33 protein-coding genes and 1 tRNA gene (1 of these 34 only partly in view) are annotated in these 41,273 nt (G+C 54.5%); 12 read left to right on the forward strand and 22 right to left on the reverse strand.

Annotation, left to right across the window (positions count from 1 at the left end; all coding sequences use genetic code 11):
* The 4 genes from CGZ80_RS16040 to CGZ80_RS16055 all read right to left on the reverse strand — a co-directional run.
* Positions 1–384, reverse strand: partial view of a hypothetical protein gene (locus tag CGZ80_RS16040; RefSeq protein ID WP_094416236.1) — the 5' end (the start) only. The gene continues 636 nt to the left of window position 1, outside the view; only the first 384 of its 1,020 coding nucleotides appear in the window; it begins with the start codon at positions 382–384; its stop codon lies beyond the left edge, outside the window.
* A gap of 184 nt (positions 385–568) precedes the next feature.
* Positions 569–979 carry a VOC family protein gene (locus CGZ80_RS16045; protein ID WP_094416238.1) on the reverse strand — a complete coding sequence of 137 codons (411 nt, stop codon included), beginning with the start codon at positions 977–979 and terminating at the stop codon, positions 569–571.
* Between the two features lie 41 nt (positions 980–1,020).
* Entirely contained in the window at positions 1,021–1,416 is a 396-nt protein-coding gene (locus tag CGZ80_RS16050) for a VOC family protein (protein WP_094416240.1), read from the reverse strand.
* A 298-nt stretch (positions 1,417–1,714) separates the two neighbouring features.
* The gene (locus CGZ80_RS16055; protein ID WP_198953711.1) at positions 1,715–2,245 is read right to left on the reverse strand and encodes a DUF6653 family protein; all 531 of its coding nucleotides are present in this window, start codon (positions 2,243–2,245) and stop codon (positions 1,715–1,717) included.
* 103 nt (positions 2,246–2,348) lie between these two features.
* On the opposite strand from CGZ80_RS16055, the gene CGZ80_RS16060 reads away from it, so the two are divergent.
* Positions 2,349–3,068 (forward strand): hypothetical protein, encoded by a 720-nt coding sequence (locus CGZ80_RS16060; protein ID WP_198953712.1) that lies wholly within the window; start codon positions 2,349–2,351, stop codon positions 3,066–3,068.
* Between the two features lie 7 nt (positions 3,069–3,075).
* On the opposite strand, the gene CGZ80_RS16065 is transcribed toward CGZ80_RS16060, so the two are convergent.
* Positions 3,076–3,519 (reverse strand): VOC family protein, encoded by a 444-nt coding sequence (locus CGZ80_RS16065; RefSeq protein WP_094416242.1) that lies wholly within the window; start codon positions 3,517–3,519, stop codon positions 3,076–3,078.
* 223 nt (positions 3,520–3,742) lie between these two features.
* Between CGZ80_RS16065 and CGZ80_RS28670 the strand changes: the two genes are divergently transcribed.
* Entirely contained in the window at positions 3,743–5,191 is a 1,449-nt protein-coding gene (locus CGZ80_RS28670; protein ID WP_233148462.1) for a hypothetical protein, read from the forward strand.
* Positions 5,192–5,216: 25 nt separating this feature from the next.
* Here the strand turns inward: CGZ80_RS28670 and CGZ80_RS16075 are convergent, their stop codons facing one another.
* Both CGZ80_RS16075 and CGZ80_RS16080 read right to left on the reverse strand, forming a co-directional pair.
* On the reverse strand, positions 5,217–7,610 hold the full coding sequence (locus tag CGZ80_RS16075) for a heavy metal translocating P-type ATPase (RefSeq protein WP_094416244.1): 2,394 nt from the start codon (positions 7,608–7,610) through the stop codon (positions 5,217–5,219).
* Between the two features lie 257 nt (positions 7,611–7,867).
* Complete coding sequence (locus CGZ80_RS16080; RefSeq protein WP_233148463.1) at positions 7,868–8,977, reverse strand: CobW-like GTP-binding protein; 1,110 nt, start codon at positions 8,975–8,977, stop codon at positions 7,868–7,870.
* Positions 8,978–9,229: 252 nt separating this feature from the next.
* Here CGZ80_RS16080 and CGZ80_RS16085 point away from each other — a divergent pair, with 252 nt between their 5' ends.
* Positions 9,230–10,732 (forward strand): sulfatase, encoded by a 1,503-nt coding sequence (locus CGZ80_RS16085; protein ID WP_233148464.1) that lies wholly within the window; start codon positions 9,230–9,232, stop codon positions 10,730–10,732.
* A 12-nt stretch (positions 10,733–10,744) separates the two neighbouring features.
* Here the strand turns inward: CGZ80_RS16085 and CGZ80_RS16090 are convergent, their stop codons facing one another.
* A complete protein-coding gene (locus tag CGZ80_RS16090) occupies positions 10,745–11,443 on the reverse strand; it encodes a hypothetical protein (RefSeq protein WP_143543967.1) in 699 nt (232 codons plus the stop codon).
* Between the two features lie 121 nt (positions 11,444–11,564).
* On the opposite strand from CGZ80_RS16090, the gene CGZ80_RS16095 reads away from it, so the two are divergent.
* A complete protein-coding gene (locus CGZ80_RS16095; protein WP_094416248.1) occupies positions 11,565–12,086 on the forward strand; it encodes a hypothetical protein in 522 nt (173 codons plus the stop codon).
* Positions 12,087–12,294: 208 nt separating this feature from the next.
* On the forward strand, positions 12,295–12,984 hold the full coding sequence (locus CGZ80_RS16100) for an alpha/beta hydrolase (RefSeq protein WP_094416250.1): 690 nt from the start codon (positions 12,295–12,297) through the stop codon (positions 12,982–12,984).
* A gap of 22 nt (positions 12,985–13,006) precedes the next feature.
* Here CGZ80_RS16100 and CGZ80_RS16105 read toward each other — a convergent pair whose 3' ends face one another.
* The 4 genes from CGZ80_RS16105 to CGZ80_RS16120 form a co-directional block, all read right to left on the reverse strand.
* On the reverse strand, positions 13,007–14,170 hold the full coding sequence (locus CGZ80_RS16105; RefSeq protein ID WP_233148465.1) for an alpha/beta hydrolase: 1,164 nt from the start codon (positions 14,168–14,170) through the stop codon (positions 13,007–13,009).
* 142 nt (positions 14,171–14,312) lie between these two features.
* On the reverse strand, positions 14,313–15,371 hold the full coding sequence (locus CGZ80_RS16110) for a lipase family protein (protein WP_094416254.1): 1,059 nt from the start codon (positions 15,369–15,371) through the stop codon (positions 14,313–14,315).
* A 105-nt stretch (positions 15,372–15,476) separates the two neighbouring features.
* On the reverse strand, positions 15,477–17,801 hold the full coding sequence (locus tag CGZ80_RS16115; protein WP_094416256.1) for a PVC-type heme-binding CxxCH protein: 2,325 nt from the start codon (positions 17,799–17,801) through the stop codon (positions 15,477–15,479).
* Positions 17,798–18,982 (reverse strand): c-type cytochrome, encoded by a 1,185-nt coding sequence (locus CGZ80_RS16120; protein WP_158222726.1) that lies wholly within the window; start codon positions 18,980–18,982, stop codon positions 17,798–17,800. The genes CGZ80_RS16115 and CGZ80_RS16120 overlap by 4 nt, the downstream gene beginning before the upstream one ends.
* Positions 18,983–19,380: 398 nt before the next feature.
* Between CGZ80_RS16120 and CGZ80_RS16125 the strand changes: the two genes are divergently transcribed.
* Positions 19,381–21,738, forward strand: coding sequence for a prolyl oligopeptidase family serine peptidase (locus tag CGZ80_RS16125; protein ID WP_158222727.1), 2,358 nt, complete (start codon positions 19,381–19,383; stop codon positions 21,736–21,738).
* Complete coding sequence (locus CGZ80_RS16130) at positions 21,738–23,210, forward strand: pectate lyase (RefSeq protein ID WP_094416262.1); 1,473 nt, start codon at positions 21,738–21,740, stop codon at positions 23,208–23,210. The genes CGZ80_RS16125 and CGZ80_RS16130 overlap by 1 nt, the downstream gene beginning before the upstream one ends.
* Before the next feature lie 15 nt (positions 23,211–23,225).
* Here the strand turns inward: CGZ80_RS16130 and CGZ80_RS16135 are convergent, their stop codons facing one another.
* The 4 genes from CGZ80_RS16135 to CGZ80_RS16150 form a co-directional block, all read right to left on the reverse strand.
* Positions 23,226–24,479 carry an FHA domain-containing serine/threonine-protein kinase gene (locus tag CGZ80_RS16135; RefSeq protein WP_094416264.1) on the reverse strand — a complete coding sequence of 418 codons (1,254 nt, stop codon included), beginning with the start codon at positions 24,477–24,479 and terminating at the stop codon, positions 23,226–23,228.
* 8 nt (positions 24,480–24,487) lie between these two features.
* Positions 24,488–26,023 carry a serine/threonine-protein kinase gene (locus tag CGZ80_RS16140; protein WP_094416266.1) on the reverse strand — a complete coding sequence of 512 codons (1,536 nt, stop codon included), beginning with the start codon at positions 26,021–26,023 and terminating at the stop codon, positions 24,488–24,490.
* A gap of 622 nt (positions 26,024–26,645) precedes the next feature.
* Complete coding sequence (locus CGZ80_RS16145; RefSeq protein ID WP_094416268.1) at positions 26,646–26,951, reverse strand: hypothetical protein; 306 nt, start codon at positions 26,949–26,951, stop codon at positions 26,646–26,648.
* Positions 26,948–27,526 carry a sigma-70 family RNA polymerase sigma factor gene (locus CGZ80_RS16150; protein WP_158222729.1) on the reverse strand — a complete coding sequence of 193 codons (579 nt, stop codon included), beginning with the start codon at positions 27,524–27,526 and terminating at the stop codon, positions 26,948–26,950. The genes CGZ80_RS16145 and CGZ80_RS16150 overlap by 4 nt, the downstream gene beginning before the upstream one ends.
* A gap of 185 nt (positions 27,527–27,711) precedes the next feature.
* Between CGZ80_RS16150 and CGZ80_RS16155 the strand changes: the two genes are divergently transcribed.
* Positions 27,712–32,016, forward strand: a complete 4,305-nt coding sequence (locus CGZ80_RS16155; protein ID WP_094416272.1) for a spondin domain-containing protein — start codon at positions 27,712–27,714, stop codon at positions 32,014–32,016.
* A gap of 281 nt (positions 32,017–32,297) precedes the next feature.
* Positions 32,298–33,950 (forward strand): hypothetical protein, encoded by a 1,653-nt coding sequence (locus CGZ80_RS16160; protein WP_094416274.1) that lies wholly within the window; start codon positions 32,298–32,300, stop codon positions 33,948–33,950.
* A 13-nt stretch (positions 33,951–33,963) separates the two neighbouring features.
* On the opposite strand, the gene CGZ80_RS16165 is transcribed toward CGZ80_RS16160, so the two are convergent.
* From CGZ80_RS16165 to nusB, 5 genes are all read right to left on the reverse strand, one after another.
* The gene (locus tag CGZ80_RS16165) at positions 33,964–34,824 is read right to left on the reverse strand and encodes a hypothetical protein (protein WP_094416276.1); all 861 of its coding nucleotides are present in this window, start codon (positions 34,822–34,824) and stop codon (positions 33,964–33,966) included.
* A complete protein-coding gene (locus CGZ80_RS16170; protein ID WP_158222731.1) occupies positions 34,821–35,354 on the reverse strand; it encodes a GDSL-type esterase/lipase family protein in 534 nt (177 codons plus the stop codon). The genes CGZ80_RS16165 and CGZ80_RS16170 overlap by 4 nt, the downstream gene beginning before the upstream one ends.
* Positions 35,355–35,464: 110 nt before the next feature.
* Positions 35,465–36,313: a TerC family protein gene (locus tag CGZ80_RS16175; RefSeq protein ID WP_094416280.1), complete on the reverse strand. Its 849-nt coding sequence runs from the start codon at positions 36,311–36,313 to the stop codon at positions 35,465–35,467.
* 38 nt (positions 36,314–36,351) lie between these two features.
* Complete coding sequence (locus CGZ80_RS16180) at positions 36,352–37,113, reverse strand: TSUP family transporter (protein ID WP_094416282.1); 762 nt, start codon at positions 37,111–37,113, stop codon at positions 36,352–36,354.
* Positions 37,114–37,160: 47 nt separating this feature from the next.
* Positions 37,161–37,619 (reverse strand): transcription antitermination factor NusB, encoded by a 459-nt coding sequence (gene nusB, locus CGZ80_RS16185; protein WP_094416284.1) that lies wholly within the window; start codon positions 37,617–37,619, stop codon positions 37,161–37,163.
* Between the two features lie 383 nt (positions 37,620–38,002).
* On the opposite strand from nusB, the gene CGZ80_RS16190 reads away from it, so the two are divergent.
* The 3 genes from CGZ80_RS16190 to CGZ80_RS16200 all read left to right on the forward strand — a co-directional run bounded on the left by CGZ80_RS16190 (position 38,003) and on the right by CGZ80_RS16200 (position 40,363).
* A complete protein-coding gene (locus CGZ80_RS16190) occupies positions 38,003–39,004 on the forward strand; it encodes an alpha/beta hydrolase (RefSeq protein WP_094416310.1) in 1,002 nt (333 codons plus the stop codon).
* Between the two features lie 236 nt (positions 39,005–39,240).
* A tRNA-Ala gene (locus tag CGZ80_RS16195) sits at positions 39,241–39,313 on the forward strand.
* Positions 39,314–39,853: 540 nt separating this feature from the next.
* A complete protein-coding gene (locus CGZ80_RS16200; RefSeq protein ID WP_233148466.1) occupies positions 39,854–40,363 on the forward strand; it encodes a hypothetical protein in 510 nt (169 codons plus the stop codon).
* A 12-nt stretch (positions 40,364–40,375) separates the two neighbouring features.
* Here CGZ80_RS16200 and CGZ80_RS16205 read toward each other — a convergent pair whose 3' ends face one another.
* Entirely contained in the window at positions 40,376–40,630 is a 255-nt protein-coding gene (locus CGZ80_RS16205; RefSeq protein WP_143543969.1) for a hypothetical protein, read from the reverse strand.
* Positions 40,631–41,273 lie beyond the last annotated feature (643 nt).

Genomic DNA, 41,273 nt, shown 5'->3' on the forward strand with positions numbered 1-41,273 from the left:
GGGCTTCGAGCCATACATTGCGAAGATCTTCAGCATGAATAGCAAATCACTGATGTGCGCTTCGGTATCGAGGTGAAGCATCTCGTCATAGATTTGAATCAGCTCTGCGATGCCTTCGGTTGCCATGATTTCGAAGGCGGGCACATCGACGCTCTCGATGTCTTGGAAAAGGGCGGCAAGACAGAAAACCGGCAAATCTTCGATTGTCGCCGTTGAATTCGACCGTGCGATTTGACGCGAGACAGACCGCAGTGCTTCAACGATCGCGAATGCATCTCGGCGAGATTTGATCGAATAATCACCGATCGAACGTATTTCAACCTGCAGGTCAGCGTTGGGCTTCAGTCCGCGTCGAATGGCCCTGGTAAGCGGTGATCCAAACATTTCCGTCCGAAAGTTAACTGTCTAGCTATGGTACGAGTTTCCCCGGAGCAAGACAGAAATCGGATCGATCGGAATCACTCGCGGAGAGCCGGAGTATATCGAATCGACGGAGGTCGATGAGGCTAGGCGACGATACAACGCTCGGCGGGATCGTAATCCGTGCCGGGCGTTGCGCTTCGATTGTCTATTCTGAGGTGGGCATCGCAGAAAGATCCATCCACATGGGCTCGAAGACGTGCCCACTCGGATCGGCAAACGAACGTGTGTACATAAAACCGTAGTCTTGCGCGGGTGTCACATCAGGTGTGCCGCCGTTTTCGCCAGCCAACTTCGCGACCTCGTCCACCGCTTCACGGCTATTGAGCGACATTGCCACCATCACCTCACTGTGATTGGGAGGTGGGATCGGCCGATCGGTGAATGTTTTCCACTTTGCATGAGTCAAAAGCATTAACGAAAACGTTTCGCTCCATACCATGCATGCGGCGGTTTCGTCGGTGAAGGTCGGGTTGTTCTTAAAGCCGATCGCTTCGTAGAACTGCATCGACACGGGCAGGTCCAGAACGGGAAGGTTCACGAAAATTGATTTGGACATTGGGATTGAATGAGAGGGGGTGTGGGACAAAAAGTCAGGGTTTAGCAGGCTTCTGCCGAGTCAGGTGGGTTGTGAAGCCCGAACATATTGCCTTCGGAATCTACGGCGATCGCAATGAATCCGTACGGGCCGATGGATGTTTTAGGCTTGTGGATTTTTCCGCCAGCAGCCTCAACACGCGACGCTTCGACGCCGCAGTCTTTGCAGGCGAAGTAGATCATCGTGCCGCTTCCGCCAGCTTCGACGCCTTGCATTTGACAAAGGGCGCCTGCGGCGCCCGGAGATCCCATCGCCATCGGGAAGGTCTTCATTTTCAACTCGGGCATCGGCGAATCGAGAGTTTCGAGTTTGGTTGCTAGGACGGCTTCGTAAAAAGCAGTCGCGCGATCCATGTCGTTGACATAAATCTCGAACCAGCAAACTGGGTTGGGAGCCATCGATCAAAATCCTCTGTGATTTGAACTGAAAGATTGAGCGGCGATTGAACTTGGGTGGGCCTAGACGTGTGATCATTCCATGACCAAGCCGTATCCAAGAGGTTGTCGATTGGGAAAAGACACAATCGACGTGCTTACAAAGAAACAAACAAGTTCTTTCGCACGAGGCATTTTTGCGTCTGTCGCGGCGACACTGTTGGAGATTTTCACCTGTTCCGGCACTCTTTCCGCAGCCATCGGCTCTAGTACCCAGTCGAAGAGGGACGTTTGGGGTGAGTGTCGCACCGGGAACAAAACGTCAGTCGGCTACTCGCGCTGGCTTTGCAGTGCCAGCGAGAGGGGAGTTTTCCCGCTGAATCCAAACCATGCGATCAACGAACCAGAGTTTCCCAAGCATCGAAGCGACCATTCCGGCGATGGTGCTTGTGGGATCCAAAAGAACCAGTCCGGCGATCCAGACTAGGCCGCCAATTCCCGCAATTGCACTGGTGGATTTGACGACGGGACGATGGTGCGAGGCGATTTCACCCGGTTTCGCTCGAAGCCAGATTTGCTCGCCCAAAACACCACGCGACATCCAGTTGTCGAGTGATTTCGGAGGCGGAAACAATCGTGGATTGATCCAGATCCAGACGACGGAAACTGAAATCGGCAGTAGCGACCACCATCCGATCCAGACACGGCACCAGATGGCCACCGTTAGAAGTGGCATCGTTGCCACCCGCGTCCAACCGCTCCATGGATTTGCGTGACGTTCCCAAGTTGCATCACTCATCCCCATCGCCTTTTCGGTCATCCGTTCGAGGCGACTGCTTTCGTTGGATTCCATTTTGCTATCCTGTGCGGTGCCGCTTCAGTTTTGAGACGCTCCGGTGTTCGACTGGAGATCGGCAACCAAATTGTTTCAAAGAGAGATCGTGAGATCGGGGAATATGATCGCCATAACCAAGTCGCTACCAATCATTCTGATTTTATTGGCCATCGCGGGTTGTGGGCGTAAGCCGGCGCCGAAACGCGTGCTGCTGAACAACGGTGAAGGTGCAATAACGATTGAGGCGGATATCTGGGCAGACAATTGGTTCGCATTGTATTTGGGAGACGACTTGCTGATCGAAGATTCGGTCAGTATCAAAACTGAACGCTCCTTCAATGCAGAATGTTTTACGTTCAAGGCAGACTATCCCATCGTCTTGAATTTGGTTGCGAAGGACTTCAAAGAGAACGCGTCAGGGCTTGAGTACATTGGCACGCGAAAACAACAACTCGGCGACGGTGGTTTGATCGCCCAATTTCGCGAAGCTTCGTCTGGGAAGTTGATCGCTGGCACGAATTCAAAGTGGCGGTGCTATGTGTTGCACCACGGCCCTGTTCAGGAAGCTTGTGCTGAGTTGTCGGATCCAGTTGCGGGAGAAGGACCCTGTGCTTTCACCGAATTGGAGGAACCTGAAGGTTGGAAGACTGCTGAATTCTCAACCGCTGATTGGAGGCAGTCCAGCGAATACTCAGAATCCGCGGTTCGTCCCAAAGATGGTTATGATCAAATTCAGTGGGACGACCAAGCAAAGCTGATTTGGGGACCGGATCTAAAGAAAGACAACACGATCTTGTTTAAGATTGTCATTGACAAGCCTAGCGAACAAAACGACGAATGACGTTGATCTATTCGCCACAAAGTTCGTTGAGGCGTCGCTGCATTTCTTCACGCGAGACTTCTTCGATGCTCGAGCCGATGTACCATTCGTGGCCGAAGGGATCGCGGACCTTCGCTGATCGTTCGCCGTGGAATTGGTCCGTTGGCTTCATCGTCAAAGTCGCTCCTGCGGCAATCGCTTTTTCGGTCATCGCGTCGACATCGTCCACATGAAGGTGGATGCAAAATCCGACGGTGCCGGAATCACTTGGCGGTTCGATACCGTATTCAGGATAGGCGTCGGAAACCATCACGACCGCGTCACCGAATTTGAGTTCTGCGTGACCGACGCGACCGTTGGGCTCACTGAGTCGAAAGTCCTCTTGCGCATCAAACGCCTGTTGATAAAACTTGATCGCAGCGTTCGCATCACGAACGCGAAGGTAGGGATAGGCTTCGTGGATTTGATTCATTCTGCTCTCGCCCTGGTCGTGGTACTGTTTTGACGTTGTCGAAGTTGAATTTTTAGTCGTCTCGTGTTGACGTTATTCGAGTGAGTTTTACGGTCGAACGTCAAGTCCTGGGCTGCGATGCTGGTTTACAGGCAGATGATGTCGAGAGTAAAACGAGTATCGCCAAGTTTTCCCGGTCGATCGCATTGCGTTGGCCAGCTTTCTAGCGTGAGGCTATCTCGCTATGTCTTCGTCTTCTGAGCCGTTTTCCGGGGCATCAGTTCCGGATAAAACTCCGAACTCCGTCTCGTCGCCAAATCCTGGTGAAGATTGGTTTTCTCGCTTGACCGGTTTCCGTGAAAACGGTGTCGCAGGCGTGCAGGATGGGCTGCGGTTTGCGGACGGCAAGTTGACGTCACTTGTCAACGGACGCGAATACCAGGCAGGTCGGCTTGAAGTCGTCTCTCTCGGCGAATTGCGACAGCGGCTCGATGCGTTGCAGACCCAAGCGGGGACCCTTTCCGTCAAGCAGCAGGTCGCTGATGTGCGAGATTTGCATGGCAGTGTTGGCAACGCAGGAGCGACATTTCAAGTCGCTTCTCAATTCAACTTGCTGGAAATGGTATCGCCCAGTATCACGCCAGAGCAGGGCGTTGGCATTTATGAAAACGATCCGACGCAGGGGCCCGCCTGTGCCGTCGCTTGTGGTGCAGGAACGATCTTCCGGAACTACTTTGTCCCGCTGGGAGATCGAATTGGCCAGTCTGCGCACCATCAAATCGATTGCCTCGAAGAAGTTGGAAGGCAACTCGGCAATGATGGAAATCGTCTTTGGACGATGAAGAACGGATACGCCTTACCCACGTCCGAAGGCTTGCGCGAGATCAATGCTCAGCTAGACGTCATGTCGGACGAGGAGATTGATCTACTACGTGCGAACGTCAAAGTGGGCGTTCAAAGTCATACTCAGGTGACGATCGGACAGTGTGAGCATGCCGTGACGCAGGTTTACTGTTCCGCAATGCCGGTCGCGTATAGCGATGTCGAAGCCGTGAAATGGAAAGCGTTCGCGACGTTGATCTTGGAGGCTGCCTATGAAGCAACGTTTGCCGCCGCGGTGTTGAATGGGAGGCAGACCCAAAACCGCGAGCTTTATTTGACGTTGTTAGGAGGTGGCGCATTCGGGAATTCGCTTGATTGGATCATTCGCGCGATCAAACGTGCGTGCATTAAATTCCGCGCCTACCAACTGACAGCGACAATCGTCAGCCATCGTTCGCCGAACGAACAGGTGACCGAGTTGGTTGATTCATTTCGGCAGGCGAAAGAAAAACGGGACACCGGTGAAAATCTACCGAATCACCGCTGCCCTGTCTGTGCAAAGTCGTTGGCGGCGTTTTCGAGATACCCTTGGTACATTTGCCACGACTGTTTGAGATTAGCCGAAGATGGTCAGGGCAAACGCTTACGGTTTGGAAACCACAGTCTGTCAGGTGGGTTGGACTGTGGCTATGAAAGTGAAACGGAGGTCAAGTATCCGGATTGTGGTTCCGTCATTTGCACCATCCTGGGACGACCAGTGATTGTTAGCGAAGCTCGATTTGGTGGAGTCGTCGCCCAGCCGCTGCACTCGAACTTACTGCTACCAGGCGCGGAGTCGCAAAGCATCGACCTTCGTCGCACCCGGTCCTAAAGTCAGAATCGAGTTGCCGAAACTGTTATCTCAAGTTGATAGCACGGAGCCGCAGTGCGTTCGCAATGACCGAAACACTGCTAAAACTCATCGCGGCGGCTGCAATCATCGGGCTGAGCAAAATGCCAAAGAACGGATACAAGGCACCCGCAGCGATGGGAATTCCGATCGCGTTATAGACAAACGCAAAGAACAAGTTTTGACGAATATTTGACATTGTCTTTCGGCTAAGCCGTGCGGCGGAAGCGATGCCACTTAGGTCGCCGCCGACAAGTGTGATGCCTGCCGACTCGATCGCGACCTGAGTTCCCGTCCCCATTGCGATTCCGACGTCCGCCGCTGCGAGTGCCGGCGCATCATTGATCCCGTCGCCCGCCATCGCGACACGATGACCTTGATCTTGCAATTCGCTGACGTGTCGCTGCTTTTCTTCTGGGGAAATTCCTGCATGGACTTCATCAAGTCCCAGTTGATTCGCGACCGCCTTGGCCGTCGGTTCGGCATCACCCGTTAACATCACCACGCGCAGCCCGAGTTCATGAAGTGACTCTAATGCGGACGGCGTGCTATCTTTGATCGGGTCCGAAATCGCGATCATCCCCATCGCTTGATTGTCTCGGGCGACATAGACGACGGTCGCACCCGCCGATTGCAGGTCGCTTGATTGGGTTTCCCGTGCGCTATCGAGGTTGATGCTATTTTGTTCGAGCAATTTGCGACTGCCGATCAGAATCGTACTCTGGTCGACTTTTGCGGTGACTCCGATTCCCGACATCGCGTCGAAATGGTCAGCAGTTTGTCGATCCGTGTTGTCCCATTGCTCAGCGGCATTGACGATGGCCTGCGCCAACGGGTGTTCGCTATGCCGTTCAACCGCTGCCGCGATGGAGAGTAGTTCGTTCTCGTCTACATCGCCGAACGTGACGACGTCGGTCACTTCGGGCTTGCCCTTTGTCAACGTTCCCGTTTTGTCGACGACGATCATATCGACTTCTTCCATCGTTTCCAGAACTTCGGCGTTCTTGATCAGTACTCCGCCTTTGGCGCCTCGACCGACACCGACCATCACCGACATCGGAGTCGCCAATCCCAGTGCACATGGACAAGCTACGATCAAGACCGCAACCGCCGCGATAAACGCATGTGCGAGCTTTGGATCAGGGCCCCATACGGCCCATCCGATGAATGCCAGAATCGAGCAGGCGATCACTGACGGGACAAAGTAACGAGCGACGATGTCGGCAAGCTTTTGAATGGGGGCCCGACTGCGTTGTGCTTCGGCAACCATTTCGACGATCCGGCTGAGTACCGTTTCGTCTCCAACACTCGTTGCTTCGATGACCAGTGAGCCATTTTCATTGATCGTGCCCCCGGTGATCGAATCGCCTTTCGATTTTTCGACTGGCGTTGGTTCACCGGTCAGCATGGACTCGTCGATCGAGGAGGAGCCTTCGACGACTTCGCCATCAACCGGCACCTTGTCGCCGGGGCGAACACGAAGGTGATCGCCTTTGCGGACCTCCGAAAGTTGGATCTCCTGTTCTTCACCGGATGAATCGATTCGAGTTGCCGTCTCTGGAGTCAATTCGAGCAACTCTTCGATTGCGCCGCCCGTTTGATTTCGCGCTCGAAGTTCAAGAACTTGACCCAGCAAAACTAAAGTGATGATCACGCCTGACGCTTCAAAGTACAACGGCGGTCGACCGTTCTCGGTAAACGCTTCTGGGATGATTGCCGGCGACAGCACGACCACACAGCTGAAACAGAACGCCGCCAAACTACCGACGGTGATCAAGGAAAACATGTTCAAGTTCATCGTTTCGAACGACTTGAATCCTCGGACCAACAACGGCCAACCACACCAGAAGACGATCGGTGCGGCCAACGCGAATTGCAGCCAACCGTATGCGCGATTGCTGATCCAATCGGTCGCATCGAAGCCGACCATCGGTCCCATCGCGACGACCAGAAGCGGAACCGCCAGAGCAGCGGCAATCCAAAACCGCAGTTTGATGCGTTGGTATTCAGTATTATCGGATGGGTCCGCCGAGCCGGATTTTGGTTCGAGGTCCATCCCGCAGATGGGGCAGTCCCCTGGTCCTTGTTGTTCGACCTCGGGGTGCATCGGGCAGGTATAGATCTTCGTTGAGCTACCAGAGTCACCCGGCGAATCATTTACGCTTCGCTTGTGGGATTTGCGATCAGCATGCGCGTGATTCCCACAGCATGACTCATCACTGTTGTTTGGGGCGTCTGTCAGTTTGAGAAATTGTTCTGGGGACTCTCGGAACCGGCCGGCACAACTCGAACTGCAAAAGTAGTATTTTTTGCCCTCATACTGGTGCGACGGTGCGTTGTCTGGGTTAACAGACATGCCGCAGACCGGGTCGGTTGTCTTCGCTGCTGTTTCGGTCGTCATAAAGCACTCTCCTTCGTTCCAACAAGCGATCGGAACGATTCGTCTTGGTGTCGTTGCTGACCGCAAGTCGTTGGATTGGGAGGCGTCTGAATTCAAGTGAGACGCTGCGGTCGATTGGACGTCGTTTACGCAGCGTGCGAATCGCGTACCGTTTAGCGCGGCAAGCGATTCGTCGATCGGAATTGCAAAGAAGAGGCGATCCGTTTGTGCCCTAGCGGATAATCATTGGCCGGAAGCTCATTTGCCGGCAGCAGCGATCACGAACTGGTCGACTCGACGCGGAACGTCGGCACAGGGCGGCCCGGTCGGAAGCTCTCGATGGTTTCGACTGATGTCTTGGCTTTAAACTGCGTCGCCAACTCTGCGACACATTCAGTCACCACTTTTTGGAGTGGTTCTGGGGCAAGACTAACACGGGCATTGATCAATAGCGTCGCCGAGTCGCTGCTGGTATCTGCCGCAACAGAAAGCATTGTCGGGGTATCGCTGCTAACCAGGTTTGCGACAGCAACTGACGTTTGCGATGAGCAAAGGACTTTGAGGTGGGCGGGTTCGGCATCGAGTTCATCGAGTCGTGCACGAAGTCGATCAACAATCGTTAGTGCAATCGCGTCGAGAGGAACGGCAGCGTCGGCGACAAGCGTGACCGTCGCATTTAACCATCCGAGTTCAGCTTCGCCTTCTGCGTAGACATCGTAGTCGACTTCCATCAACTTCTCTCTCGCAGTGGGTTCCTGAGCCAATGCGTCGTAGAGAGCTTCCAAGTTTTCGCCCGTCTTCGCTGAGATGCCGATCACTGGGCGACCGGGATATTGCGTTTCGATGCAGTCCCGCAATTGCGTTTGTTGATCGGCGGTCAGTTCATCGATTCGATTGATCAGCACCAATTCTGATTCTTCGAGTTGCTTCCGAAATATGTACTCGGCTTTTTCGGAGAAGCCCCTTCCGCTGCTTCCGGTCAGGATTTTTAGTCCGTGACTGGGTTTGAGGACGACGGCGTAGGGGCTGTGGACAAACTTTTCGCCAAGGCGTTCCATCATTGGAAGGGCGATCGTAGCGACCAGATCGGTGCAACTGCCCACTGGTTCGGCCAGGATCACATCTGGACGTTGATCTTTTTCAAACGAATCCATCGCATCGGTCAGGCCGTGGAAATTGCAACAGAAGCACGATCCGGCCACTTCGTTGACGTTTAGTCCCTGGCTGCGTAGCAACTCGGTATCAACCAGACCTGCCGCCTGGTCGTTTGTAACCACGCAGACGTGTTTGCCCTGTTCTTGATAATGGCGGGCTAGTTTGGCAATCAGGGTGGTCTTTCCGGCGCCTAGAAAACCGCCGATCATGACGAAGCGAATAGGTTGCGACATTGGTGGGGTTGGTAGGTGAAAGCGGATCAGAAATTCAGGGAGTGTAGGGAAGTGCAGACGCATACCGCACAGTCTGACATTCTGACGAACACTAGATTGTTGTCAAGCTTGCACCATTGTCGGCGTGGAGCTGTTTGCCGCACTGAGCTGTCGCTCGAGTGTTAAACTGTTGGCTTCCCCTTCCCAAGTCCAATCGTCCTGCCACGTCCAATTGTTTGAGGACCGGCGTTCGCCCTCCTGTGAGCTTGATTTATGAACCCAGCGCATTTGTCCTTACGGATACTGGCCGTCGCCGCCGTCAGCATGGTGGCACTAATGATCGGGCGCGGAACGCCAGCAAACGCGGCGCCGAACGTCATTTTGGTATTCATCGACGACCTCGGATGGAAAGACATTGGTTGCTATGGCAATGATTTTGTTGAAACGCCAAATATTGACGCGTTGGCACGGGGCGGGGTGCGTTTTACGAACTTCTATGCCGCCGGCGCTGTCTGTTCGCCTACTCGATGTGCCGTTCAATCCGGGCAAAATCAAGCTCGCATCGGTATCACGGCTCACATCCCTGGGCATTGGCGTCCTTTTGAACGTGTCATCACGCCTCAAACAACAATGGCTATGCCTCTGGACGTCGTCACGGTCGCAGAATCGCTGCAACAGACCGGCTACTCGACCGGATACATTGGCAAATGGCACCTAGGAAATGGAGCGATGTTCCAACCGGATCGTCAGGGATATGAATTGAGTGCGGTCATCAATGGGCCCCATTTGCCAGGTCGGTATCGCGTCCAAGGAAAGAGTGACTTTCGACCTGGGGCTGATCAGTACCGAACTGATTTCGAAGCTGATCTGAGCGTCGATTTTATTCGGTCGCATCGCGACCAGCCTTTCTTTTTGATGGTGTCGCCATTTGCGGTCCATATTCCGTTAGGAGCCATGTCGTCGAAGGTCGAGAAGTATCGCGCCAAAGCAGAAGCATTGGGACGCGAGTTGCCGCACCCTGTGTATGCCGCGATGACCGAGCATGTGGATGACATGGTGGGGCGAATCGTTGATGCGGTTGACCAAGCGGGTATCAGGGACAACACGATGATTGTCTTTACTTCCGACAATGGCGGACTCTACAAGCGGTATGACTACCGTGAGGCTGCCGACGATTTGGTCAGTAGTCAGCAGCCACTGCGCGGCGAAAAAGGTTCGCTTCACGAAGGCGGGATTCGGGTTCCGCTGATCATCAATTATCCGCAATCGAAGCAGGCGGGGTTGGTTTGTGATCAGCCCTGCATTAGCTACGATTTTTACCCGACCTTCGTTGATCTAGCTGGCGGAACGCTGCCGGAAACACAAACGATCGACGGCGTCAGCTTGTTGCCGCTTCTTGAAGACCCCACCATGGATTTGAATCGTGGGCCGTTGTATTGGCACTATCCGCACTATCACCATGATCGACCCGCGAGTGCGATCCGCGACGGTGATTGGAAACTGATCGAGTACATTGATGGCAGCGGAGACTTGGAACTCTATCAGCTTTCCAATGACATCGGAGAGTCAACAAACCTTGCGAGTGAAAAGAAGGGGCGTGTCGCTGACTTGCGTAAGAAACTTGGCGATTGGCGGACCGAGGTTATTGCTCGCATGCCGATTAACAATCCGAACTACGATCCGGATAGAGCAGGGGAGTGGTGGAATCAAAACCGGGGCGAACCCGTTGACAGTGATGCTCGCAAGCGGTTTCCGCCGACGGAGCTGGATGACTGATTGGCAACCGCGTTATTCTTCTTGGATGGTGATCGAGCGAACGACGTTTTCCTGGTCGCAAGCGGCAACGAAGAAATTCCGCTGTTTGTCGAGTTGGCGGCGTTGATCGATTTCAATTAAGCCGCCGCAGACCGTGTTGTTGCAGGTATCAGACCGCAGATCGAATGGCAATCCGCATCCGTGTTCGCTATGGAAGACGCAGGAGTCTTCATAGCTAAACTCGGGAAGACATTTGAGGTAACGATCGGAAAGGTCCTGATCGGAGAGTGTGGGATGCTGTCGTCGGACTCGCTCGATTGTCGCGCCGGACAAATAGGCTCGGTCTCCACCACGCAAGCAGCATCCACCTCGGCAGTTCGCACAGACCTCCGCGTAAAGCGGCAGTGAGAACCGATCATCGACGGCGGCCATTTCGTCGTGGTGTTCGGCAGACTCGATTTGACATGGTAATTCAGCCTCGCCGATTGCTTGTTCGAAGTAGGTGGCGAATCGTCGTTTTCGTTGGCCAGAAAGCTTTGTCAGGGTTCGCCTGTTGCTCGACGTCACAATGACTTGAAATGAGTCGTCTAGGTCACCGCGTTTGTGTTTTGCTGCCGTCGCTGCTGCCAACCGCCGTTGGTACAATTGCTCGCGTTCCATTGCCCGTTGCGACGCTCGTGAACGCTGTGCATCAGTCGAAGTCGATGTTGGTTTTGCGGGATGAATTGGCATTCGGTGTCGCATCGTTTTGGTTTCCTCGGTGATTCTAGCGGGATTGTAACAATCGCTCGTTCCGATTCCGATGTTGATTCCACCTTGCCCCAACACTACCTGTCCTCGGCAAACATCGCTCATGTCTCTTTACGCAGCACTTCGAGAATTCGACGGCAAGAAAACGGCGGCACTCGAACAGGTTGATGCGGAGTTGACTCGTGACAAGGACACGCTTGGAGAGCTGCTGGTGGCAGCCGAACAAACGGATGAAACGATGCAAAGTGCGTCGACCTGGATACTGAAACGTTGGTGTGATGAGGGTGAGCCGCTGATCGCGAAATCGATCCCAAAATTCGTCAAAGCTTTGCGGCAAGTGACGGCTTGGCCGGCGCGGTTGCATCTATTGCAAATTTTGTCGGTTCATCCGATTCCGTTGCGAGCGGCCAAGTCCTTGAAGCCGGTTCTCAATGACCTGTTGATACAGGACAATAAATTCGTCCGAGCGTGGTGCTTTAGCGTTCTGGCGGCGATCGCAGAAACCGATCCGACGTACCGAGATCATGTGCGATCCGTCTTGGACAATGCAGAAGCCGCTGATTCGGCCTCTGTGAAAGCACGTATTCGACACGTTAGAAAGCGATACGATTGGGCGACTTCGTGAGCGAGAAGCACGTCAGCCATCGCGTGCGAGTGTGGTTGCGCCGTTCGCTTCTTGTATTGATCGCCGTAGTTGGAATTGGTGGCGTTATGGCTTGGATTGTCGGTAGCCGACTTGTGGCTCCTTGTCCAAGACAGGTCGGCGATCCACCGTCCGGGTTGCACGCCGTTGCGATTGAAATCGAAAGTCGTTCAGACGCTACGTTGTCAGGATGGCACTGCGTACCGAGCGATTGCCGTGGCGTCATCGTGTTGCTACATGGAATCCGTGGAAATTGACGGGCGATGGTCGATCGAGCCAGATGCTGTACGAAGCGGGCTATGCGACAGTCTTGATTGATTTTCGTGGGCATGGTGAAAGTGGCGGCCAGCAGATCACCTTTGGGAATTTGGAACGATTTGACGCGACTGCCGCTGTCGAATTTGCCCGGCAAGCACATCCTGAATTGCCGATCGGTGTCATCGGTGTATCGCTTGGTGGCGCATCCGCAGTACTTGCTTCGCCACTGGATATTGATGCCTTAGTACTAGAATCCGTTTACTCAACGATTTCCGATGCGGTCGAAAATCGAGTGCGGATCAGGCTTGGTCCGATTGCGCCACTCGCGTCTGCGGCGCTGCTGTTTCAGTTGAGGTATCGGCTTGGTATCCCGTCAGACGCGTTGGTGCCGATCGATCACGTTGCGGACGTGAAGTGTCCCGTGTTGATCTTGTCAGGCCGAGAAGATCAACAGACCACAGAAGTGGAGACGCGGCGGATGTTTGAGGCCGCGAGCGAACCCAAGTCACTTTGGTTGATTGACGGAGTAGGGCATAAGGACCTGTATCGGTATGCCGGCGATGCGTACCGAGAACGGGTGCTCGAGTTCCTGGACGCGCATCTGCCGACTGCCATCGAATGAGCAGACGGATCGGTATCGATTGTCATTCGGCGGTTGGATCTGCAAAACAATCCGACAAGAATGTCTCAACCATACGATTCACTTCCGGAGCAGAAAATGCTGAGCCACCGTGTCCCGCACCGTCGATGAGGTGAAGCTGATTCTGCACGCCAACCTTGTCCAACGCTTCATGCAACGCTTCGCTTTGGTTGGGCGGTACAGTTCCGTCCTTGGTACCGTGAATGATTAGAAACGGTGGATCGTCTTTGTCGATGTAAGTAATCGGATTGACGCGTTTGATGCCATCCGGGTTGGAAAGCACTTCGCCGCCGCCCAGCAAACGGGATTCGGGTGAGCCATCGCGATTGTGGTTTTCGTAGCCTCTCGCAGTGACAAACAGCTGGAAGTCCGTGGGGCCAAAGAAGTCAACGACGGCTTGAACTTTGCTCGATTGGTCTTGCCAACCGCCGGAACCTTCGAGGTCTTTTGCGTCGCCAGATGTTCCGAGTAGGGCAACCAAGTGGCCGCCGGCAGAAGAACCGCCGACCGCGATTCGATCGGGATCGATGTTGTAGTCCTTGGCATGAGCACGCAAATAGCGGATGGCGCATTTGCAGTCTTCGATTTGTGCAGGGAACGGGGCCTCGCCAGTCAAACGGTATTCGATGGTAGCGCCTACAAATCCTTTGCGGACCATTGGCGTGACCTTGGCAACACCGCCGTCTTTGGTCCCCCCCATCCAACCACCTCCATGAATCCAAACGTAAGCCGGCCGTGGCGTCGTACTATCCTTGGGGAGGACAAGATGCATTTTCAAGTCGCGTCCACCGCCGGTTCCAAAGACGACGTCACGTTGAACGATCACATCGCTGGGCACTGTTGGTCTGCCTTGTCGAGGGGGATTGGTATTCGGAGGGCGTCGTGCTTCGAATTCCTTGCGGGTAATCGCCCCACTGCCATCCCGGTCGAGGCGATCAAACAGCCGGGCGGGACCCTTGAATTCCGAACGATTGATTTCGCCATCCTGATTGGCGTCTTCTCTTTGTAGTACTTGGTCAAACGTTGGCCGTGTGCCCGATCGCTGTGGCGGTGCCTGTGCAGAGGCGATTGATCCGTGCATCACGGTACCTAAACAAGCGACTATCGCAAACAATCGAGACGGGCCGTTGAGACGGAAAGGATGAGTCAGAAAAGTCGATGGTTTCATTTGAAGTTCCTCCAAAAGTTGCAACCTGGTTCAGCGACGAAGGTTTCGCACCATGATACCGACAGTTGGAGTACAACGAAAAAACGTGTGCCCCTCTTGCGAAGGACACACGTCAACGACAGGTTCGCGATGTGTCTGGCGACTACGGCAGCATGAGCAGGTCCTCGAGTACCTCATCATCACCGACGGCAAGCAGCAGACTAGCGGTTTCTTCGAAGAGGGCGTCTTCGTACTCCATGTGAATCCCCACCGTCAGGATGAAGGGAATCATGGTTCGTGGGATGTAGCCCATCGGGAGCTCGCCGCTGAAGTAATCGAAGTTGTATTCGCCCGCTTCTTTGAAAATCGTGTGGGTGTGTCCAAAGTGTAGGTAGTAGTGTTTGCGTTTGTAGATATCGTTGCCGTCGGTCCAAAAGGTTGCGGCGACGTCACCGGCCAAGACGAATCGCTGTGTCGAGTCGGTCAATGCTCGACCGCCGGCGTGTGGTTGCTCGATGATTTTATGGAACCAAGAGTCACCGACACGAGGGGCACCAAAGGTCATCAAGCCTTGGACAGGGAGGTTGGCTTGGTACTGAAGTTTGAATGCCAACATTGCCGCACTCGCCCCTCCCAAACTGTGGCCGGTCAGCCAAAGTTTGCGTCCGTTGCTGACTTCCAAAGCGACCTTGGAGAGAACTTCGGGAAAGACGCTAGTCGCGGCGTCCCAGAAACCGCGATGGACACCAACTTCCACATTGTCAATCTTGACCAACTTGACTGCGTGGTCGAGATCCGCATAGTGATCAGCGATATTTGTGAAGCTGCCGGACGTCCCGCGGCAAGCGACAATGACGGCGTTCTCGGTGACAAAAATCGCTCCGTCGGCACCGGTCGTTGAATCATGAAAGCCTTGGACTTCGATCACGCCATGGTTGGCGTACAGTGCGTCCAGGTAGGCGTCGTAATCTTGCTCGCTGAGTTGCGAGTTGTTGTACACCGCCATGCTGAGGTGGGCGAGTAGATAGCGATTGACGAGGTTGCTGCCTTCGTCCATCGCGTTGAAATGATCGAATGCATGGTTCTCGGCGACGGGTAGATACGAGCGACCGAAAATTGGATAGAAAGTCTTCGTCTGGGCCCGCACGGGGCTACCAACCAAAAACGCTGTCGCAAAAACAGTGCAAACCGCAAGCATTCTTTTGAATGTAGAAACGTTCATCGGTCAAAGTCCTGTCGTTGGTGTTGTTGCCACCGGAATCGGCGACTTCGAACAACCAAGCGACAGACAGACCGATGTGTTACCTATGCGTATTGTGTGTGAGTACTATTTGCTGGTGATGACGACGTGATTCCAATACGCCCACTCGTTTTGCCAATTATTGGCCCGGTTTTCCAGAACCAATCGGACGTCTTTCCCTGCGAACTCTGACAGATCCACCGCAACGTCCAGCCACTCGTTCTTGCCAACGGTGTTTGTCGCGACGAGCGTATCGGCCATGAGTTTGTCATTGGCAAGGATGCGCAATTGCCAATCTCCGTGGGGATGATGGCTCACTCGCAGTTTCAGGAGCGTTGCTTTGTTCTCGGGCACCGAAATGGTCCGAGTGAGTTGGCACGGCTGTTCGCGGCTTCCGGGATGCGTTTGCATCGCAGGCTGGTTGCGAAAGCTGGTGTGGTAGAGGATTCCGCCTTCGCCGACATTTTGGACGTCAAATTGCGGGGCGATTTTACCGATGATCGCGTCCGCTTCACTGCTCGAATCGGTATCGGCTGTTCCAGTCGCCAGGCGCCGAGCAACAAACTCTTGCAACTTCGGCATGTCCGAGTTGATGACCAAGTCGATCGCTCGCTGCGGCCAATCGGGGACCATCGGTTCCAAGGCGAACCAATACATTCGCTCCAGATTTGGGTCGTTCGTATCCGACGCATGACTTGCTAAACCGGCGAGCAATTCCCAGCGATCGGTATAGGGCAGACGCATTGCCGCGGATGCCAAATAAAGACGGACAATCGGCGACGGATCCTCGCTAGCCATCTGCACGAAACGTCGCAACGTTTCTGGTTCGATGGGGGGATCAGCGTGGTCAGCGTTTGCCAAGTAGAACGCGTCGACAGTGCTTCGATCACACAGGAGTTGAACCGCCCAGGATCGGACATATTCGTCGTCGTGGTCGAGTTGATCCAACAAACGACTTCGCGAAAGCGTGCCACTCAAATACCAAGCCCACAACGCTCTTAATCGATCGCGAGTGGAAACAGCCGAGCCAAAACGCTCCTGCAATGCTTGTCCAACTGCTTGTTTATTCAATGAGCCAGCAACGGCACGGTGGTGCAACAACACGCGGGCCTGACGGGTGTACCAATCGTTGGGATGGAATTGCAGTTCCACTAGATCCAGGTCATCGAGTGCACGCAGGTTTGGCCTCTCGATTGGTTCCGCCTCTTTGGGCATGACACGATAGATCCGACCGCTATCTGGGAAGTTGATGGCGTTCCCACAGACATCGGTGTCGTGCCAATCCAAAATATAGACACCGCCTTCGGGACCAATTTCAATGCTGAATCCGACCCAAGCCATGTCGTTGGTGGGCATGAAATCATCGCCGTGTTTGCCGATAAAGCTACTGCCGCTCGGCTGCATCATGTCTGTCAGCACGGCATGTTCGTGGATGTTGCACATGAACAATCGATCGTGGTACTGACGCGGGAATGCGTCGGCTAGGTAGAACCTGGCGCCACCATGAGCAGACAAGTGCGTATGATCCCGAATGGTTTTGATGTCGTCGTAGATGTAGGGATTGATGTGTGGCAGGCTTTGTTTGTGATACACGCCGCCTTGTGAGACATGGAACAGGTGCGGAATCACGCAGCAAGTCGCAAATGCTTGGCCGTGCCGATTGAAATCGAAGCCCCAGGGATTCGAGAGACCCCGCGCGAAGACTTCGTACTTCCTCGTGACGGGATGGAAACGCCAGATGCCACCGTCGATGAATTGCCGCTCGGAAGGATCACATCCGGGCTTACCGACTTTTGATTGGGTAAAGACGCCATGGCATCCATACAGCCATCCATCGGGGCCCCAGATGAAGCTGTTGAGTGTCTCGTGTCGATCGTTGATTCCCCAACCGTCCAGCAATGTTTCGGCGGGGCCGTCCGGCACGTCGTCGCCATCAGCGTCGGGGATAAACACGAAGTTCGGCGGTGAACCAAGGTAAACACCACCGAAGCCGACGGCGATTCCGGACGTGAACGTCAGGTCGTCTTTGAACGTTTTCTTTGTATCGAAAACTCCATCGCCGTTCGTGTCTTCCAAGATCTGGATTCGACTGACTTTCTCATCCGTGTGTTCACGTCGTGTGCGATAGTTCAAGTTCTCAACGACCCAGATTCGTCCGCGATCGTCGAAGCAGAATGCGATCGGTTCCGCCAAAGTCGGCTCGGAGGCAAAGACAGAAACGTCGAATCCGTCTGGGATCGACATTTTGTCAACGGCTTCGGAAGGCGTCAAAAATGGAGCGTCGCTCGTACGATGCTGTTGCTTGGGTAAAAGCTGTTGTGCGAACGCGGTCGGCGCCAGGGCGAGTGCGATCGACAGGGCCGAAACGAAACGCCGTTTGGTTCGAACGCAACGGGAAATGAATTGGCTCATTGTTTCACCTCCACTTGGGAACGCGTTTGCATGTACTTGAAAAGGTCGAGAACTTGTTGTGGTTTTAATTGGTCGAGTTGACCGTCCGGCATCATCGATTTGTCGGAAACCTTGCGTGCTTCGATGTCGTCTTTGGAAACGACGAGACGCGGTTGATCGACGGTCTTCAATACAACACGCTGTGAGTCTTCTTCAGCGAGCACACCAGTCAGGATCCGTCCGTCGGCGGTTTGGATGATCTGCGTGCGGTAGCCTTCGGGGACGTCGGCGCTGGGGGCGACGCTGTTGAGTAGGAAGTAATCGAGGTTGGCGCGATTGGATCCGGTCAGGTCCGGACCGACCTTTCCACCGTCACCGTACATTTGGTGACAAGCACCACAGGTTTTCGCAAATACGGTCCGCCCGCGACTAGCGTCGGCTTTCTGCAGCGTTTTGTCGGTGATCAGTGATTTGTATCGTGCGATCGTTGATGCGATATCTTGATCGAGTGACTCGACTTCGCCGAAGGAGCTTGTGAACTGTTTGCCAAGCAGGTCACCCATTGTGCGTGCCACATAGCTGGGGACTTCCGTTCGTTCGACGATTCCTTCATTCATCCATGCGACGAGTTCAATGGCATAGTCTTTACGTGTCGCCAGCGTTTCAACGATGGCACGTTTGGTATCCGCATCTGCAGCTGAATAGAGTCGTTTGAAATAGACGGGGCCAAGTGGCGAACCTGTAATGGAGTAGGCACGAATCGCATCGATTCGTAGGTTGTCCGTTGCAAGCAGCGGTTCAAGTTCGCTCGCCAAACCGTCGTATTGCTGTGTGACGAGAGCAGCTAAGGCTGAACGTCGAAGTTCAATCGAAGCCGCTTCGTCGCGCAAGGTCGCCAGCGATTGAGCAAGTGCTTCGGCATCACCAAAGATCTGCGACAGCCGCTGGACATTGCGCTGCGTTTCGACATCAGCGGAGGTCGATAGTTCTTTGGCAAGCGACTTCCAGCCAGTTGGCGCGGCGACGTTCCGTCGACCTTCGAGCCCGTGCAACATTCCACGAATCAGAGACCGACGAACGGAATCTTTGTGCGTCGATCGCACGGCATCGACGATCAGTTGAAGTCGATCCGTTTCGGAGTCTCGACGCGTGCGTTCTTGTGCGATGCTCTGCAGACAAGGCAGGGCAGGGGACAAGAGCATCAAGCAAAGAATGAGTTTCGACGTTTTCCGCCGGTGTCTTGTGCGGCGGTCACGCCCCAGAGAATGGGTGGTGTGAAGCGTTGATTTGCGGGACATCTGAATCCACAAGGTCGATGCGGGAGGTGCAATGGCGGGATGATAGCGAGACAGGAGGCATACACTATAACCGCTCGTAGGGCGTCGCATCGGCTGTTGTCGCAGACAATGATTCCAGTCTGTCGAATCGTCTGGATGGCGGAGATTATTGCTTCGTCGAGAACCTCAACACGTTCGCTAGACGGATCTACTACAATCGACGACTGTCAGAGGCGGATCCATTTCCAACGCTTGAGTTTGTTCTTTTGAGATTGCTGATGCTCCCTAAAATGAAGTCGTCTTGGTGGTTCGTGGTGTTTTGCATGCCAATTGCAATCGTCGCATGTTCCGGTCGTTGTTGTGTCTCACAAGACGCCGTCGAGTCGCGAACGATCAACCAACGGATCATTCCGCGTTGGATCGATGACACGCATTTTTCGTTCACCGAAGAATTGCCAACGGGTGAGCGTGTGACGAGGCAGGTGGATTGCGAATCGGGTGAGATCGAAACGGTTTCCAGTGAAGATGGCGGACGGCGTGACGCACTTTCTGGTGGTCCACTGCCCGTGTCAGAGACCTCGGCAACAGATTCCGAATTGACGTTTGTCAACGAAGCCGACGAATCGGTCGAGTTGTATTGGTTGGACCAACGCGGGTTTCCCACCAGCTATGGCGATCTCGCTCCCGGCAAAAGCAAAACTCAGCATACCTTCAGCGGGCACGCTTGGATGGTGCGTTCATCCGAAGGCCCTGGTGGAGAACGCAAGTTCTATGGAAGCGTTGTCGCTGGCGCTCGCCCACTGGTAGCGAAAATCAGCAAGACGTTCGATACGCCGGAAAGTTTGACGCCGCGTTCACGCCGACGTTTCCGCGCCCGCACTGCTCCCGGCGGTTCGCCTGATGAATCGATGCGTTTTACCGTCGAACAACAGGACAGTGACGGCGAACGAAGTGCGACGTTGCGCGTGTGGAACGTGGAAGCTTCTCGCGATTCGGCAAAGGATCTATTGACCGTCAACGGGGCGGACTTAGTTGACGTCTCGTGGTCGCCAGATGGAACGTTGCTCGCCGGGTGGAAACTGGTCCGCCACGAGCCCGCAATGGTGACGATGGTCGAGTCGTCGCCGAAAGAAGGAGGCCGAGCAGTCGTGCGCCAGCATGCCTATCGTCTTCCAGGTGATCCCTATGACGACTACGAGCTGTTTGTCATCGATATTGACAAGGGCGAAGCGTTGCCCTGTGAACTACCGGTGGTCGACTTTGGACGTCCGCGAGTGCGTTGGCTTGGCGATCATCAGATCACGTTCGAGAAAGTTGATCGCGGGCATCAGCGTTTTCGGTTGTTCGTTTTCGATCCGTTGACTGGCGAAACGCGAACGCCAATTGATGAATCGACGGAGACATTCATTTGGACAATGCACGGTCCCAACGTCCCACTGGTCAGTTACTTCGGCGAGAGCGACGAAGTGATCTATTCGAGCGAAGCGAGTGGATTTCGCCACCTGTACTTGGTCAACTTGAGCGACAAAGACAGTGCGTTTCATTTTGATCCTCAGTCGTCTTACGATGCGATCGAGCCGTTGGCAATCACCAAAGGCGAGTGGCTGGTACGCAAGATCGAAAGCATTGATGAGGACGCTCGTTCGATCGATTTAATGGTTGGCGGGTTTTACCAAGATCAAGATCCGTATCTCCAGCACCTTGTGCGAGCGACTCTTGACGGCGAATCGTTGGTGCCACTTACGGACGCCAACGGAGATCAATCGTTCGAGTTTTCGCCGAACAAAGATTACTTGGTGACGACGTCTAGCCGGATCGATTCCCCGCCCCTGCATCAACTTCGAAAAACAGAAGACGGGAGTTTGGTTTGCGATTTGGTTCAGGCACAACGCGTCGGGGATGATTCCAATTGGCGTTCTGCCGAGCGTTTTCATACCAAAGGGCGTGACGGCGAGACGGAGATTTGGGGGAATATTTATTTCCCCGAAGGATTCGATCCACAAGCAACCAAACGCTATCCAATTATCGAAGCGATCTACGCGGGACCACATGATTCCCACGTGCCAACACGGTACCTGCACGGAGCGCGTCACCAAGACCTGACTTCACTCGGCTTCGTCGTTGTCCAGATCGATGGGATGGGAACCGCAAACCGATCCAAAGCCTTTCATGATGTGTGCTGGCACAACCTCAAGGACGCGGGTTTTCCTGATCGTATCCAGTGGATCAAAGATGCGGCGGAAAAGTATCCGGCACTTGACGCCAGCCGCGTAGGAATTTTTGGTACTTCCGCCGGTGGGCAAAACGCATGTGGCGCTTTGGTGTTCCATGGCGACTTTTATAAATCGGCATACGCATCGTGTGGGTGCCACGACAACCGGATGGACAAAGCAAGTTGGAACGAACAATGGATGGGCTATCCGGTCGGGCCGCATTATTCGGCGTCTAGTAACATCGACAATGCATCACAATTGCAGGGCAATCTGTTTTTGGTTGTCGGCGAACTCGATTTCAATGTTCCACCAGAATCGACCTATCGATTGGCTGACGCCTTGATCAAAGCGGACAAAGATTTCGACTACTTGGTGGTGCCTTCGATGGGACACAGTGACGGTGGTCGGTATGGAAAACGCAGAATGCGTGATTTCTTTGTCGAAACACTTCAACCACAGGCGGACTGATGCGAGTGAAAAGGCGGATTGAGTGGACAGTGGGTTTAGCGTTTCTGTTGGTTGTCAGTTCGTGGACACCACGGGCGCTCTGCCAGAATAAAACTGTTGGATCCGCCCAATCGTTTGCTTCAGGATTGCCAGCTGAGACGCTGCGAGCGGCAAAGCGTGCCGTTGCAACATTGACAGAAAAAGTCAGCACACGAGGCGGCTACTTGTGGCGTTACTCCGCGGACCTGAGTTTGCGGGAAGGCGAGGGTGTTGTCGAATCCGAAACGGTTTGGGTCCAACCGCCGGGAACGCCGGCGGTCGGCTTGGCGCTAACGCATCTCTACCAAGCGACCGGTGAGCAACAGTTCTTAGACGCTGCGCTCGCTGCCGCAGAGTCACTTCGACAAGGTCAAATGCGAAGTGGCGGTTGGCAGGCCTCGATCGAATTTGAACCCGACCGTCGCAAGCGATGGGCCTATCGCATCGATCCAGAGCATCGCAAAGCCAAAGATCAGTCGAGTCTTGACGACAACAAGACTCAGTCTGCTTTGTTGTTTCTGATCACGTTGGACGAGACGTTGCGGTTCCAGAACGAAGCGGTCCACGAAGCAGCTTTGTACGGCCTCGACGGACTTCTCGGTCAGGGGCAGTTTGCAAACGGCGGATTTCCGCAGGTTTGGACCGACCAAAAAACAGTCGATCATTCGGCACCGAAGCGGCAAGCAAGTTATCCGAATGACTGGCCAAGGGAGTATCTCGGGCATCAACAGTACTGGTATCGGTTCACGTTGAACGATCATTTGGCCCGTGACACGATGGCGGTGCTGTGGGAGGCGGATCGGATCTATGGGGATGATCGGTATCGCGAATCGGCCGTCCGCCTTGCTGACGCATTGCTTGCCGCCCAGATGCCTGATCCACAGCCCGCCTGGGCTCAACAGTACAACGCGGAAATGCAACCGATTTGGGCTCGGAAGTTCGAACCTCCGGCGATCACGACGAGTGAGTCATTTGGTGTGATCGATACTCTGTTGGATGTCTACCAACAAACAGGCGACAAGAAGTACTTGGCGCCGATCCCCCAAGCGTTGCAGTACTTGAAAACGTGCGAACTGAATGATGGTCGAGTCGCAAGGTTCTATGAACTAAAGACGAATCGCCCTTTGTACTTCGACCGGCAATACAGATTGACGTACGACGACGGTGATTTGCCCACGCACTACGGATTTAAACTCAATAGCAAAGTGGATGCCCTGCAGCGACGCTATCGGAAAATAATCGCGAGCGGACCACTTAGTGGTGTTCCAACGCGTCGTGTTTCCGATCAAAAGGTACGTCAGTTAATCGATCGTCAGCGTGAGGACGGACTTTGGGTTTCCAGCGGCGGTATGCGTTATCACAAATCGGACGGACCGTCGATCGATATGCGTGAAGTGGTCGAGAACCTTGAAACGATGGCAGCGTATTTGAAGGTCCACGCATCCGCCCAGTGAACGACAGTCGTGGAACTACAGTCGTGAAATATCCAAACCGGCGAACGTCCCCACTCGCTTGAAATCGTCCAGCACCTCGCTGGCAGTTTCGAAGCGGTTCTCCGGTTGCCGGTCGATCAATCGCATGACCAAGTCACTCAGCCGCTCATCCATGCCAATCTGCGAAGCGACCGGTGCGACGGGTTTATCGTGGTTGATGGATCGAATCCAATCGCCGATCGACGTTGCGGCGTAAGGTGGGTTCCCGGTCAGCAAAGCGAACATGGTCGCGCCCAGTCCGTAAAAGTCACTACGTCGGTCCAAGCTGGTTGCATCCATCACGCGTTCTGGGGCGAGATAGCCGAGTTCGCCAATGATGTCCCCCGGCTTCGTCAATTGCGATGCGTCAGTCGATTCCAGGGCTTTGGCGAACACCAAATCGCTGAGCATGTACACATTGTCTTCATCGCGGCGGAGGATATTCGCGGGCGTGATATTGCGATGGACGATTCCGTGTTGCGACGCGGCAACGAGTGCGCGTGCGATATGAAGCCCACAGCGGAATGCTTCGCGCCAATCGAGTGTGCCGCCGATCCCGATCCGTTCGATCAATTTTGCGGCGCTGGTTCCTTCGACCCATTGCAAAGCCGCCCAGCAATAGCGGCCTTTCTTGCCAGCGTTGTAAAGCTTGACGATATGGTCGTGTTCGATCGGTAGAACGGTTTTCATCGCACGGATGAAACGCTCGCGTTGATCATCAGTCGCTGTCATCTGTGGAAGCAAGACTTTGACGGCAACGTCACGATCGCGTTTGCTGTCGTAACCACGAAACATCGCACTGTTTCGACCGATTGTGATCAGGTCTTTCAAGACGTAGTGATGCAAGGTCTGGCCGACCAATTCGGTGACACCGCCGATCGGAACCGGTTCATCATTGGGGATGGTATCGGGGGTCGTCGTAAAGCGAACCGTTGGTTGGTCTTGCTGTGTTCCGTTTTCGATTCGCAGGATCGATTCGCCGATTCGTAGCACGGACCCGGGGCGAAGTCGACGAGGCTGGTCGATCGGTTCACCGTCCACCAAGGTTCCGCCCGCACCACCACGGTCGATGACGACGGGAGTGGAATCGTCCACGCGAATTTCGCAGTGAATGCGACTGACTTTTGGGTCGCGTATTTTGGTGTCGCTATCGCTGCCTCGGCCAACCAGTAGCGGCTGACTATCGGCGAGTAAGAATTCGCGGCCTTGATCAGGCCCTTCCGAGACGACCAGTTTCCAGTGTGGGTTCATCGTGTTGCCTATTCAGTTTCCAACGGGGGCGAATCGAACGTCGCGGAGCGATCAATCAATCCGTAGATTTTGTGTTCAAATTCAGTCAATTGACGGGTCAGGCGTTTCTCTGCCTGTTCGATCAAGCTTTGCAAAGTTGGCTCGTCGGGAAGAGCCGGATCGGTATCAGACTGGGCGACTTGACGGAGAAACTTGACGAGTCGCGAAGGAGCGTTGACATCGTTTTCGAACGCCAGTTCAGCAGCATGAATTGAAAGGTGAATTGCCAGTTGTGGGTCGTCATCTGCGAATTCGATCGCGGCGTCCGTCAAGCGTTCGATTTCGAACTGATCTTTCGTCGTGTCGCGAGAAAGTCTTGCGCCGGCGAACCGTCGTGCTCCGTTGCGTTCGACTTCCAAGAGATTTTGCAGTCTTGCGACTTTGCTCTGGGATTGGACGAGAGCGACGCCCAGGATGATCAATAGCACGACCAACAACAGCGCCATGCTGCCGGAAACACTCGCAAGCAATACGTGGCGACGGACCGCGTGTCGAATCCTTTGTACGATTCCTGGAGGTTTAGCGTGGATCGGTTGACCGTTTAGAAATCGGTGAAGGTCATCCGCCAGATCATGTGCGGTCGCGTAGCGATCGGCTGGAGCCTTGGCGAGACATTTCAGTGTGATGGTTTCGAGATCATGTGGGATACCAGAAAAGAACTGGCTAGGTGGAACCGGATCTTTGGTCATCACTTGGGCGACAACGTCGATCGGAGACGGTGCCAGAAATGGCGGCCGATCGGTCATCATCGCGTAAAGCACTGCACCAATTGAATAGACATCCGACGCAGGACCAATCGTCGCGTCGGCGCCTCCGGCTTGTTCGGGAGGCATGTAATGTGGCGTGCCAATCAGTTCGCCGCTGGTGGTCAATTGGCTTTGGGCAGACAGTAATTTGCAAACGCCAAAATCGGTCAGACGCGGATTTCCTTCACGGTCGATCAAGATGTTGGCAGGTTTAATATCGCGATGGATGATCCCTTGGTCATGGGCGTGGGCGATCGCGGTGGCAACCGCCTGCGCGATGCGGGCCGCATGCGTCGGGTGCAAAGGACCGTCTTGCAGGGTTGCCGCAAGGCTTTTGCCATCGACGTATCCCATTGAGAAATAGGGGCACCCGTCGTGCGAGCCGACTTCATAGACGGGCACGATTCCGGGGTGGTCCAATGCTCCGGCGGCACGGGCTTCGTTTTCAAATCGCTTTCGCTCTGCATCGTTCGCGACGTTGCTTTCAAGGATCATCTTGAGTGCGACGAAGCGGTTCAGCGGTTGCTGTTTGGCGAGGAAAACGACGCCCATTCCCCCGCGAGCGATCTCACGCACGATCTCATATTCGTCGATATGTTGACCAGCGACGGGGAACCTCCTCTCGCCGCATCGGCCGTTCCCGGACGGCGTGGGGGTAGGTGCATCCAGATCGAAGCTGGCTGAACCGGTATCGGTCAAGCCGGGTGTGCCGTGCTCGGTAGGGGCATCCAATTGGTCGTCGGTGTGCGGATCGTCCACAGTGCCAAACGATGAGAGGCGTCACAAAGGTGGTGGGCCGTCAATCCGCAGCCCACCTGTCAGTAAACGCAGTTTATCAAAGTCCGAAGATAGCCGTACAAGTGCGAGGCGGGTATGGCGCGTCGCGATTCACAAAACATTCATTGGTGAGCGAAGAGAATGGATGGATCGGAACGGTCGGGGAAAGAATCCGGTCGCGATCAAGAGGGGCCGCCAACAACGGATGGGTGCGGAGTTTGGCGGTAACGTGCCGGGCCTTTGGCCCTTTGTGATTCGTTTTTATTGATGCCCCAGGCCGTTGGCCTGGGCTGGGTAATTGGCTGGACCTTCGGCCCACGTTTGGGACGGGGATCGTTTTAGGGGCGAAGCCACGACCGGCCAAATCGGTGGCGATGTGCGTTTGGATAAGATGCGGGGCGGTAACGTGCCGGGCCTTTGGCCCTCTGTGAATTGTTTTGCTTGGTATCCCAGGCCGTTGGCCTGGGCTAGGTAATTGGCCGGGGCTTCGCCCCTAAAACGGTGTTGCATTTTTGGGCCGAAGGTCCAGCCGGTTACCTAGCCCGGTCCGCAGGGCCGGGTAAAGGTCGCCACAAAAATCCTGTAGGGCCGAAGGCCCGGCCGGTTACTGGTCATCGACGGCCTGGCGAATGGTCGCTTTGATGCGCTGCTTGGCCGTGTCGCTCAAATCAGGGGCGTTGTCTTCTGGAACGCGTAGGTGCCCCTTTCGGCTGGCCGCGACGACCAGATCCAAATCGCGTTCGAGCTTGCAGCATCGGCCGCAAGACAACTTGTGTCCGCGGAGTGCCGCGCGCTCGTGGAATTCCAGGGGCCGATCGTGAGAGTCTGACATCAGATGGGACGCTTCCTCACAGTGGAGCGTCAGGACCATTTGAATCCGTTTCAGCAGCGTGAAGAGTTTGGCTTTCAAGACTTCGTTGAATTGGATTGGTCAAACCAGCGGACGTTAAGGCATTCGCGGAGCGCGAGCCGACACCGGCTGAGACGCATCGAAAGGTTGGTCGCTCCGATGCCTAGCAATTCACGAATTTCCTGGGGTGAATGCTGGTTAATTTCTCGCAAGATAAACACTTCCGCCAATTTGTTTGGAAGCCGATCGACGCAACCGTGAAACGTTTCCCAAAACTCGTCCGCTTCAAATAACGCCTCAGGATTATCGCGGTACGTCGATGGTGACGGCTGCCCGTCGGGTGTACGATCGAGTGGTTGTTCGGAAACGCGGCGATTCTGAACGCGAAAATGATCGGCGACTTTGTTCTTCAGGATTGCAAACAGCCAAGTCGACAGGGTCGCTTCATTACGGAATTTCTTTCCGCCAGCGATCGCAGCAAGAAACGTCTCTTGCACCAACTCTTCGGCGACCGCTTCTTGACCGGTACGCGCGAAAGCAAATCGGAAGAGTGCGTTTCCGAATCGGTCCACACATTGTTCCAGAACGTCGGCCACGTCGCTGTCCAGACTTGCGATTCCGTTCTTAGTGTTCATGCGTCCTGAACTTTGGAAAGCGAAAAGAAATGACCGAATGCGTGTGAATTCTGATCGGCACATGCGACCAATCATTCAAAAGGTCACAGACCAGAGTGCGGTTGCTAAACCAATAGCTATCTAAACACGGCAACCGCCATCACGGGGTAATAGTCTTCTTATTCCTTTAGGGGCGGACTTGTTTGATGAAACGACGTCATTTGCAAAGCCTAATCTCGCGACGTGTCAGCCGTAAAGCATCCTCCGGCAAGAATTCCATTCGCCGGGTGTTGCAAGTCCAAACGATGGAAACACGCAATATGCTGGCAGCGGAGACGCTGCGTATCACGATTGAGAATCTGTCAGACGAAAACGGACTGGCACAAACTCCATTTTGGATTGCGGCACATGATGGGACATTTCAAACGGCGGCTCTCGGACAACCGGCAGCAAACTTCACAGGTCTCGAACAACTTGCCGAAGAAGGCGACACCAGTGGAATCGCAGCGAGATTTGCCAGCGATTCCAACGGACACGATGCGGTAATCGCGGCGCCTTCTGGATTCCCAGGGGCACCGGTGTTTGAACCCTATGAAATTGCCGTCGCCCCACTATTTTTGTCGGACACGACGACGGAACGTTACTTCAGTTACGCATCGATGGTGATCCCGTCCAACGACGCTTTCATCGCGAACTTGGATCCGATGGCGATTGAGCTATTTGACGCCACCGGTCAATTTACCGGAGCGCGTTCGATCGTCATCTACGGAAGCGATGTTTATGACGCGGGGACCGAAGTCAACGATGCCAGTGGCGGGGCGGCATTCTCAACCCTCGGCGGTACCGGCGTTGATGAAGGGGGCGTCGTCATGCACCACAGCGGTTTGGACGAATTCGTTGGTACCGGATTGCCGACCGGTGATGACTTGGGGCGGGCGTTCGCGCCCCAAACACCAATCGCCCGGATCACCATCGCATTGGATTCCGATCCTCAGTCTCCGTTTGATCATTCAGGACCGAAGGTCCGATTTCATGCCGATCAGCTGAAAACGATGTCGACCCACCACGCCATACAAGTCACCTACAGTGATCCCTCAGGTGTCGACCTGACAAGCATTGATCCATCTGACATTCGTGTGATCGGGCCTTTGTTGACGACGTTGAATGTCGATTCGGTGACGACTGACGCTTTACCAGGAACGACGCCACACGAAGTCACCGCGACGTACCATCTCTCCACGCACGACGGCTCGTTCGATCCGCTTGACAACGGGACGTACAGCGTCGCGTTGCTCGGTAACCAGGTGAACGATCCCTTCGGTCACAGTGCCTCTCCAATGCACCTAGGTGAATTCGGTGTTGATATCCCAATGCGTTTGAATGTCTCATTCGAGAATTTGAGTGATTCCGACGGGCTGTTCAACACACCGGTTTGGGTCGGGACTCACGATGGGAATTTCCGTGTCGGGCTGAGTGGAGTAGCCGCATCGAACTTTGCTGGCCTGGAAGCTGTTGCCGAAGAAGGCGACGTCAGTGGGCTACGAAACCGGTTTGCTTCACAATCCAACGGAGTCGACGGGGTGTTGTTTGCACCAGACGGATTCCCCGGTGCTCCGATTTTTGAACCCGGCGAAACGGTCAGCGAGAGTCTTGAAATTGCGAATCCGCTGCGTCAACGTTTCTTCAGCTACGCAAGTATGATCATCCCGTCTAACGATGCGTTTATCGCGAACTTTGATCCGCGTGGAATAGAGTTGTTCGATGCGTTTGGTCAATTCAGAGGAACGCAGACATTTACCGTTTATGGGCGTGATATTTGGGATGCTGGGACAGAAGTGAACGATCCCGCAGGCGGCGCCGCTTTCTCGACTGGAGGCGGTACGGCGGTTGATGAAGGTGGCGTGATCCATCGCCACGTCGGGCTTGATGACTTCGTCGGCGGTGGGTTGGCTACAGGCGAGGACTTAGGGTTTGCATTTGATTCGCTGACTCCGATCGGTCGATTCACCATTTCGATGGAAGGTCACCCGGCAACGCCGCAAGATCACACTGGGCCGATGGCAACATTGGACGCAAGTGATTTGTTGACGTCTGGTCAAAGTACTCATCACGTGCAAGTGGTCTACACTGATCCGTCAGGGATAGACGTGAGCAGCATTGATGTCGACGACCTGCATCTGCTTGGGACCGGCGCGGATAATTTGGAAGTCGTCGGCGTGACAACGGACGCAGTCCAAGGGCAGAACAACCATCGAGTCGTTGCAACCTACGAAATTGCGTCGAAGCTTGGCGACACGGTAACTCCTCGCGACAACGGGCTTTATTTTGTTAGCGTCCGCGACGGAGAAGTCGCCGATTCGATCTCGAACACGTCCGATGCGAATTCCTTGGGTTCGTTTGAAGTTTACTTGCCCGTGTCACTTGAGATCACTCTCGAAAATCTGTTGCCGAGCGGTGGACTATCGCAGACGCCGTTCTGGATTGGAGTTCACGATGGTGGTTTCAAGGTCGCGACAGCGGGGCAAGCGGCGGCTGATTTCGGCGGTCTGGAAATGATTGCCGAAGAAGGCGATCCGACGATGTTGTCTTTACGGTTTCAAGATGAAACGCAAGGCATGGAAACGGTTGTGACCGCGCCAGACGGATTCCCGGGAGCACCGATCTTAGAACCGAATGAAGTCACGACGGGAATGCTGGATGTCTTCAACACCAACCAGAATCGATTCCTCAGCTACGCCAGCATGGTGATTCCGTCCAACGATGCTTTCGTTGCCAACCTGAATTCGAGAGCAATTGAGCTGTTCGATGCCCAAGGATTTTTTAGAGGCCCCCAAACGATTACGGTCTATGGTCGTGATATTTGGGATGCTGGAACCGAAGTCAATGATCCGGCGGGCGGCGCGGCATTCACAGTCGCTGGAGGAAGCTCGGTCGATGAGTCTGGCGTGATCCATCGACATAGTGGACTTGCGGATTTTATCGGTGCGGAACTTCCCACGGGCGGAACCTTGATGTCGGCATTCAATGCTTCGACACCTATCGCGCGTTTAACGATCGGAATGGCTGGTTCAACGCAGGTCCCTGTCGATCATCAAGGACCGACAGCCGAAGCGATGGCAAGTGATGTCACGCTAGCTGGAACCGATACGCACGAGGTGCACGTGACCTATCGTGATCCGTCGGGCATCGATTTATCAACCATCGATCCACACGACATCATGGTGGTCGGGCCATTGAACCACTCCTTGGAAGTCGTCGACGCGATGATCGATCCGGCGGCTGCGTCTGGCGATACTTCTGTATCGGTCGTCTACCGAGTGAAACCCATGGATGGCCCGTTCACGGCGCGTGACAACGGGAACTATTTCGTCACCGTCCGCAGTGGCGAAGTGAGCGACACGTTCGGGCAAGCGACACAGGCAACTTCCGTCGGTGACTTTGCGGTGGACGTTGGGGTGCGATTGCAAATTTCAATCGAGTCACTGACCGAAAGCAACGGGCTTTATCTCAGCCCATTTTGGGTAGGATTGCACGAAGGCGGGTTTGAACTTGCCCGAGGGGGGATGCCGGCATCGCAATTCGCCGGTATCGAAATGCTTGCCGAACAAGGCAACTCCGGCGTGCTTTCGGATCGGTTCATGGACGAATCTGATGGCGTTGAAACCGTTGTCACTGCGCCGGCAGGTTTTCCTGGGTTGCCCGTTTTTGATCCGGGAGAAGTCGCGAGCCAGGTTATCGAAGTGCGGCAATCGTACATGAATCGCTTCCTATGCTTCGCGAGCATGGTGGTTCCATCCAATGACGCTTTTGTCGCCAATCGCAACCCGCGGCAATACGAGCTGTTCGATCCACAAGGCAACTTTCATGGCGCAAGACAGATCACGTTGTATGGCCGGGACGTGTTGGACAGTGGCACCGAAGTCAACGATCCTGATGGTGGTGCCGCGTTCACGTTGAGTGGGGGTATGTCTGTCGATGAAAATGGTGTGATCCACACTCACGACGGCTTGGACGAATTCATCGGCGCCGATTTACCGACCGGAAATGCGCTGGGAACTGCGTTTACTTCGCAATCGCCGATTGTTCGCATCACAATTTCGCTGTTCGATCCGGAAGCCGACGTTTGTACCGGCGTGCTCTCCGCTTGCTCCGTTCGCAGTGTTTCACTGCAAAACGCGGCACTGAAAGCAGACGTCAATCGCGACGGGAAAGTCTCACCCTTGGATGCTCTGTTGATCATCAATTTCTTGGGACGCTCCGGAAGGACAGATACCATCGCTGACGAAGCCCAAGCGACCGGATTGGCACTGGACGTGGCCGGTGACGAGGTGATCAGTCCGATGGACGCATTGACGGTGATCAATGAGCTCGCACGTTTGCTTTCGTCCAACAGTGCACAAGGCGAAGCAATTGATTCGGTTTTTGCGGATCCCGAATTTGGCAGCGGGCTGTTGTCGGAGGACAAGTCGGATGACGACATCGAACTCGAACTCGAGTCATCGTTGTTCTGAGCGAGATTAGCAACAATTCGTTTGCTGGACCGAGTGTCAAAGTCAGCGAAGGCTGAATCTCTGGCACATCCCGCACGGTTTGCGCCATCCGTGGAGTCTCTGATGGTCCGTGTCGATTCCACGCCGATTCATTTCGGTGAGGGGCGACCCTCGACCGTTATCCATGAAGACGTTTCTGGCGAAGTGCGTTCCCCGACGCGACTTCGATGGCTCTTCGATTGAAATCTCTGACTGATGCGTCCGGTCGCTTTTGGCGATGGGGCGGTAGGTACTGTTACGCTATGACCCGAAATCCGTTCTTAACAGGATTGCGAAACCCGTCCAATGAACCTGTTGGACAAAACCGTTTGTTTGATTCGAAGTTGTTTGACTCGCAGGCACAAGAAACCTTTTCGTACACAACGTCGAATCGGTTTCGCAGACCAATTGGCGAATCGATCAAAGGTGCTGGAAGAGATTTCCAACCACAAGATGAAGCTGATGACGACGGGATCAATCCGGCCGTCCGTGTCAGTCAAAAAGTTTTCTCGATCACGCCCGCGACATCACAGATGGAGCGACATGTCGAAATCACTTTCGATGTGACGTTGACAAACGTTGGCAACGAGCCGCTGGTGCAATCACATCTGACGATGGACTTCGATGCCTGTTTCGGCAATGCCTATGTCGGCTTGGTACGCCGCCCGCGATTGGTTCGGTCTGACGCTGTCCGCGCAGCGACAGTGAACCCGAATTATGACGGGACATCGTTGGCACCGGCAATCTTGCGGCGCGGCGTCGGATTTGAAAACCGGCTGGCACCGAATGAAGCGGTAACGTTTCGGTTAACGGTCGAGGCCGACCCGCAGATGTTGGGTGCTCGATTGGTCGATGATCAATTGGTCGCGACCGCAAAAGCGGAAGCGATGGGACAAACGTCCCATTTGATCGTCGCTGACCAGTCGACGTTGAAATTAGATCTATCGGATCATCCCAGTGATGGCGAACTCCAGGAGTCTCTGCACTCCGAGCAGGAAACGTTTCGCAACCCCACGCCCCAACTGGCAATCGATAAACAAGTTCTGTCTGCCGATCGTACCGGACTGTTTACGAATTTGACCGTTCAAATTCAGATCAAAAACACCGGGCATGTTGCCGTACAGAACATTCGCTTGACCGACGATTCCGCAAAAACATTTGGCGACCGATTCGACGACCTTTTATTCGGACCGTTCATCGTACATTCAAACGCGACAAAGACACCGCGATTGAAGCGAGTCGTTAGCGACGGTGAACTGTTTGACGGGGTGAGCGGAGAGATTGAACCCGGGCAGTCAATCACGTTGCAATTTGTATTGCGGTTGAAAAACGGAACAGGGCAGTGTGGAGCCGTTTTAAATAATCAATTGCAAGTGTCTGGCGAAGTTGGCAGCTCGCGAAAGTTGCAACCCGTCAATCGATTCGAGTCGACCGAAAAGATTGCTTCGACCGTATCAGCGACCGCCTTTTTTACGTTCGATGGCTATGACTCTGGCCAATACCCAACTTGGTCACATCTGATTGGAGAGGTAACCGGGAAGCTGACCCCACAATCACGCTTCGGAAATGATCCGTCACGATATGGGACGGATCATGCGATTCAGAATCGTCGGCTTCAAATGGAGCTTCCGCAGCTGAATGCGGGATCGCGTTTTCTTGGTGGATCGCGTCCCGGTGCGAAGATCGTAGTGGCCATTCACGACAAGAATGGCGGTTTGGTCGAGTCATTGACCGGATACGCAAATCATCTGGGACATTGGCAGGTCAGTTCCAGCCAACGGATAAGCCAAAAAACGGTCCAGGTTCATTTTCAGGAAAGTGTTGACTCCCGCAAAATGATCCCGGACCGTGTTGCCGGTCGCTCGTTCGGATTCAGCGCCAGTTGTTGCATGAGTTTTCAGAAAAACTCACGCTAAAACCGGCAATCGTCTATTCGACTTTGGTCAAGACGTAGTGATGCGTTTGGGGCTGGGCGGCTTTGTAAATTTCGGCCAGCTCCGCATCCGCTTGCTTTTCAAGTTCAACAAGCTTCGCTTCGAAGCCCTCGGTACGTTGTTCGCCCTCAGACACTCGCTGTTCGAAACGCTTCTTCGCATTTTCGTCACCCGCGTTTTCAAGCGATCGTTTGTCGCGTTGCAGGTTTCGATAAGCGACCCAATGATCACGAAGTTGACGGATTGTGGTTTCGTTGCGTTTCGCATTCATCGCGACCACATTGGCTGCCTGTTGCGATTGAGGCGTGTTGGCGAATCGTTGAAGTTCGATGTGTGCGGCAAGTTGATTGTTTGAGAACTCACCGATGTGTGTTCCGTCAATCGTTAACGCGTATTTGCCCGGTTGTAAGCCGTGGACTTGAAGTGATTCTTTGCTGAAGCGATGACCAAGACGTAGCATCTCGGCTGCTTTTTCGGTTGACTGTGGTGTCACCCAAGGCAGCGAGTTGGCTAAAAAATCAAACTCGATTGTTTCGTCTTGAGAGCTGACGTTTGAAACCGTTCCGCCGTTGGCACGATTGCGGTAACCCTTGGCGGTTGGCGTTAGCGTGATGGTTGACACCGGGCCTTGCTGTCCAAGGTCTTCCAGCCATGCGTAGGCCATAATCAGCTGACCCGCCGGTCCGGGGTGAACGGCGTCACCGATGAAGGTAAACTCGGGTGTTTCGATGCGAGCGTCCTGAGTCAACTGGTTAAGTGGACTGAACATATCGATCGAACGCATCTCGCGACGTTCTGCTTCGCCTTGCAACCAAGTACCAAAGTAAGCGAGTACAGCGTTGTATTGCTGCATCATCGCTTCGTCACGCGCCGTCGCTCAAGCTCGGCGCGTGCGGCACCTTCGTCGAACATTGTGGGGGTAATCGGCGAAACCGTGACGTTGGCCTCCTCCAGTCGGTCCAGCAGTTTCGACATGTCCGACTGATACGTGTCAAAGATCTCGCGATTGAACGGTTGGTAGCGTCCGTCGTTCATTCCCAACAGGATCGTGACCAACTCAGGCGACTGATCCAAGACGTCGCGCTGTAAACGCTGCAGTGCGTCCCAGGCCTGATCCCCACCGATACCGGAATTGTGGAAATGAAGCTGGATCGAAGGGTATCGGGTGATGAAGAAGTCTTCGATGTATTGGGTATAAAGCCGTTGGTGGGTGATGCTGTCGCCAAGGAAGACAACCGTATCGCCTGTCGACAATTCGCACTGTCCGACTTCAACCGAGGTCGCCGGTTCGTCGGCAGACAACGTTGAAGTAAAGGGTTGTAAAACGCCGGCGAAGAGCAGGGCACTGGCAAATCGCATGCGGCGGAACGATAGCGTTCGGTTCATGGTGGGGCCGATGGGGTAGGGGAGGCACGAAGGTTGAATGCACGATTGGCCGCGATTCGAACGCGGCGAAGCTCCCATTATGCCATCGGTTGGCGATCCGTTGGGCCGAATCAGCGGCGAACGCTTCCCGTTTCTCCCTCGCCTTCGCTAGGCCGGTAGCGTTTCATCTGCATCCGCAGGTTCAAGAATTCCACCATCAGCGAAAACGCCATCGCGAAGTAGACGTAACCTTTGCTGATCGGCGTCCCGCTCGCTTCGCTGATCAGCACGACGGCGATCAGGATCAGAAACGAAAGCGCCAACATCTTGATCGTAGGGTGCTGCTGAACAAACTCGCTGATTTGGTTGGCGAACGCGATCATCACTCCCACGCTGATCACAACCGCTAACACCATCACGGGGATTTGTTTGGCCATGCCGACTGCGGTAATGACCGAGTCGAGGGAGAAGATGATGTCCATAAATGCGATGCGGAACAGGACGCCGCCAACGGTGACGCCTGCCGAACCACCGCCGGCCCCTTGGTTTCCTTCGCCGGGGACGTTTCCGATCTCAGATTCTTCTTCGCCGCCTTCGATCTTGTGATGGATTTCGCGAACGGCGGTCCAAAGCAAAAACAAGCCGCCGCCCATCAGGATCAAGTCCTTGCCGCTGATCTCGTTTGCTTCTTCGTGTTCATGCAGGTATTCGGCAAAAGAGTCGAGCGAAATGAAATCGGTCAGTTCGAACAGCGGGCCCACCCACTGCATCAGGTAGCCGATGAACAGCAACAGCAGAATCCGCATTCCCATCGCCAACACCAAGCCGAATCGTCTGGCAAAGGAGCGTTTTTCCTCCGGCAACCGACCGGTCACGATCGCGATGAAAACGATATTGTCGATCCCCAGCACGATTTCCATCAGCGTCAGGGTGAGCAGTGCAAAGAATGCATCGCCAGTAAGCAGGGATCCAATATCCATGTCCGTACTTATTCCTTCGTCTATACAGGACGCAACTGTTAGGAACGCAACCAGGGTGAAGCCAAACCGACCAAGCCAAGCAGCAACAACAATCCTAAAGTGACCCGGCGTAGACGTTCTTTGCCGAGCCAATTCCCAAAACGTAACCCAAACCAAGTGACGATCAACAAAGCGGGTAAGCTCAATGTCGCCAAAACCGCAGCAGGAATCACCTTCTCACCAAACTTTAGCAACAGGATTGCAAGTGCGGGGCCAAGGCTGATCAGATACATCGAAAACAGGAAACCGCGGACTTGGCGTGTGTTCCAGTCGTGAGCTTGAACCCAAAACACCATCGCAGGGCCACCCATACCGATCAGTCCTTGCAGGAATCCCGACAGCGGGAATGCGATCCATCCCCAAAACGCGGCGATCGATGGTTTGGGATGCGGCCGGTAAAGCATGATGGCAATCGTCGATAGCAGGACTGCGGCACCGACCAGTTGCCGAATTCGGTCGACCGAAAAGGTACTTTCGATCACGACAAGCACGCTGATCCCGATTGGGTAAAACGCGATCCGTGCGATCCCCGGCCAAAGGAGTTTGCTTGGACGGATTGCGTCACGAAGCGAGTACACGCCCATGACGTTTTGTGGAACGGTCGCGACCAACAATGCCATGCTGGCTGCGGGGATTGAATACCCCAGCCAAAGTAGCATCGGAACGATCAGCAGTCCGGCTGCAAATCCTGCCGCCGATTGAACGAAAATGCCCACCGATAACACGGCGGCAATCCCAATCAAGTTGATCAGGTCTGGCATCAATTCGGGCGGCACGGTCAAGGTGAAGGGGGCGACGGCAAAGCGTTTCAGCCCTCGGGGCTATTCTCGGTGCCCTGTTCGGTTTCCACCACCGGGGCCGGCGCGTTGAATTCTTTCAACAACCGATCCAAAATTCCGTTTACAAAACGCGGGCTGTTCTTGTCACCGTAGCGCTTGATCAAGACGACCGCTTCGTTGACAGCGACCGTTCCCGGCGTTTCCGAAAACAAGATTTCATACGCGGCCATCCGCATCACGTTGCGGTCGGTGATCGCCATTCGCGACAACGTCCAACCTTTGGCCAAACGTGCCAGGTGACGATCGACATCTTCACGGTGCTTGAGCGTTCCTGCGTAGACCGATTCGGCAAACGCAGTCAAAGCGGTTCGGCCCTGCATCCGCGAACGGATGAATTCGCGAGCATCCTCTGGACTGCGTGGCTCATTCACATCGGCTTCGTAAAGTAGTTGCAAGACAATTTCACGGGCACGACGACGACTGGACATTCAATCTCAGAGGGGGGAAGTGAAGGTAATTGGGGGAATGAATCGAACGGCGCCACGTCGAGGGACAAATGTCGCCACGGGGAAATCAGCACTCAATCGATGTTCGAGCCCGGATTGTAGACTGCGTTCGCATCCGCGCCGACGAGGCTGACGGCGAGGAAGTTTTTCGGGGGGCGGGTTTTGTGCAAATGGTGGAGGCCGCGGCAAAGATCTGATCGGCAGACTTTCATTTCTGCTCGCCTGACCTGCTAAACTAGGCTGGCTTGAAGCCTCCCTTTCCTCCCCAATCCCTTCCCCCACAGAAAACCACTCGTCCCGTGAAAACACACCTTCGATTTCAATTCCGATTTGCGACTCTAAATGCCTGCCTAGCCGTCGCGACTCTGGCCAGCCCCGTGGCATTCGCCGCTGATGACTACACCGAGAATCCTGGTACAGACGGCAATGGAAACCATGTGGTCGGCCCCGACTACACGATCCAGCCCGAATTGACGGACCAAGGGAATCCGAAAGGCAAGTACTTCGAATTCTCGATGCCGCTCGCGGAAAGCAAAATCTTTCGGGGCGACGACGATACGCTCAGCCGCCGAAAACCCGTCCGCGAGTCTCGGAAAATTTTTGTTTACGTTCCTGCGGAATACAAAGACGGCACCGAAGCACCCATCTTGGTGACCTTCGATGGTCCGAGTCGACTGAATCTGGTCCGCAACGCTGTCGACAATCTGTCGATCTCAAAAGACCCAGAGCGCAGTCTGCCTGCGTTCATTACGATCGCTGTCGAAAATGGCGGTAACGACGGCAAGGGCAGCCAACGTGGGCTGGAGTACGACACCATGTCCGATCGGCACGCCCGATTTATCAACGACGAAGTTCTGCCGGCCGTCCTGAATCATCCCGACATCCGCGCGGCATACCCCAACATCGCGTTCACCGAAAACCCTTGGGGCAAAGCGGTCATGGGCTGCAGCTCTGGTGGTGCCGCGGCGCTGACAATCGGCTGGTTTCGTCCTGACCTTTTCCGTCGCTTGATCACGTACTCAGGTACCTTCGTTGATCAACAAGACGACGACGCACCCGAAGAAGCGAAGTACCCGCTTGGTGCTTGGGAATACCACTCGGGGATGAAGCTGATCGAAAACAGCGACAAGAAACCGTTGCGGATCTTTACCCACGTCGCCGAAAACGATTTGCGTGCCAATGATCCAGAAGAGACCTACCACAACTGGGTGATGGCCAACAATCGCACCGCCGATGCACTGAAAGCCAAAGGCTACGACTACCGCTACGTCTTCAGTCGCGACTCACGTCACTGCGACGGTCGTGTTTTCGAAGCGACGTTGGCGGACACGCTGGTTTGGATGTGGCGAGGCTATCACGCCGAATAGGCACAACCGGAACGGCGAAAACGATGACCTGAAAAAATGTCTAGGAGCATCCCCGGGTAGCCTTGGCAACCGCCACAGTGGTTTGCTAGGATACCGGCTCGTCAGTGATTGGCGGCAGCAAACGTCCACACAAGGAATTTCCAAGGTGGACTTGCCAGCCATCCGGCGAACCAGTAACTTCCGCCTCTTCGTTGAGCGACCAGCTCAACCGGCAAGCGGAAGCTTGCTCAAATCCCGGGGGATTAGCTCAGTTGGGAGAGCGCTACAATGGCATTGTAGAGGTCATCGGTTCAAGTCCGTTATCCTCCACCTTTCGAAAGGCCCGTGAGACCAAGCGTCTTGCGGGCCTTTTCGTTTTTGCGTTCGCTCTCGTGCAGAGGCCAAGAGGGAATCGGCTCGCGAGCCGATTCATCAGGCTCTCGTGAAAGATCGTGCAGCGGAAACACTCACTGATGAGCCGTGTTGTTCTCTCCTCACGCTCGCTTTTAATTGAGCCATAGTCCCTTCGATGACACGTCTCAATGGCGCACCACGTTGCACGACTTGCGTTGCATCAGCGTGAGAGCCTTGGCCGCCGAGGCGTATGGCTAGCTCGTCCAATCATTGGAGACCAACTAATTCGTCAACTCTCGATCTGGCTGTACACCAGTGATTAATTCACCATCGGCGTGTCTGTTGCCAAGGCAGCACACGCGGAAATCATGCGTTTAGAATAACGTTGTTCTTTAAAGGGCAATCTGCGGTCCTATGTAACCGCAGGTCTTAGCCGCGATTGGCGGACGAGGTTGTAATGAATGGTCAACGTTCGTGGCTCGGTTTCCTCGGCCGACCGCTACGACGTCAAGTTCAATGCGAAAAGGACGAATGAAAATGCGAACGATCTTGGTGTGCTTGAGCTTTTTGTGGCTGTGTGGCGAGTTTTCGTTTGGCCAGAAAGTGGATCGTGAATGGCTGAACGAAGAAACCTGGCCTGCCATCGTCCACAATGTCCCGATAGAGATCGCCGAAAGCGACGATCCAATTCAAAAGCTTCAGAAGGAACGCGTCAACGCTTGCCTGGATGAGCTTCGTGCCCGTTACATCTATTGGCTACAGGGGCAGGGCACACTGGTGAGTGTTTGTGAAAATGCAAACCGGCTGATCGCGTCACGAGTCGACATGGGACTGACGCCGGACGAAGAGCTGGAATTGCAAAAGGGCAGACTGGCGTTCGCAAAGCGAGTCATGCAGCAAGCGGATGCGATCCGCACCGCTCGCGGAACCACTGCAAGTCACATCGATGAAAAGTATGCCCGGTACTATCGACTTGATGCTGAACTTGCCGTCGCGCAACTGCAAAAGAATCTGACCGACCAGTGATGGTCAAACGCACTATCGTTGCACCAATGTCGCCTTTCGCTCCGCGAAAGTAGCGTTCTCTGCCCCGGCTTCTGCCAGCCCAAAAAGAGCGTGATAGAGTTCGAGTTTGACCGCACTTATCAGCCGACGCGATTCGCAAGCTGCCAGCAGCGTCCAGGCATCGGGACCGTCGATGCGCGTCGCTACATCGAAGAAACGTAACTTCAGAGCACGACCTGCAATCCATTGGCCGAAGGCCTCAATCACCGTAGCCTGTGGCATCGCCACAGGTATTCGATTCCCAAAATGCTGATTGGCCGAAGGTCAATTTCACCTGCCAAGTCACAAGCGAGCAGTGTGTATGGCCTTCAGCCAAAGATGGCGATTAGCCAACTGAAAACTGGGGCGATGCCCCAGCCTATGGTGCGAATGGCCTTCGGCCAAAAGACGATCCCCAAAAAATCAACGGCGTTGCAAGCGGAGTGTCGCAAGCAATCGCCATCACAATTGGAATTGAGCGTTCTCTGCTCCGGCGTCTGCAGGCCCAAACGAGTTTGGTAGAGTTCGAGTTTGACAGTACTTCTCAGCCGACGCCACTTGCAAGCTGCCAACAGTGTGCAGGAATCGGGACTGTCGATGCGTACCGCTACATCGCAGAAATGTCACCTCAGCACGACCTACATTCCATTGGCCGAATGCCTCAACCACCGTAGCCTGTGGCATCGCCACAGGAAGTCGGTTCCCAAAATGCTGATTGGCCGAAGGTCAATTTCACCTGCCAAGACGCACAAGCGAGAAGTGTGTATGGCCTTCAGCCAAAGATGGCGATTAGCCAACTGAAAACTGGGGCGATGCCCCAGCCTATGGTGCGAATGGCCTTCGGCCAAAAGACGATCACCCAAAAATCAACGGCGTCGCAATCGGAGTGACG

The organism is Rhodopirellula sp. MGV (assembly GCF_002251265.1).
In the GTDB taxonomy this organism is placed as follows: Bacteria; Planctomycetota; Planctomycetia; order Pirellulales; family Pirellulaceae; genus Stieleria; species Stieleria baltica_A.

Excerpts from the sequence above, each read along its gene's own strand:
- CGZ80_RS16105 (WP_233148465.1), bottom strand. The coding sequence starts at position 14,170 with ATGAAACCATCGACTTTTCTGACTCATCCTTTCCGTCTCAACGGCCCG.
- nusB (WP_094416284.1), bottom strand. The coding sequence starts at position 37,619 with ATGTCCAGTCGTCGTCGTGCCCGTGAAATTGTCTTGCAACTACTTTAC.
- CGZ80_RS16055 (WP_198953711.1), bottom strand. The coding sequence starts at position 2,245 with ATGGAATCCAACGAAAGCAGTCGCCTCGAACGGATGACCGAAAAGGCG.
- CGZ80_RS16065 (WP_094416242.1), bottom strand. The coding sequence starts at position 3,519 with ATGAATCAAATCCACGAAGCCTATCCCTACCTTCGCGTTCGTGATGCG.
- CGZ80_RS16125 (WP_158222727.1), top strand. The coding sequence starts at position 19,381 with ATGCCAATTGCAATCGTCGCATGTTCCGGTCGTTGTTGTGTCTCACAA.
- CGZ80_RS16200 (WP_233148466.1), top strand. The coding sequence starts at position 39,854 with ATGCGAAAAGGACGAATGAAAATGCGAACGATCTTGGTGTGCTTGAGC.
- CGZ80_RS16045 (WP_094416238.1), bottom strand. The coding sequence starts at position 979 with ATGTCCAAATCAATTTTCGTGAACCTTCCCGTTCTGGACCTGCCCGTG.
- CGZ80_RS16160 (WP_094416274.1), top strand. The coding sequence starts at position 32,298 with ATGACCCGAAATCCGTTCTTAACAGGATTGCGAAACCCGTCCAATGAA.
- CGZ80_RS16150 (WP_158222729.1), bottom strand. The coding sequence starts at position 27,526 with ATGAACACTAAGAACGGAATCGCAAGTCTGGACAGCGACGTGGCCGAC.
- CGZ80_RS16060 (WP_198953712.1), top strand. The coding sequence starts at position 2,349 with ATGATCGCCATAACCAAGTCGCTACCAATCATTCTGATTTTATTGGCC.
- CGZ80_RS16090 (WP_143543967.1), bottom strand. The coding sequence starts at position 11,443 with ATGCCAATTCATCCCGCAAAACCAACATCGACTTCGACTGATGCACAG.
- CGZ80_RS16130 (WP_094416262.1), top strand. The coding sequence starts at position 21,738 with ATGCGAGTGAAAAGGCGGATTGAGTGGACAGTGGGTTTAGCGTTTCTG.
- CGZ80_RS16095 (WP_094416248.1), top strand. The coding sequence starts at position 11,565 with ATGTCTCTTTACGCAGCACTTCGAGAATTCGACGGCAAGAAAACGGCG.
- CGZ80_RS16050 (WP_094416240.1), bottom strand. The coding sequence starts at position 1,416 with ATGGCTCCCAACCCAGTTTGCTGGTTCGAGATTTATGTCAACGACATG.
- CGZ80_RS16100 (WP_094416250.1), top strand. The coding sequence starts at position 12,295 with ATGGCACTGCGTACCGAGCGATTGCCGTGGCGTCATCGTGTTGCTACA.
- CGZ80_RS16080 (WP_233148463.1), bottom strand. The coding sequence starts at position 8,977 with ATGTCGCAACCTATTCGCTTCGTCATGATCGGCGGTTTTCTAGGCGCC.
- CGZ80_RS16110 (WP_094416254.1), bottom strand. The coding sequence starts at position 15,371 with ATGAACGTTTCTACATTCAAAAGAATGCTTGCGGTTTGCACTGTTTTT.
- CGZ80_RS16170 (WP_158222731.1), bottom strand. The coding sequence starts at position 35,354 with ATGAACCGAACGCTATCGTTCCGCCGCATGCGATTTGCCAGTGCCCTG.
- CGZ80_RS16165 (WP_094416276.1), bottom strand. The coding sequence starts at position 34,824 with ATGATGCAGCAATACAACGCTGTACTCGCTTACTTTGGTACTTGGTTG.
- CGZ80_RS16175 (WP_094416280.1), bottom strand. The coding sequence starts at position 36,313 with ATGGATATTGGATCCCTGCTTACTGGCGATGCATTCTTTGCACTGCTC.
- CGZ80_RS16085 (WP_233148464.1), top strand. The coding sequence starts at position 9,230 with ATGAACCCAGCGCATTTGTCCTTACGGATACTGGCCGTCGCCGCCGTC.
- CGZ80_RS16135 (WP_094416264.1), bottom strand. The coding sequence starts at position 24,479 with ATGAACCCACACTGGAAACTGGTCGTCTCGGAAGGGCCTGATCAAGGC.
- CGZ80_RS16120 (WP_158222726.1), bottom strand. The coding sequence starts at position 18,982 with ATGCTCTTGTCCCCTGCCCTGCCTTGTCTGCAGAGCATCGCACAAGAA.
- CGZ80_RS16115 (WP_094416256.1), bottom strand. The coding sequence starts at position 17,801 with ATGAGCCAATTCATTTCCCGTTGCGTTCGAACCAAACGGCGTTTCGTT.
- CGZ80_RS28670 (WP_233148462.1), top strand. The coding sequence starts at position 3,743 with ATGTCTTCGTCTTCTGAGCCGTTTTCCGGGGCATCAGTTCCGGATAAA.
- CGZ80_RS16075 (WP_094416244.1), bottom strand. The coding sequence starts at position 7,610 with ATGACGACCGAAACAGCAGCGAAGACAACCGACCCGGTCTGCGGCATG.
- CGZ80_RS16155 (WP_094416272.1), top strand. The coding sequence starts at position 27,712 with ATGAAACGACGTCATTTGCAAAGCCTAATCTCGCGACGTGTCAGCCGT.
- CGZ80_RS16180 (WP_094416282.1), bottom strand. The coding sequence starts at position 37,113 with ATGCCAGACCTGATCAACTTGATTGGGATTGCCGCCGTGTTATCGGTG.